At 41.0% G+C, this 57,671-nt stretch carries 53 protein-coding genes, 1 tRNA gene and 5 pseudogenes; 28 read left to right on the top strand and 31 right to left on the bottom strand.

Annotated features, from left to right (window positions below; translation table 11 throughout):
- Positions 1-401: 401 nt before the first annotated feature.
- The 3 genes from clpP (at position 402) to BV372_RS00685 (ending at position 3,441) form a co-directional block, all read left to right on the top strand.
- A complete protein-coding gene (clpP, locus tag BV372_RS00695; RefSeq protein ID WP_086681707.1) occupies positions 402-1,100 on the top strand; it encodes an ATP-dependent Clp endopeptidase proteolytic subunit ClpP in 699 nt (232 codons plus the stop codon).
- Between the two features lie 9 nt (positions 1,101-1,109).
- Positions 1,110-2,453 carry an ATP-dependent protease ATP-binding subunit ClpX gene (gene clpX, locus BV372_RS00690; protein ID WP_086681702.1) on the top strand — a complete coding sequence of 448 codons (1,344 nt, stop codon included), beginning with the start codon at positions 1,110-1,112 and terminating at the stop codon, positions 2,451-2,453.
- A 70-nt stretch (positions 2,454-2,523) separates the two neighbouring features.
- Positions 2,524-3,441, top strand: coding sequence for an alpha/beta fold hydrolase (locus BV372_RS00685; protein ID WP_086681699.1), 918 nt, complete (start codon positions 2,524-2,526; stop codon positions 3,439-3,441).
- 53 nt (positions 3,442-3,494) lie between these two features.
- Here BV372_RS00685 and BV372_RS37320 read toward each other — a convergent pair whose 3' ends face one another.
- Positions 3,495-3,605, bottom strand: a complete 111-nt coding sequence (locus BV372_RS37320; protein ID WP_256973058.1) for a nitroreductase family protein — start codon at positions 3,603-3,605, stop codon at positions 3,495-3,497.
- Here BV372_RS37320 and BV372_RS37315 point away from each other — a divergent pair.
- The gene (locus BV372_RS37315; protein WP_256973046.1) at positions 3,587-3,715 is read left to right on the top strand and encodes a hypothetical protein; all 129 of its coding nucleotides are present in this window, start codon (positions 3,587-3,589) and stop codon (positions 3,713-3,715) included. The two genes, BV372_RS37320 and BV372_RS37315, sit on opposite strands and share 19 nt — an antisense overlap.
- 106 nt (positions 3,716-3,821) lie before the next feature.
- Here the strand turns inward: BV372_RS37315 and BV372_RS00675 are convergent, their stop codons facing one another.
- Positions 3,822-4,805: a GntR family transcriptional regulator gene (locus tag BV372_RS00675; protein ID WP_086681696.1), complete on the bottom strand. Its 984-nt coding sequence runs from the start codon at positions 4,803-4,805 to the stop codon at positions 3,822-3,824.
- Positions 4,806-5,004: 199 nt separating this feature from the next.
- Between BV372_RS00675 and BV372_RS00670 the strand changes: the two genes are divergently transcribed.
- Both BV372_RS00670 and BV372_RS00665 read left to right on the top strand, forming a co-directional pair.
- Positions 5,005-5,745, top strand: a complete 741-nt coding sequence (locus tag BV372_RS00670; RefSeq protein ID WP_086681693.1) for a dienelactone hydrolase family protein — start codon at positions 5,005-5,007, stop codon at positions 5,743-5,745.
- A gap of 327 nt (positions 5,746-6,072) precedes the next feature.
- Positions 6,073-6,975 (top strand): S1 RNA-binding domain-containing protein, encoded by a 903-nt coding sequence (locus tag BV372_RS00665; protein WP_086681690.1) that lies wholly within the window; start codon positions 6,073-6,075, stop codon positions 6,973-6,975.
- 138 nt (positions 6,976-7,113) lie between these two features.
- Here BV372_RS00665 and BV372_RS00660 read toward each other — a convergent pair whose 3' ends face one another.
- A complete protein-coding gene (locus tag BV372_RS00660; protein ID WP_086681687.1) occupies positions 7,114-7,800 on the bottom strand; it encodes a class I SAM-dependent methyltransferase in 687 nt (228 codons plus the stop codon).
- Positions 7,801-7,967: 167 nt separating this feature from the next.
- Positions 7,968-8,435: a hypothetical protein gene (locus tag BV372_RS00655; protein ID WP_086681684.1), complete on the bottom strand. Its 468-nt coding sequence runs from the start codon at positions 8,433-8,435 to the stop codon at positions 7,968-7,970.
- Between the two features lie 200 nt (positions 8,436-8,635).
- Between BV372_RS00655 and BV372_RS00650 the strand changes: the two genes are divergently transcribed.
- Positions 8,636-8,848 carry a helix-turn-helix transcriptional regulator gene (locus BV372_RS00650; protein ID WP_045872408.1) on the top strand — a complete coding sequence of 71 codons (213 nt, stop codon included), beginning with the start codon at positions 8,636-8,638 and terminating at the stop codon, positions 8,846-8,848.
- Between the two features lie 59 nt (positions 8,849-8,907).
- On the opposite strand, the gene BV372_RS00645 is transcribed toward BV372_RS00650, so the two are convergent.
- From BV372_RS00645 to BV372_RS00635, 3 genes are all read right to left on the bottom strand, one after another.
- On the bottom strand, positions 8,908-9,363 hold the full coding sequence (locus BV372_RS00645; protein WP_086681681.1) for a type II toxin-antitoxin system VapC family toxin: 456 nt from the start codon (positions 9,361-9,363) through the stop codon (positions 8,908-8,910).
- Entirely contained in the window at positions 9,360-9,626 is a 267-nt protein-coding gene (locus tag BV372_RS00640; protein WP_086681678.1) for a hypothetical protein, read from the bottom strand. Before BV372_RS00640 ends, BV372_RS00645 begins: the two co-directional genes overlap by 4 nt.
- A 114-nt stretch (positions 9,627-9,740) precedes the next feature.
- Entirely contained in the window at positions 9,741-10,775 is a 1,035-nt protein-coding gene (locus BV372_RS00635) for a serine/threonine-protein kinase (RefSeq protein ID WP_086681675.1), read from the bottom strand.
- Between the two features lie 220 nt (positions 10,776-10,995).
- On the opposite strand from BV372_RS00635, the gene BV372_RS00630 reads away from it, so the two are divergent.
- From BV372_RS00630 to BV372_RS00620, 3 genes are all read left to right on the top strand, one after another.
- Positions 10,996-12,408, top strand: coding sequence for a hypothetical protein (locus BV372_RS00630; protein ID WP_086681672.1), 1,413 nt, complete (start codon positions 10,996-10,998; stop codon positions 12,406-12,408).
- A gap of 21 nt (positions 12,409-12,429) precedes the next feature.
- Positions 12,430-13,155 (top strand): hypothetical protein, encoded by a 726-nt coding sequence (locus tag BV372_RS00625; protein WP_086681669.1) that lies wholly within the window; start codon positions 12,430-12,432, stop codon positions 13,153-13,155.
- A 253-nt stretch (positions 13,156-13,408) separates the two neighbouring features.
- Positions 13,409-16,006: a DUF262 domain-containing protein gene (locus BV372_RS00620; RefSeq protein ID WP_086681666.1), complete on the top strand. Its 2,598-nt coding sequence runs from the start codon at positions 13,409-13,411 to the stop codon at positions 16,004-16,006.
- A 267-nt stretch (positions 16,007-16,273) separates the two neighbouring features.
- On the opposite strand, the gene BV372_RS00615 is transcribed toward BV372_RS00620, so the two are convergent.
- Positions 16,274-16,358: transfer RNA gene (locus tag BV372_RS00615), tRNA-Ser, on the bottom strand.
- An 89-nt stretch (positions 16,359-16,447) separates the two neighbouring features.
- Positions 16,448-17,377, bottom strand: coding sequence for a TIGR04168 family protein (locus BV372_RS00610; protein WP_086681663.1), 930 nt, complete (start codon positions 17,375-17,377; stop codon positions 16,448-16,450).
- A 170-nt stretch (positions 17,378-17,547) separates the two neighbouring features.
- Here BV372_RS00610 and nadA point away from each other — a divergent pair, with 170 nt between their 5' ends.
- Together nadA and BV372_RS00600 are read left to right on the top strand one after the other, a co-directional pair.
- Entirely contained in the window at positions 17,548-18,522 is a 975-nt protein-coding gene (gene nadA, locus BV372_RS00605) for a quinolinate synthase NadA (protein ID WP_086681659.1), read from the top strand.
- A gap of 214 nt (positions 18,523-18,736) precedes the next feature.
- Positions 18,737-19,729: a GUN4 domain-containing protein gene (locus BV372_RS00600; protein WP_086681656.1), complete on the top strand. Its 993-nt coding sequence runs from the start codon at positions 18,737-18,739 to the stop codon at positions 19,727-19,729.
- A 165-nt stretch (positions 19,730-19,894) separates the two neighbouring features.
- On the opposite strand, the gene BV372_RS00595 is transcribed toward BV372_RS00600, so the two are convergent.
- The 7 genes and pseudogenes from BV372_RS00595 to BV372_RS00565 form a co-directional block, all read right to left on the bottom strand.
- On the bottom strand, positions 19,895-20,155 hold the full coding sequence (locus BV372_RS00595) for a type II toxin-antitoxin system RelE/ParE family toxin (protein WP_086681653.1): 261 nt from the start codon (positions 20,153-20,155) through the stop codon (positions 19,895-19,897).
- Positions 20,148-20,513, bottom strand: a complete 366-nt coding sequence (locus BV372_RS35815) for a hypothetical protein (protein WP_179197929.1) — start codon at positions 20,511-20,513, stop codon at positions 20,148-20,150. The genes BV372_RS00595 and BV372_RS35815 overlap by 8 nt, the downstream gene beginning before the upstream one ends.
- A 224-nt stretch (positions 20,514-20,737) precedes the next feature.
- Positions 20,738-21,946: a hypothetical protein gene (locus BV372_RS00585; protein ID WP_306298932.1), complete on the bottom strand. Its 1,209-nt coding sequence runs from the start codon at positions 21,944-21,946 to the stop codon at positions 20,738-20,740.
- Positions 21,947-22,270: 324 nt separating this feature from the next.
- Positions 22,271-22,945: a Uma2 family endonuclease gene (locus tag BV372_RS00580; protein ID WP_086681651.1), complete on the bottom strand. Its 675-nt coding sequence runs from the start codon at positions 22,943-22,945 to the stop codon at positions 22,271-22,273.
- 326 nt (positions 22,946-23,271) lie between these two features.
- Positions 23,272-24,342 (bottom strand): LOG family protein, encoded by a 1,071-nt coding sequence (locus BV372_RS00575; RefSeq protein ID WP_086681648.1) that lies wholly within the window; start codon positions 24,340-24,342, stop codon positions 23,272-23,274.
- A gap of 587 nt (positions 24,343-24,929) precedes the next feature.
- Positions 24,930-25,268, bottom strand: a pseudogene (trxA, locus tag BV372_RS00570) (thioredoxin); the annotation flags it as partial.
- A gap of 340 nt (positions 25,269-25,608) precedes the next feature.
- Positions 25,609-26,772: a GuaB3 family IMP dehydrogenase-related protein gene (locus BV372_RS00565; protein ID WP_086681642.1), complete on the bottom strand. Its 1,164-nt coding sequence runs from the start codon at positions 26,770-26,772 to the stop codon at positions 25,609-25,611.
- 1,087 nt (positions 26,773-27,859) lie between these two features.
- Here BV372_RS00565 and BV372_RS00560 point away from each other — a divergent pair.
- From BV372_RS00560 to BV372_RS00530, 6 genes and pseudogenes are all read left to right on the top strand, one after another.
- On the top strand, positions 27,860-28,036 hold the full coding sequence (locus BV372_RS00560) for a hypothetical protein (RefSeq protein ID WP_218776660.1): 177 nt from the start codon (positions 27,860-27,862) through the stop codon (positions 28,034-28,036).
- Positions 28,036-28,278: a hypothetical protein gene (locus tag BV372_RS00555; protein ID WP_086681636.1), complete on the top strand. Its 243-nt coding sequence runs from the start codon at positions 28,036-28,038 to the stop codon at positions 28,276-28,278. The genes BV372_RS00560 and BV372_RS00555 overlap by 1 nt, the downstream gene beginning before the upstream one ends.
- A gap of 98 nt (positions 28,279-28,376) precedes the next feature.
- Positions 28,377-30,800, top strand: coding sequence for an endonuclease MutS2 (locus BV372_RS00550; RefSeq protein WP_086681633.1), 2,424 nt, complete (start codon positions 28,377-28,379; stop codon positions 30,798-30,800).
- A gap of 444 nt (positions 30,801-31,244) precedes the next feature.
- Positions 31,245-31,850, top strand: coding sequence for a DUF3038 domain-containing protein (locus BV372_RS00540; RefSeq protein WP_086681627.1), 606 nt, complete (start codon positions 31,245-31,247; stop codon positions 31,848-31,850).
- Positions 31,851-31,924: 74 nt separating this feature from the next.
- Positions 31,925-33,577 carry a DUF4335 domain-containing protein gene (locus BV372_RS00535; protein ID WP_086681624.1) on the top strand — a complete coding sequence of 551 codons (1,653 nt, stop codon included), beginning with the start codon at positions 31,925-31,927 and terminating at the stop codon, positions 33,575-33,577.
- 231 nt (positions 33,578-33,808) lie between these two features.
- Positions 33,809-34,086, top strand: a pseudogene (locus BV372_RS00530) (YiaA/YiaB family inner membrane protein).
- Positions 34,087-34,383: 297 nt separating this feature from the next.
- Here BV372_RS00530 and BV372_RS00525 read toward each other — a convergent pair.
- From BV372_RS00525 to BV372_RS00490, 8 genes are all read right to left on the bottom strand, one after another.
- Entirely contained in the window at positions 34,384-34,845 is a 462-nt protein-coding gene (locus BV372_RS00525; protein ID WP_086681618.1) for a ferredoxin, read from the bottom strand.
- The gene (locus tag BV372_RS00520) at positions 34,845-35,231 is read right to left on the bottom strand and encodes a DUF1257 domain-containing protein (protein WP_086681615.1); all 387 of its coding nucleotides are present in this window, start codon (positions 35,229-35,231) and stop codon (positions 34,845-34,847) included. Before BV372_RS00520 ends, BV372_RS00525 begins: the two co-directional genes overlap by 1 nt.
- A 39-nt stretch (positions 35,232-35,270) precedes the next feature.
- Positions 35,271-35,480 carry a DUF2997 domain-containing protein gene (locus BV372_RS00515; RefSeq protein WP_086681611.1) on the bottom strand — a complete coding sequence of 70 codons (210 nt, stop codon included), beginning with the start codon at positions 35,478-35,480 and terminating at the stop codon, positions 35,271-35,273.
- Between the two features lie 382 nt (positions 35,481-35,862).
- Positions 35,863-36,171: a hypothetical protein gene (locus tag BV372_RS00510; protein WP_086681608.1), complete on the bottom strand. Its 309-nt coding sequence runs from the start codon at positions 36,169-36,171 to the stop codon at positions 35,863-35,865.
- A gap of 205 nt (positions 36,172-36,376) precedes the next feature.
- Entirely contained in the window at positions 36,377-36,844 is a 468-nt protein-coding gene (locus BV372_RS00505) for a GNAT family N-acetyltransferase (RefSeq protein WP_086681605.1), read from the bottom strand.
- A 70-nt stretch (positions 36,845-36,914) separates the two neighbouring features.
- Entirely contained in the window at positions 36,915-37,193 is a 279-nt protein-coding gene (locus tag BV372_RS00500; RefSeq protein WP_086681601.1) for a GIY-YIG nuclease family protein, read from the bottom strand.
- Positions 37,194-37,662: 469 nt separating this feature from the next.
- The gene (locus BV372_RS00495; protein ID WP_086682438.1) at positions 37,663-38,136 is read right to left on the bottom strand and encodes a TspO/MBR family protein; all 474 of its coding nucleotides are present in this window, start codon (positions 38,134-38,136) and stop codon (positions 37,663-37,665) included.
- 203 nt (positions 38,137-38,339) lie between these two features.
- Positions 38,340-39,623 (bottom strand): ankyrin repeat domain-containing protein, encoded by a 1,284-nt coding sequence (locus BV372_RS00490; RefSeq protein WP_086681599.1) that lies wholly within the window; start codon positions 39,621-39,623, stop codon positions 38,340-38,342.
- 345 nt (positions 39,624-39,968) lie between these two features.
- Between BV372_RS00490 and BV372_RS00485 the strand changes: the two genes are divergently transcribed.
- A complete protein-coding gene (locus BV372_RS00485; RefSeq protein WP_086681596.1) occupies positions 39,969-40,439 on the top strand; it encodes a DUF4079 domain-containing protein in 471 nt (156 codons plus the stop codon).
- A gap of 57 nt (positions 40,440-40,496) precedes the next feature.
- Here the strand turns inward: BV372_RS00485 and BV372_RS00480 are convergent, their stop codons facing one another.
- Positions 40,497-41,177, bottom strand: a complete 681-nt coding sequence (locus BV372_RS00480) for a DUF1997 domain-containing protein (protein WP_086681593.1) — start codon at positions 41,175-41,177, stop codon at positions 40,497-40,499.
- A 178-nt stretch (positions 41,178-41,355) separates the two neighbouring features.
- Here BV372_RS00480 and BV372_RS00475 point away from each other — a divergent pair, with 178 nt between their 5' ends.
- Complete coding sequence (locus BV372_RS00475; RefSeq protein WP_086681590.1) at positions 41,356-42,015, top strand: SDR family oxidoreductase; 660 nt, start codon at positions 41,356-41,358, stop codon at positions 42,013-42,015.
- Positions 42,016-42,239: 224 nt separating this feature from the next.
- Positions 42,240-42,860, top strand: a pseudogene (locus BV372_RS00470) (glycoside hydrolase); the annotation flags it as partial.
- A gap of 288 nt (positions 42,861-43,148) precedes the next feature.
- Here the strand turns inward: BV372_RS00470 and BV372_RS00465 are convergent.
- A pseudogene (locus BV372_RS00465) lies at positions 43,149-43,967 on the bottom strand (SDR family NAD(P)-dependent oxidoreductase).
- 365 nt (positions 43,968-44,332) lie between these two features.
- Between BV372_RS00465 and BV372_RS37310 the strand changes: the two are divergent.
- A pseudogene (locus tag BV372_RS37310) lies at positions 44,333-44,533 on the top strand (high light inducible protein).
- 291 nt (positions 44,534-44,824) lie between these two features.
- Positions 44,825-45,595 (top strand): beta-carotene ketolase CrtW, encoded by a 771-nt coding sequence (gene crtW, locus BV372_RS00455; RefSeq protein ID WP_086681584.1) that lies wholly within the window; start codon positions 44,825-44,827, stop codon positions 45,593-45,595.
- Between the two features lie 22 nt (positions 45,596-45,617).
- On the opposite strand, the gene BV372_RS00450 is transcribed toward crtW, so the two are convergent.
- The 4 genes from BV372_RS00450 to BV372_RS00435 form a co-directional block, all read right to left on the bottom strand.
- On the bottom strand, positions 45,618-46,298 hold the full coding sequence (locus BV372_RS00450) for a DUF2834 domain-containing protein (protein ID WP_086681581.1): 681 nt from the start codon (positions 46,296-46,298) through the stop codon (positions 45,618-45,620).
- Between the two features lie 23 nt (positions 46,299-46,321).
- Entirely contained in the window at positions 46,322-47,056 is a 735-nt protein-coding gene (locus tag BV372_RS00445) for a tetratricopeptide repeat protein (RefSeq protein ID WP_086681578.1), read from the bottom strand.
- A 233-nt stretch (positions 47,057-47,289) separates the two neighbouring features.
- Positions 47,290-48,366, bottom strand: a complete 1,077-nt coding sequence (gene hrcA / locus BV372_RS00440) for a heat-inducible transcriptional repressor HrcA (protein ID WP_086681575.1) — start codon at positions 48,364-48,366, stop codon at positions 47,290-47,292.
- Positions 48,367-48,822: 456 nt separating this feature from the next.
- A complete protein-coding gene (locus BV372_RS00435) occupies positions 48,823-49,170 on the bottom strand; it encodes a rhodanese-like domain-containing protein (protein ID WP_086681572.1) in 348 nt (115 codons plus the stop codon).
- Between the two features lie 186 nt (positions 49,171-49,356).
- Here BV372_RS00435 and BV372_RS00430 point away from each other — a divergent pair, with 186 nt between their 5' ends.
- The 3 genes from BV372_RS00430 to cysE all read left to right on the top strand — a co-directional run bounded on the left by BV372_RS00430 (position 49,357) and on the right by cysE (position 52,722).
- Positions 49,357-51,045 carry a DUF3352 domain-containing protein gene (locus tag BV372_RS00430; RefSeq protein WP_086681569.1) on the top strand — a complete coding sequence of 563 codons (1,689 nt, stop codon included), beginning with the start codon at positions 49,357-49,359 and terminating at the stop codon, positions 51,043-51,045.
- 262 nt (positions 51,046-51,307) lie between these two features.
- Positions 51,308-51,799: a hypothetical protein gene (locus tag BV372_RS00425; protein ID WP_086681566.1), complete on the top strand. Its 492-nt coding sequence runs from the start codon at positions 51,308-51,310 to the stop codon at positions 51,797-51,799.
- Positions 51,800-51,957: 158 nt separating this feature from the next.
- Positions 51,958-52,722: a serine O-acetyltransferase gene (cysE, locus tag BV372_RS00420; RefSeq protein WP_086681563.1), complete on the top strand. Its 765-nt coding sequence runs from the start codon at positions 51,958-51,960 to the stop codon at positions 52,720-52,722.
- Between the two features lie 85 nt (positions 52,723-52,807).
- Here cysE and BV372_RS00415 read toward each other — a convergent pair whose 3' ends face one another.
- Positions 52,808-53,392 carry an Npun_F5749 family FMN-dependent PPOX-type flavoprotein gene (locus BV372_RS00415; protein ID WP_086681560.1) on the bottom strand — a complete coding sequence of 195 codons (585 nt, stop codon included), beginning with the start codon at positions 53,390-53,392 and terminating at the stop codon, positions 52,808-52,810.
- 159 nt (positions 53,393-53,551) lie between these two features.
- On the opposite strand from BV372_RS00415, the gene nrdJ reads away from it, so the two are divergent.
- On the top strand, positions 53,552-57,073 hold the full coding sequence (gene nrdJ, locus BV372_RS00410) for a ribonucleoside-triphosphate reductase, adenosylcobalamin-dependent (protein WP_086681557.1): 3,522 nt from the start codon (positions 53,552-53,554) through the stop codon (positions 57,071-57,073).
- Between the two features lie 120 nt (positions 57,074-57,193).
- Positions 57,194-57,643: a glutathione S-transferase C-terminal domain-containing protein gene (locus BV372_RS00405; protein WP_143844923.1), complete on the top strand. Its 450-nt coding sequence runs from the start codon at positions 57,194-57,196 to the stop codon at positions 57,641-57,643.
- Positions 57,644-57,671 lie beyond the last annotated feature (28 nt).

Here is a 57,671-nt window from a genome sequence, read left to right as displayed (position 1 = left end):
ACTTTCAAACGCCAATCTTCTCTGGTTAAGGCCTTGTTCAGCGTTTATCTTGGGGAGGAGCTACTGCTTTCTAAGGCTGCTTTCTGTAGAGTAGCAAGTAGTCATTATGGAATGCGTATACTAAGACGTATGAAAAATTTTCTTCCCCACCACCCCTGCCATCCCTGCTTTTTCAAGTAAACTACCCGACTAGCTCCTCAGCAGCTAAACTTAATACAATGGTTAAGATATCTTAAAGAAAATACTGCCTCCAGTGCAGCTGTGGCTAGATACTGTGTTATACGAGAGATTTAGATGAGGCATAATGGTTAACACATAACTCAAATAAACATCTAAATTAGTGAAAGAGGCAGCACTTGCTGCTTTAGTATTTGTCCCACTTAGTTGTCAAATGTTTTTTTATGCTTGTATCTCAGTCGGGAAATTACCCAATTAGCAGCTTAAGTCGAATAAATATTAATTCTCACTTGAGCAGCCCCAACAACATCGTACCGATGGTGGTAGAACAATCCGGTATGGGAGAAAGGGCATTCGACATTTACTCCCGCCTGCTGCGAGAGCGGATTATCTTTTTGGGAACGCCAATAGACGATGCCGTTGCCAATTCAATTGTTGCCCAATTGTTATTCTTGGATGCCGAAGACTCAGAAAAGGACATTCAACTATACATTAATTCTCCTGGTGGGTCAGTCTACGCAGGGATGGCAATCTATGATACAATACAGCAAATCCGTCCTGATGTTGTAACCATCTGTTTTGGTTTAGCCGCAAGCATGGGGGCATTTTTGTTAACAGCGGGGACTGCGGGTAAACGTATGTCTCTACCCGATTCACGGATTATGATTCACCAACCACTTGGTGGTGCTCAAGGGCAAGCTATTGACATTGAAATCCAAGCTAGAGAAATTCTTTACATTAAGGCTAAGTTGAATCAGTTACTGTCCCAGCATACTGGTCAACCCTTAGAAAGAATTGAAGCAGATACGGAACGCGACTTTTTCATGTCGGCGGACGAGGCGAAGAATTACGGTTTAATTGACCAAGTCATTTCCAGACAAAATATTCCCACACCAGGGGAAAACGTCACCATTCTGAAATAAGAGGCTGGTATGTCTAAATACGACTCCCATTTGAAATGTTCGTTTTGTGGCAAGTCTCAAGAGCAGGTGCGTAAATTGATCGCAGGGCCGGGAGTCTACATCTGCGATGAATGCGTTGACTTGTGTAATGAAATCCTAGATGAGGAATTACTCGACACAAATGGTGCCGCAGCGTCGCAACCTACACCAAAGTCGGAACCACCTCAGAAACGCCGTACCCGCTCTGCCAGTCTCTCTTTTAATCAAATACCCAAGCCTAGAGAGATTAAAAAGTATCTAGACGAGCACGTCATTGGTCAAGACGAAGCGAAGAAAGTGCTGTCAGTGGCGGTTTACAATCACTATAAGCGTCTGGCAATAGTTCAGTCTAAAGCCACTGGTAAAGCTGGGACGGAAGATGCTGTAGAACTGCAAAAGTCCAATATTTTGTTGATTGGTCCTACTGGCTGTGGCAAAACCCTCTTAGCACAAACGCTAGCCAAAATCCTCGATGTACCCTTTGCCGTTGCCGATGCCACAACTCTGACAGAAGCTGGGTATGTAGGCGAAGATGTGGAAAATATCTTACTGCGACTTTTGCAAGTGGCAGATTTAGATGTAGAAGAAGCGCAGCGAGGAATTATCTACATCGACGAAATTGACAAAATTGCTCGCAAGAGTGAGAACCCATCAATTACACGTGATGTTTCTGGCGAAGGTGTACAGCAAGCTTTGCTGAAAATGTTGGAGGGGACGATCGCTAACGTACCACCCCAAGGAGGGCGCAAGCACCCCTATCAAGACTGTATCCAAATTGATACCAGCAACATTCTGTTTATCTGTGGCGGTGCTTTCGTTGGCTTAGAGAAGGTTGTAGATCAGAGAGTGGGTAAAAAGTCAATAGGCTTTGTGCAACCTGGAGAAGGCCAAACAAAAGAAAAGCGGGCAGCAGATACACTTCGCTATCTAGAACCGGATGACTTGGTGAAATTTGGCATGATTCCCGAATTCATCGGACGGATACCGATGGTAGCCGTGGTAGAACCGCTGGATGAAGAAGCTTTGATGGCAATTCTCACCCAACCACGCAGTGCTTTAGTCAAGCAGTACCAAAAACTGCTGAAAATGGATAACGTCCAATTAGACTTTAAAACAGAAGCCTTGCGGGCGATCGCTCAAGAAGCTTACCGCCGCAAAACTGGAGCGAGAGCGTTACGGGGTATTGTCGAAGAACTAATGTTGGATGTAATGTACGAGTTGCCATCTCGCAAGGACGTAACTCGCTGTACAGTCACGCGGGAAATGGTAGAGAAACGTTCAACTGCTGAACTCTTGGTACATCCGTCTTCGCTACCTAAGCCAGAATCAGCCTAATAGTCATTAGTCATGAGTCATGAGTCATTAGTAAAAGATAATTAATCTAATAACAAGGGACAAGTGACAAATGCCTTACATTAATGTTCGTGGAGTTGAGCATTACTACGAGTGGGTGAAAAAACCATCTAATTCCTGGGTAAAGCCAGTGATGGTTTTCATCCACGGTTGGGCTGGCTCGGCTAGGTACTGGCAAAGTACTGCTAATGCTTTATTAGATCAATTTGATTGTTTGCTTTATGATTTACGGGGCTTTGGGCGTTCTGGTGGTAAACCAACTATCGTCCAAGCAAGCGAATCTGTGGCTGCATCTCAATCTCCCCAAGAAGAAGTAGCGGCAATTCAAGAATTAACTTATGAATTAGAAGAATACGCTGATGATTTGGCAGCGTTGCTAGATGAGTTGCAGCTTCAGCGTGTTTATATCAATGCTCATTCGATGGGAGCATCCATAGCAGCTTTGTTTTTTAACCGCTATCCCCAAAAAGTCGAACGGGGAATTTTGACTTGTAGCGGGATTTTTGAGTATGACGAAAAGGCCTTTGCCGCTTTTCATAAATTCGGTGGCTATGTAGTGAAATTCCGTCCTAAATGGTTAGGGAAAATACCATTTGTTGACCGGATGTTTATGGCGAGATTTCTGCATCGCTCCATACCAAAACCTGAACGCCAAGCTTTTTTGCAAGATTTTCTGGAAGCTGATTATGATGCTGCCCTCGGAACAATTTTTACTTCGGTAAGTAAAGCACAATCTGAATTAATGCCGCAGGAATTTGCCAAGCTAACAGTGCCAACACTACTGGTAGCAGGAGAGTATGACAAGATTATTCCTGCTGAAATGGGGCGTCAAGCCGCGGCAATGAATGACAAAGTTGAGTTTGCCATGCTTCCTAATACAGCGCATTTCCCAATGTTGGAAGATGCCCCAACTTACCTACAGCGGGTGCGAGAGTTTTTGCAAATTCCCCTACAGCCAGAAGTGAATTAATCAATTTGCAAAGGTTCGCCACAGCAAATTAATACTACTGGTGCTTCACTGACTTAGTGCTGATTAAAAGCACAAACTTGGAGTTTCTCTTTGTTTTGTTGCTCGCGGACGACAATAAAACGCCAAGGCTGGAGATTAAAGCCTGATGGTGCTTGTACTGCCAGTTTCAGTATTTCTTGTAAAATTCTTCCAGGATGCGATCGCCCTTGGCGTTGGCGAAGCCATCGCTCTCAAAAAATCAAGCAGTACGGCGTTGCTTGATAGCTTCCACTAAATTAACAGAGGGGTGCATTTGAACAATCATCCTGGCTCATTTGTTATGTATGTCCGCCTATGGCATTTTCCCTCTGTTTATCTCCTAATATCTTCTAAACTTGGGCTTAACCTAAACCCAGTTCTCGTTTCAATAAATTAATAGATTTAGTACCAATGTAATTATCAACCTTAATCAATTTGGGGGGACGAATAATATCTTCAGATGCAGCTTGTACCGCAGCTTGCACAGCTGCATAACTTGCTTGATCGCTGATAATTACCTCAGCTCGCTTGACGATCGCCTGAAGTTTGTAAGCATCTTTTGGTTGCGTAGTCATCACCAATAGTTCATCTCCACGCAGTCCGTGGAGAATGACTTCGGCGGCGCGGGCTATTCCAGAACTCAGGCTAACTATGCCCACACAATTTTCTTTGGGCAAGGTTTTCAGCAGATTGAGTTCTTTGGAATAGTCGTAGATATCTAAAGGAATCACCCGTACAGCTTTCGGGGCGGCAATTTCTTCTACATCTCCAATAAAATACCGACTAGTAACGACTGTGGCAGAGGAAGTTTTATCTAGTACAGTCGTTAATTCTTCCATTGGTACTAACTGTATCGGTATATGCAGAGCTTTTTCTAATTCATAGACCATCAACTCGCCTGCACCAATATCATAAGAAGGCACTGCCACCAACACTTGAGCACTGCAACGCAAGCGCCAATCCATTTCCGCTAAAAATAATTCTCTCGCCTCCGAGAGCGAACATCCTTGAGAAAGTAGCTCATCAAGTGCTTGCTGCACAATTTTGTAGGCATCGGGATGTTGCTTAAGAGTTGGTGATTGTAGCTTACTACCGCCCTCATGACCTTGGGCACGCACATAAATTCCTGAACCAGCTAAGCTTTCTACAAAACCGTCTTCTTCTAGCTGACGGTAAACCTTGCTGATCGTATTGCGGTGTAAACCTGTTTGCATTGCCAGCGCCCGTGTACTCGGCAATTTGTACGCAGGTGGATATTGCCGGGAAGCGATCGCAAACCGGATTTGATTAAACAGCTGGGTGGATGCGGGAATTTCACTGTCTGGCTGAATGCGGAATTGAATCATTACCAAACCTCCTAGGTGCTAATAGCGGCATGGGACCAGCTGCATCTGCTACTTGTTAAATATTTTATTTATACATTGAATTTCTCTGGGGGAAATTTCTAGTGTACTGACTTTCGTTAATTGATAATCTGATGGCAGAAAGCTTTGAGATACTGGCATAGTTATATCAAATAATCACGCAACCCTGGTAAAAACTATTATGACAGAGCGAGCAATCGACACCAAAACGGTTCAAATTTCGCAAGATAATTTTTCAATATTAGCTTACTTAGCACAGCCACAAGAATCAGGCTCTTACCCAGCAATTGTGGTATTGCAGGAGATTTTTGGTGTTAACGATCATATTCGGGATGTCACAGAACGGATCGCTCGGTTAGGGTATGTAGCGATCGCACCAGCACTTTTCCAACGCCAAGCTCCTGGCTTTGAAACTGGCTACACTCCAGAAGATATCGAAATTGGCAGAGGCTATGCGATGCAAACCAAAGCCTCAGAATTATTGAGCGATATTCAAGCCGCGATCAATTATCTTAAAACCCTCCCCAATGTCAAAAAAGATAGCTTCGGCTGTATCGGCTTCTGCTTTGGTGGCCATGTAGCATATCTTGCTGCTACACTACCAGATATTAAAGCTACTGCTTCCTTCTATGGTGCTGGAATTACAACCCGTACACCAGGGGGCGGTGACCCCACTGTTACTCGTACCAGCGAAATTAAAGGTACGCTTTACGCCTTATTTGGGATGGAAGATGCAAGCATTCCTGTTGAACAGGTAGATGAAATTGAAGCAGCGTTAGAAAAATATAAAATTCCGTACCGTGTCTTTCGCTACGATGGAGCTGACCACGGATTTTTCTGCGACCGTCGCGCCAGCTATAATCCTAAAGTTGCCGCTGAGGCTTGGGAGCAGGTGAAACAACTCTTTGGTCAACTGGACTGAAAACCTACACCGTCAGTAGTCAGTGGTTAGTAGTCAGTAGCTAGTGAAAAACAACTCACCCTTCGGGTGACGCTCGTTTCGACGCTCCTTCTCCTAGCAAAGACGCTACGCGTAGCTTGATTCACCGTAGGAGTAAGTCGCTCTAAGCGAAGCTATGCCGTTGGCGCAGCCTCTCGTAGAGAAGGCTTTAGGCTGTGCTAACGTCAGTTGCTCATGGAGAGCCACTACGTTGCGAGGGTTCCCCCTTGTAGTAAGTGGCGTGGAAACCCCAAGACCGCACTGACTCACTACTAACAATTGACAATTAACAATATATATTCAAAAGTCATGAATTCCGAATCGAAACGTTCTCAAACAGCCAATTCGCCATTTACAATGGACGATTTTGCCAAAGCGCTGGAAAAACACGACTACCAGTTTCAAAAGGGACAGGTGGTACATGGCAAAGTGTTCCAACTTGACCATGATGGGGCCTATGTCGATATTGGTGGCAAGTCATCGGCTTTTATTCCCCGTGATGAGGCTGCTTTGAGAGCAGTTACCGATTTGTCTGAGGTGCTACCACTACAAGAGGAACTAGAGTTTTTAATTATCCGGGAACAGGATGCAGAAGGCCAAGTTACCCTTTCTCGAAAACAATTAGAAATTCAGCACATTTGGGAACGGCTGGCACAAATGCAAGAAAATTCCCAGACTGTACCAGTACGGGTGACGGGGGTAAATAAAGGTGGTATCACCGTTGAACTTCAATCTTTACGGGGATTTATTCCGCGATCACACTTGATTGAGCGTGATAACTTAGAAGCACTCAAAGGTCAAACTCTAACTGTCGGTTTTTTAGAAGTAGACCGCAATAACAAAAAGCTCATCCTTTCTCAGCGTTTGGCGACTCGTTCTAGTAACTTTAGCTTGTTAGAACTAGGTCAATTGGTGGAAGGTAAAATTACTGGCATTAAACCTTTCGGTGTATTTGTAGATTTAAATGGTGTCAGCGCCTTACTGCACATCAAGCAAGTCAGCCAAAAATTTATTGAGTCTCTGGATAAAGTATTTCAAATCGGTCAGCCGATTAAAGCTGTGATTATTGACTTAGATGAGGGTAAAGGCCGCGTTGCACTTTCAACAAGAGTTTTGGAAAATTTCCCTGGTGAAGTTTTAGAGAATATGGATGAAGTGATGGCTTCTGCGGAGGCTCGTGCGAATCGCGCTAGTCAAAAATCTGCGGAATAGCGGCTTTCATTAATCACACAATTGATTTTCACTCATAAGACGCTTTCCTTGCTAATCTCTTTTGCGGTAAGAAAGCGTCTTCGTATTACGATGGTTCGCTTTTAAGCCAACTGCCAAGTTTGAAGCGCATCGGGGTTTTTATCCGGCGAACTTACGCCCTCCGTATACAGCAAAATTGTAATATTTCCAAATAACATCAACTTCAGCAAAACCCATGTCTCGCAGCCAAGCGAGTTGACTCATTAGTTTAGCTGGATGATCTTCATCATAGTGCTGAGGCATCCACTTTTGTTCAATTTCTTCCACCGAAACTTCTAGGCGCATATACTTCCGCCATTTACTCACATAAACCTCTTGAAGATGTAAACTGGAACCCAAAATCACATCAGCATTATAAAAAACACCGCCTGGATTCAGGCAACCATAAATTTTTTTGTAAAACTTGATTTTGTCGTCATCACTCACTAAATGGTGTAGAGCAAGTGAGGAAACTGCTACATCATAGGTTGTATCAAACTCATAATCTTCAAAATTTGCAAGTTGGTAGCGCACGTCAGAATCACCAAGCTTGACATTTGCTATCTGCAACATTTTCTTCGCAATATCAACACAGGTGATTTGAGCTTGGGGATAAATATCTTTGATTCGTCGTGCAATTGTTCCTGTCCCACATCCAAGATCAACTACACTAATGGGTTGCATTTGACTGAACGGTAGTGCAGTAACAAGAGCATCAAGTATCTGATCGTAGTAAGGAATGAGACGGCGGATAATCGCATCAAACTCTTGAGCTTCCTCTTCAAAGTGCTGTTTAACTTTTTCCACTACTCCCTCTTCTGTTTTCGCTACCTAACCACGGAACTGCACCAATAACTTTGCGGGTAGCTCAATGATGGACTCTAACAGTCAGCTTTACAACTATGTCCCCACTGAGATTTCAACCCGGATGACTATCAAAAATATACCAAAACTTCTCCGTTCAAAAGTAATTTTTACTGCTGATAGCTAATTCGGAGTTCTTCTAACTTTTCTGGATTAAAAGCAAATTGAATTAACTCAACTAGTTCTTCCCAACTATGTAATATATCCTCGGAGTGAGCTTGCCAGAATTCATTAGTGAAAAATTCTGCCCACCATTGGGGTGCTTGCTTATTTTGATGAGGTTCATTTTGCTTGCGCCAGCGCTTGCGCCATTTCACAAAGTCTGATTTATTAGGCGGCTGTACACCCAGAATTGGCGGAAAATCAGCATAGCTGACAAACTTGCTCACACCTTTACCGTGGACATAAACTATGTAACGCCAGCATTCCACTGTATAGATATCTTCAAAACTGATTTGGAAGATTAAGCAGATTGCCTCTTCTGTGACAAATCGCGCCAGTGGGTTAACAATTGCTGATTTGTGAACTATTTTCGATTCACGGATGACAAGCGCTTTTAGCTTGAGTGATGATAACATAAAGTTAAATTTCTGTTTAAAAGGAATGCCTTCCGCTTAAATGGAATACCTTCCGTTGAAAGAGACAGCATCTCCTTTAACGGGATATGTGTAAAAAACCCAAATGCAATCGCCCTTTAGTTTTCCAGGACAGAGGGCGATTGTTATTATTTAGGATATAATTATTAAACGACTCATATAAGTCATTTGTCAAGCAAATTATGGGAATGGTTAGGCTAAAGATTCGAGAATTTGCTGCTGAGAAGGGCTGGACGCTGAAAGAGGTATCTGACCGTTCTGGTGTGGTTTATAGTACTCTCAGAACTTATGCGCGATCGCCTGGGCTAGCAACTGTAGATTTTACCGCAATTCAGAAGTTAGCACGGACTTTTGATGTGATGATTGAGGAATTGGTGGAAGTCGTCCAAGAATAATTTATGCTTGCATGAAGGTGATGTCTAACAACAAGCCGCAAAGCGTCTACGCTTTTAGATTAAGGCCATGATGGCACCGCGAAGTCATTAAAAGAGCAAACATCGTAAGACGAATTGGCTAATGCCCTTACCAGCTTACCGTCAAGAGTAAGCAAAGTAGCGTCAACCTGCTGTGAAAGGGCTACATAAGAAGCATCGTAGGCAGAAATCCCATGAGTTAAAGCAATAATAACTGCATCCACCATCAAGTCAGCTGTAGAGACGACACGTAAAGGGAAGCGTTTGAGAGTTGATAAATCTGCTGGGACATCAGAAACAGCATAAAGTCTGGCGCGGACATACTTCCAGATAATATTGCCACACTCAATATAAAACAGGTCTGGAACAAAAATTGCTGTTTGAGGATTGGTAAGGTGAGCAAACAGTTGATTAACTTTTGGTATTAGTGGATCACCAGGTATAAATTGCTTAATAGCAACACTAGCATCTACAACGCACCTAAGAGGGATAGTCATCTGTCGCGGTCTTCTCGAATTAACGCAGTACTATCAGGCCATTCCACATCAGTCCGACGACTCTCACGACGAATGCGGATTTCCTCTAGAAGTTTTGGGACATTCTTTGGTCTTTCGTCTTTCGTTTGCTCTGTCTTTGTTTCCAAGGCATTCTGCAATATTGTAATAACTTGAGCATCAACTGAGCTATTTTCAGCTTTGGCTAACTCTTGCAGTCGTTCGTATAAGTCATCAGGTATATTAAGCGGATGAAGGGTAGCCATATCTTGACCTCCCAAAAGAATTTATTGGTAATGGTAGCACGATACAAGTAAGGGAAAGAAAAGAGAATAAGATGCAATATTTAGCGATAAGACACGCCGCGTAGACGTTTGCTACTAAACATCCAAACTCAACGATTTTTCTATTAATAAAGATTGTTGTCTATTTGGCTTGGTATCTTTTTTCCCAGGTAGTAACCCAGCAGCATACAGGATTGCAATTATAGATAACACTACCATTAGCACATATAAAACTATATTACTTGTGGATTCACCAGTTATTTGAGAATACGGGTTTATAGGTGGTGTTATCACTTGAGTTATTGCAGAATTTGATGCAGTTGGAGCTGTATCTAAATCTCTTCGTACCTCTTCTACAGATTGATATCTTTCACGGCATTCATAGTGAACCATTTTAGTCAAAATATTTGCCAGCCAATCACTAACATCTGCCTTATCTCGCCAAATAACCTCTCCTAAACTATCTATTGGCAAGGATTGAGGTTCTAAACCTGTTAGTGCTTCAATTACTGTCATTCCTAATGCATAAATATCACTATTGGGTTGAGGAAAGCCACGCATTTGTTCTACTGGAGCATAACCCTGCGTATAAATTTGAGTTCCTGGTTTTTGTAGCCTAGTATTATTAACAATAAATTCTTTGACGGCACCGAAGTCAATTAGAAATAAATTATCGTGCTTATCTAGAATTATATTATCGGGTTTAATATCACGATGAATGACATTATTGCTATGTACAAACACAAGAATATTTATTAATTTATCTAATATTTTTATAACTTCAGGCTCTTTTAACTTGTGCCGAGAATTTATTTCTTGACTTAAAGTATTTCCCTGAATATATTGTTGGATTAAGTAAAACTCTTGATTTTCTTCCAAGTATTCAAAAAATTTAGGAATCTGCGGATGCCCATTTAACTTGCGCAGAATTGTTACTTCGCGTTGAAACAGTTCCTTAGCTATAGCAACTTCACTTTGCTTCGTGCTAGAGAAAGTAAAATGCTTAACAGCATACTGGACTCCAGACTGAAACAAGTCATCCGCTAGATAAGTTTTGCTAAAACCACCCTCCCCAAGCAATGCAACAATCTCGTAACGTCGATTGATAATTTTTGAAATCCCTGTATTCATGTGACACCACCGTGGCAGAGATTGTCCCAAGCAATCCTTGTCAATTTGAATTCAATGCTCTAAGTCAAAACTGGGAACCTAGGCTGAACTTAGAAGATGATTGACTAATTGTATTTAAGGTATTTTATACTACAACCAACATGATATGATAAATTTTACGTACTGAGAATTTTTATTACATATTTTTTGTCTATTAATAAGTTTTTGAAGTTGCTAAATTATGAATCAACTTTCAATTCGCTATGGTGCATTTATAATTTGTTTTGTATTGTTTCTGCTTTATTTAATTACGCCATCATTTATACCTTGGTTTCCTTTTTTAATAGTGCTAGCCTTTCTGGGATTAACTGTAAAATCTACTATCGAAGGTATTCGCCTGAAGAATGCTTTACTTAAACAAGTAGATATCATTGAACAACAAATTCAGACTGAACTTGTTCAGAAAGTTAAAAGTATTAGTAAAAATCAATATGAGAAAATTAATAAAATAGCTTTAATAGAAAAAAGATGTAGTGAAAATCAAGAATTAAAAATTTGGGAAAGACATAAACGCTCTTATCAATTACTTCCCAACTCCCTTTTAGCTCTTGGCTTATTAGGGACGTTCTTGGGTATTACAATGAATTTATTTTTAATAAGTAGAAATACTGGTGGTGAACTGGAATTACAAAAAGCCTTACCAGATATTATCGGCTCAATGGCGATCGCATTCGTGAGTAGCCTTGCAGCTTTAGCTGGAAGTGTTTTCCTGACTAAGTTTCATCCCACCTATGATTTAGATTTAGAGAAGGATAAACTGCTGATTTCTCTAGAAGATTACCTTGATAATGATTTTTTTCTATCGCAAAACCAGCCAACTGTGGCGGAAAAAATAGATGTTCTAATCAAGTCTATAGATAACTATTCCAAAAGCTTAAACAGTTTTGTTACAACTTTACCGAAAAATACTCAAGATTTTCAAAATGCTGTCATAGCAGCTTCTAATACTTTAAATACATCTGCTAATAATTTTCAGGCTGTCGCTAATCAGTCTTCACAGTCGATGCAAACAGGCGCAAATGTATTAAGCAACGCTACTAACAACTTGGCAAGATTAACAACAACTTTCTCAGATATCACATCTTCTCTTCGTGACTCGACAAAATCTTTCGACAAGGCGATAGATAAATTAGAAGACTATGCAGACAATCTGCAAGATATTGGTGATGCTTTGGTTAATAACTCTTCACAGATCCAGAGCTTAATTCAAAACAATCAACAAAACCTGACTCATGTGAGCGATCGCCTGGTACAAAATGCAAATACATTATCAACAACTAGTCAATCTTTCAATAATAATGTATCGCAGCTAACAACATCTTTAACTCAGCACACAGGACAAGTCGGCAACCATAATAATAGATTGCAGAGTTTAGCTGGAGTAATTGAAAATACTACGCAGTCTTCTAATACAAATATATCGCAAGTAGTATCTGTGTTAAATCAAAATGCATCGCTACTGAGCAACCAAATTAATCAATTACAGAATATAGCAGATAACATTGATCGGAATGCTCAAACAATGAAGCAAATACAGACTAATTTTTCTGATTTATTGAATGCATTAGTACAATTGCAAAAAACTGGAGGATAGTTGCAATGGAGAAATTGCAAGATGCGTAGAAGAACAAGAAGTTTACCGATGAACGACACTTTTAGCATCTGGACTTCTTTTACTGACTTAATGTCTAATGCTTTTATGATTATTACCTTGCTGTTACTATTGGTAATAGCTAGAAATTCAAAAAGTATTAATGATTCTCGTATATCAACTGGTGCGGATGATAAACCAACAATCATTGAACTACCAGCAGAAAAATATAATTTTGATTCAGGTAGTGCAGTTTTACCACCTAATTTAAAAACCGATATAAGTCAGAATGGTAAAAATGGCATAATTTTAAAAGAGATTGAAAATAATATAAATAAAATTGAGAATAGTAATAAAAAAGTTGATGTTATAGAAGTTATTGGTCATACCGATGGGGAAGAAGTTGGTTTTTTAAAATGTAGCGATCGCGTCGGTGGTAATTTGGATACGAAACTAGAAGAAGTCGCCACTCGCAATAAAGATGTTTCTATTCTTTGTCCAGGTTCTAATGCTGATTTAGGTTTAATGCGAGCCTTAGCAGTAGTCAAAGAACTGCAAAATGTGCAACGTCAAAAAAAATCAGGAATTTTCAAACGGCTAAAGTTTAGAGCCTATTCTGCGGCACAATTGCTGTTACCAGATGATCAGGGATTTGCACCACCAGACAGAAGCGATAATCCCAAGCGTCGGCGGATTGAAATTCGCTTCGCCCAACTAGGTCAGTATAAAACTCCTGGTAATAACCGCTAATTGTGTTTTACTTTCAGGTAAATAAGCATCCCAAAACTATTTATTGGTAATGCTAGCACAATACCAATCAGGAGGGGAGGCGATCTCTTATGAACTTAAGATCGGTAAACATCTGTCGCAAGTATCAATGGAATATTGATACATTAATTTACATTTAATAAAAATATTGGTATTACACTATACTAATAACGAGGAAAACAAGCTTTCCATATTGAAATAGAAAAGACGTTGACCAAGATATTCATTAAAATCTATGGATGACATATTTTTAAAACAAGAAGATTTTGAAAGAATTTTTTCATCTCACTTAAAAATTAGTACATACTCACAAAGCATAGAGAGTTTATTTAGAGATAGAAACTTAAATAAAATTAAATATGACCCTTACTACCAAAGAAACTATGTCTGGACTCCAGAAAAAGCAACATTTTTTATAGAGAGTATTTTACTAGGAACCGAAATACCGCCGATAATACTTTTTGATAGCGGAAACACAAAAGAAGTAATTGATGGAAGACAGAGATTTGAAACTATTTTGCGTCTTCTTAAGAAAGACCTAAAGCTGACTCAAAAAGGTTTATATGAGCTAAAAGAACTGAGGAAAAAATCTTTTCAAGATTTAAGTACTCAAATTCAAGACCTCTTTTTAGATTCCAAGCTTAGAGTATTTGAATTTGCAGTAGTGAATGAACCCAAACTGGATGGTGACTTGGAAGATAAGATTAAGAAAGAAATATTTTCAAGGTATAATTCTGGTATTACGCCCTTGAAAAAAGCAGAAATTGACAATGCCGCCTACTTAAATGATCCTATAACTAAGTGCTTCAAAGATTTGCTAACCAGTGATTTAGTCCTAGCTGAAAAAACGTATCAGCTTTTTTTAAAGCATACTAAGACAGAAGATAATATTAAATTTAAAATTCAAAAAATTCTCACTTTTGTGCGGAAACAACTAATTCTTAGTATGCTTCCAATTAGAAGTTATGCATCTAGTCAATCAAGAACTGAAACTATTGATAAACTTTATGAGTTAATAGCTCTAAGTTCTGATCCTAAAGATTTATGCAAGAAGCTTTTGAAGAGATTTGAGTTAGTTGAAAAAGTAAACTCAACTTTAGAATCAAGGGCAATAAGGTCTAACAGGTTAGTTTGTGAATGTCTTTTATGGGCGTTTTCTATTCTAGAAAAAGAAAATATTGCTAGAGCAGATTTTGAAAATGCTGCTTTATCTGTTGAATTTTCTCAATACATAGGGAAAAATATAATTATTTTTGCTCAAGAAGGTTCACACTTTTATTCTCCTACTCTTGAAAGATATCAAACTGTAGCTAATTTTTTTAGTGAGAAGCTAAATGTTAATTTTAATAACTATTTAGGTGGTGGCAAACCCAAAATTAATATTAATAATCAGGATGATACATTAGTTAAAGTAAGCCAACTGGAAACATTAAGAACAACGAAACCTGATCCTCAGCGAGTAACAATAGACGATTTCCTATCGAGAATAAGGAAAAAAAGACTACTTTTACGCCCACCTTATCAGCGTTCTGAAGTCATTAGTATTCCTAAAGCATCTGCTTTAATTGAAAGTATTTTACTTGGTATACAGCTACCACCGATATTTATTTTTAGTCGTAATGATGGAGTATGGGAAGTTATTGATGGGCAACAAAGGCTACTGTCAATACTTGCATTTACTGGTGGCTCATATATTGATGAAGAAGGTAACGAACAAAAATCTAAAAATGATAAATTTGCGTTGAGGCAGTTAAGAATACTTAAAGATTTAGAGAAAAATAAATTTGATGCTTTTGATGTAAATCTACAAGATAAAATTTATGACTTTCCACTTTTAGTAGTTGAAATCGAGGAAAGAATTAATCCTCAGTTTCAGCCTGTTGATTTATTTATTAGACTCAATAATAAGCCATTTCCTATTTTAGAAAACTCGTTTGAAATGTGGAATGCTTGGGTTAAAAAAGAATTAATTGATGATATTAAAAAGAATGCTAGTAAGCATAAAAGCTGGTTTTATATCACTATCTCCAGTAGTAAAAATGACTATGGCGATAGGATGCAGAATGAGGAACTATATACATTATTAGTTTACTTAGACTACCATAAAACAAGTGGTAAAGGAAAATCTACTGGTGTCCTTAATATACATATAAAAAATAATTCTGTAAATGCAAGAATTAAAGATAAGAGAGATGTAACTAAACTACTTCACAGTGCATCCACAAATGTAGAATCTTTGCGTTCATTCCGAGAAAGTATTAAACATGTAGAAAGCTTTATTAAGAATTTAAGATTAATTCTCCTTGACAGAGACATTGATGAGGGTGATGGTACAGATTTCTTAAGGGAAGAGTTAAACTCTATCTTTGATGCAGGTAGAAATTTACCTGTTCTTGTCAGAAGATTTCAAGACTTTTATATGCTTTGGTATATCTTATCTGACCTAAATTATCACATGGCTAAATATCATAGAGAAGAAATAAAGAAAAGGTTGAAAGAACTTTTTATTTACATGAAAAATCCTAGTAAATCTGATTTTGAAATAATAATGAAAGGTTTTAATGAAAGACTAGAAATTATCAAAAGCGATTTTAAAATAGAGGATAGAAGATTACGATTGACAGAAGAAGAAAAAAAACTATTGATTAAAACTCAGGGAAATAGGTGTGCTTTGACAGGTGCAGTAATATATTATGGTGATGATTTGCATTTTGATCACATCAAACCATTAGCAGTTGGTGGTTCTGATACGATTGATAATATTCAAGCAACTCATGCAGATGCAAATAGAAAAAAGGGCGCTAATGTTTCTCCCACTCCACATAATACATAACTAAAATATTGATTGATGTATTACAATAAATATTTCTGAGTCTTGACTGTAACCTGTGTAGGAAAAATCAAAGCCTACTGACCTTTTAAATGCTTTGCTCTGTGTGTTTTATTCTGCCATTTGATAACGAACTTTAATGTGATCAAATAATCATAGGCACTTCACAATCAAAAAATAACCAAAAATAGCTAATCAACAATCAGGTTTATTTATCTAAATAATAGCTGACGTATTCCAGAATGCTTTTAAAATCAAGGTTTAATTCAACGGAGAGGGGGAGATTCGAACTCCCGGAGGTTTTAGCCTCATCCGATTTCAAGTCGGACGCAATCGACCACTCTGCCACCTCTCCAGTAAACTGTCTAGCTTGTTGTTTACCTGATAGGCAAACGCTTTCCTAAGTTAGCACAAAAGCAGACAGATAATACTATATCTCATCATCTACGCAGATTGCACTACTGGACGCGATCGCTCGTAAAAAATTTCCTCTGATACTATCCGGTAATCATTGCCAACCCAAACTAGGGAGACTTGCGACACTACACCCGCCTCTAGGGAGACTAAAGAAAAATTACGCTGCTTGTGTCCGTGGGTTTCTACTATCCTGGGTACGCTAGCCGCATTCAAGTAAATTGTCCCTTCTGGGCTTCTCAGCACGGGCTTGCGTAGCTCTTTCTTAGTATGCCGTAGGCTATGGTGCATATGGCCAAATGTCACCAGAGGAATGATTTTACCAGCGTTAAGAGCCTGGGAAATCGCTTCGCCAAAGTCTGGATCGCCAAAATCGCCGCCAATGGGTAGCCAATCTTTACCGCAGGGGTCTTCTGGGCGATCGCCTAATCCACTAGGCCCATTGTGCCCGAGAAAAATAATCGTGTCGTAGGCAGCACTTTTGACCGCAGCCATAATTTTATCTGCTGATTCTTCCAGATCCGTTACACCGTAACGGTCTTTGCAGATGTCAGCAAATCTCCATTCTGACCCACCCCAACTAAAAGGACGACCTCCAACTACAGTTAGATTCCACTGGGGAAAATCTAGCTTGCTGTAACCGACATGGGCATCCCCCAATAAATCGAGCTGTTCCTGTACCCAGTCTTCCTTGGTGCGGTCGTAGGGACACTTTTTCCGCCCCCATTCTGTGGCAGTGTACCAGGCATCGTGGTTGCCCATTACGGCGGCTTTGGGAATATCGAGGGAGGCGATCGCTCTTACCACTTCCACCGATTCATTGCCAAAATCCCCCACAAACAGCACTAAGTCTACACCCAAACGCTTGAGTGCAATCCCATCTTCTACTTCCCATTGGTCGTGAATATCGCCAACTACAGCTATTTTCAGGTTTGTTGATTGTGTTATCTCACTGGTCATGCCACTGTCCTTGCCGTCTACTTTTAGGATAGGCAACTCAGCAGGTTTTGGACACAAAATCGCAACATCAAGCTTCTATGATTTTTGGTAAAAACCACTATATTTTTTGGTAAAAACTACTATAATTGAATCCACAGGACAAATACTTGCAACCTTAAGCAACCCCTACTGTGTTTAACACTGCACTTGCTCAACGAGAAACCACCCATCCGGGTGTGCTACCACTGGATTTATTTGCGGCGATTGAGAGTCTGAAGAAAGAACTCAACGCGGTGATTTTAGCGCATTACTATCAAGAGCCAGATATCCAGGATATTGCAGACTTTATTGGGGATTCATTACAACTAGCAAAAGCCGCAGCTAATACCAATGCAGATGCGATCGTCTTTGCTGGTGTTCACTTCATGGCAGAAACAGCAAAGATACTCAATCCTGACAAATTGGTACTGTTACCAGACTTGAATGCAGGCTGTTCCTTAGCAGACAGTTGTCCAGCAGAGGCGTTTGCAGCCTTTAAAGCCGCCCATCCCGATCATCTAGTAATTTCTTATATCAACTGCTCTGCTGATATTAAAGCCATGAGCGATATTATCTGCACCAGTTCCAATGCTGTGAAGATTGTGCAGCAAATACCGAAAGAGCAGCCAATTATTTTTGCCCCCGATCGCAATTTGGGGCGCTACGTCATGGAACAAACCGGACGAGATTTGGTGCTTTGGGACGGTAGCTGTATCGTCCATGAAACCTTCTCGGAAAAGAAAATTGTCCAGTTAAAAATTGCCCATCCCGAAGCAGAGGCGATCGCACACCCAGAATGCGAAACTAGCATCTTGCGCCACGCTAACTTTATTGGCTCTACAGCAGCATTACTTAAATATTGTCAAAACAGCCCTGCACAGGAATTCATTGTGGCTACAGAGCCAGGTATCATTCACCAAATGCAAAAACTAGCTCCCCAAAAGCGGTTTATTCCTGCGCCACCAATCAATAATTGTAATTGCAATGAATGTCCATTTATGCGGTTAAATACCTTAGAAAAAGTGTATTGGGCGATGAAAAATCGTACTCCCGAAATCACCATGTCTGAGAAGATACGGTTAGCAGCTTTGCGTCCAATGCAACGGATGTTAGAAATGAGTGTTTAGTTAAATTAATCGATTAGGTTTTTATATTATGTAGAGACATGATTCTATTGCGTCTCTACATATTTTTTTGCTTGCAAAAGTATTGTGTACAAGCAATAGCCTTGAGTCTAGAACACCGATTCAGCTACTCTATTTTCTGTAACTCATTGTTAAAACTGTGGTCAAGATGGGAATTATAGTAACAAAGATAATGTGGTAAATAACACACCCATCTATGACGATAGCAGACCATATTTACATTGAATGCCATTTCATCGGCGTTGTGCCATATACGCACCACGGGATTGATTGCGGTGATGGTACTGTGATTCATTACTCAGACGGTTGTATTAGAAGAGTTTCAATACATGAGTTTAGCCTAGGTAAAAAGATTTATAAAAAACACTACGATGATTGTGACTCTTCAGACATTGTAATACTACGTGCAGAAAGCAGATTAGGAGAAGGCGAATATAATCTATTTTCTAATAACTGCGAACACTTTGCAAGCTGGTGTAAAACCGGGTTTGAGGATCCTAAACAAGTGAAGCCCATACTTGGTTTGTTGGATTTTTTTAAATGGAGAATACAATATGCAGAACGTCAAAAATATCAAAAATTAATTAGCACACAAAACGATATTATTAAACAATTTAATTCTGATTTAAAACAACAAGACGGAGAAAGTCAACATTATCAAGATTTAATTAGCAAGCAGAACGACCTTCTTACGAAATTAAATTTTCAATTAAAACAACAAGACGAGGAGCAACGTAAAACCTCGCAAGAAAAATCACTGATTACGGATAAATTTGATTATCGAATACTGCAAAATTTGCTTCGAGAAGGCTATTGGCAAGAAGCTGATGAACTAACATTATATGCAATGCTCAAAATTTCTAGCAGAGATAATGATAGATATTTTCGACCAACTGACATTTCTAACTTCCCTCGGGAACATCTATTAATTATTGATAAATTGTGGCGGGAATATAGCGGTAATTTATTCGGATTTACTGTACAGAAAGAAATATATCAAACTTTAGGAGGAAACCAAAATTACCAACATGAAATTTGGGAAAAGTTTAGTGAAAATGTCGGTTGGCGCATGAATGATGTTCCGCTATCATACGAGCAACTTAACTTTAGTAGAAACGCGGTTAAAGGACATCTGCCTCATGGGAAAAGAATTGGCTCTGAAGTAATAGGATTTCTAACAATTATTTAGTTTAATGTAGGAGAGCCAGTGCGTTGCGGAGGTTCCCTCCGTTGTAGCAACTGGCGTTGTATTGTTGCGCAGCGCAACGCACCGTCAAGAATTCAAGGTGCTTTAATCCGTATGCTTGGTATTTATGCAAAGTGCGATCGCATCTTTTAAAATATCACTATTCTTTTACCGATACGCCTGACTGCGATGCCTGATATTGATGATTTCAACATTACGACTATCATCATCTACACTATAAATTACCCGATAATCACCAACGCGAACCCGCCAGGATTTTTCCTGTCCCTTCAATTTTTTGCACCCATCTGGACGAGGTTCAACAGCTAACTCCTCAATTTTGGGTAAAACTCTACTGATTACTTCTTGAGGTAAAGCTTCTAATTCTTTTTGCGCTGAACGATGAAATGAAACTATATACTCATTCACTTAACTTGCCATGCTCAATTAATAACTGCTTAACTTCTGCAAGTGATACAGTCGGCTCAAAGACTCGCTCTTTGGCAATTAAACTATCATAAATATCTTCCCAAATCTCACCGTGTTCTGCCAAATCGAGTAAAACGGCGGTTTTTTTACCCTGTGCATCGATTAAAAATTGAACTGTCAACGGCATTTCTATCTCTTCTTCCACCGCTGTCCACAGTTCGCCATGTTCTTTTAAGTCAATTAGTACCGCAGTATTGTTACCCAGAAAATTCTTTAGAAATTGGACACCTAAAATTTGTGTCTCTAAGCCGGAAACTGCTTGATTGTGATTCTCGGTCAAATCCTGAGTAGGCTGCATACTATCCTAAAAGTCAAAGATATTCCTCAAAGCTATCGTACATCTGAAATTTGTTGCTTGATTCAGAACAAAGCGATCGCCATTTTTTTCTAGTACTTTGTCCAGCTACAGCCATCTCAAATTGTTCGTGAACTCTATCGTCGCTTCTATCTCTGTGCCCTCTGCGTTCTCTGCGGTTCGATTGTGACAGATGGGGAGATAAATTTCCCCATCTTTGGATAATTTCATTGCTGACCCTTCTGAGCTTTTAATTGAGCCGCCTCACTAAACTTTTTATATAGTTGAACACGGCTTTGAGCTTCTTGATAGCGATTGTGGTTTGGTGAGACCTTACTCATTAAATTTGAAGCTTCTTGCCACTTAGCAGCTAAAGCTGACCATTGGTCTGAATTTGTGGCTGTTTTACCAGATGCAGAAGTTTGATTAGCAATCCGCACTGCGGCTGCAAATGGGTCATCCGCTGGAGTAGAAGCAGCTTTGGTTACAGGTGGTAGAGGAGATGCTTCTGGCTTGTTTGCTAACGATTTAGAAGCTTCTGCATATTGCCTATATAGTTGAATGCGGCTTTGAGCTTCTTGATAGCGACTGTGGTTTGGTGAAACCTTACTCATTAAATCTGAAGCTTCCTGCCACTTAGCAGCTAAAGCTGACCGCTGCTGTGAAGTTGTGGCTGTTTTACCCAATGCAGAAGCTTGATTAGCAATCCGCACTGCGGCTGCGAATGGGTCGTTAGATACCGGAGAAATATTTTTATTAGCAGGAATTGACGCTTGCAGATTCACAGATGAAGCTTTGGAACCTTCTGCGAAAATCGAAATTTCCTGTTTACCTTCTAACCATGTATAAGCGCACCAAACCAACAAAAGGAAAGGTAGGCATAAACCAGATATTTTGAGTAACCCGATGAGAAGAGAACGATTCGGTATAATTTTACTCTGGAGTTTATTTTGGAACCTGTGCCGGTTTCTTCTTTTGAAAACTACAGCTCGCAAAGAATTAGGCTTAGGCAAGCTTACCTGAGCTATTTCTGATTTAGACTCTTTGAGGTCTTGAAAATCATTAATTAGTTGCTTAATAATATTCGGTTGAGGTAAGGTAATTTCCTCTGACCAAAGCAATTGATTATCGCGATCGCGATAAATTTCCGTCAACCAAAGTAATTGTTCTTCCCGAACAATTCGACTGTTGATATTGACTCGCCGAATATTGCGAGGTGCAATAGACTCTAGGATTTGCTTGATTTTTTGGACTATGGTAGATTGCTCTAGTTGCTCTACTGTATGTGCCTCACAGAGAAGTTGTAAGACGCCATCAGAAAAGATGGCTCTGGTTCTAACACCAGATGCAACTAGCTTTTCGTTCAATATTTGAATGATCGCGGCAACGCTACCTTGGTGTGCTTGCCAAGCGATATCGTTTATTCGATCTGCCATTTGTAATTTAGTGATAAATTTGGCACCCTGATTTGTTAACGAACTCATTTAATTTATTTAGGCTAGTATGTTTATGCAAAACTTCGCCTTGTTTCTGATTTTATGAGTAAAGCTACAAGGTTGACACATAAAATCTTAAAAATAAGGACGAAATTCTATCTTTAGGCACAAGGCTTAATGTGCATCAGTTAGTTTAGTCTTGATTTTAGGTAATTGTCCACCTGTTTGATTACATGATATTTGCTGGTCATCATACAGCGAAAAATGATTATGTGGCGCGATCGCTGCTTTAAGTAAATATACTAAATTCTTATGTAAAAACAACTAAATATTCTCCGGATCAATACCGAGCGAGCGTAAATGTTCCTTCAGTCTCTCCACTTGCGATTCAGCTTGCTGTCTAGCCAATTTTTCCTTTTTTAGCGCCTCTGCTAACTCCTCGGGAATTAGCAATTTTTCCCCAGTGTCTTCTCGATAAAAGCCTATTAATTGCTCCTCTACTTGCAATCGCAGTTGCAAAGGTTCACAGAGACCATCTCTAATTGGCTCATAAACCTCACCTCGCAGTCGATATCCTTGCAATTGCTCCTGAATCCACTCACCTTTAGGATCAAATAACCAATACTCTAGTACCCCTAACTGCTCATACAGCGTCTTCTTAAAGCCTGTATCTTGATTTTTAGTCCCCTCAGAAGTCATCTCAAAGATGACCACAGGTATTTGTCCCTCTTCCCATATCTTGTAATTATCTCGACCTCCAGGTGCCACGTTGAATATTACCATCACATCTGGAGCTACCCGTAAACGCGGAAAACCCTGAGCATAGTACAGAAACTGGTCTACAAAAACTATTGCCGATTGTCCTTTTAGATGCTCTCGCAAAACAGTAACCGTATTAATTATTGCATCTGCGTGAACAGAAGTTTCTGCCAAGGGTTCACTATCCGAACTTGGGTAAAAAATTTCAGTTGATTGAGGTGTGGGTAAAAGGCCAGCCATAATTAGCCACCTCGTTTAGAGGATAGGTGCATAATTCTATTATTTTAGCGACCATGATTATAGTTTCTTGTTGTTAAGAAGCTTAAGCACAGCGATCGCACTTCTTTGCGAATGACTACCAACTCTCCAAAAACTCATTCACTGAAACATCTACTCGATTTAAACTATTTTTGATTATTTCATCTATTAAACTTTGCTGATTCAGGATTATTTTTAAAACTTTTCTATAATTTACTAATTAAACATCTGAAAACTATATATTTTGTAATCAAGCCAACCTTCCTAAACTAGCGAAAATCTAAGGGTGGCAAACCCACCCCTAATAACTACTTCCTCTCTGGATGCCCTGTCTCTTCTATTGTATGAATACCCATCTTGTTAATAGTAGCAATCATCTGATATAAGCGCCCCAAATCGCGTTGATTAAAGTAGAGAACAAGACGAGGTAATCCAACTGTTTCATCTTGCCCTTCTTGAGATAATGCCTGACTTTTTTCAATTTTTCCTTTAACAAGAATATCGCTAAAGTCAGCATTGAGTTTTTCTATCTCAGCGCTAGATAAATCTGTCGTTAGGCGAATGACTAACTGATCGCCTACGTAGCGGCTGGAGTGATAAACTTGGTAAAACCGGGTAATAGCATTGCAAGCTACATCCAGGTTGTCTGTAACTGTATAAAGGCTGGGGTCATCGGGACTGACAAGACCTTTGTCCACTAGTTGCTCATCAATATATGTGCTCCAAGATCGCCAGTAGTCGCCACCAGGACGATCGATTAAAACTAAAGGTACGGGACCAAATTTACCAGTCTGGCTTAATGTCATGCACTCAAAAGCTTCGTCTTGGGTGCCAAAACCACCAGGAAACAAGGCAACCGCATCACTTTCTTTTAAGAGAAATAGTTTGCGCGTGAAAAAATATTTGAAGTTAATCAGCTTAGAATCACCTTCAATAAAAGGGTTCGCCTGCTGTTCAAAGGGCAATTGGATGTTTAAGCCAAAAGAATTTTCTCGCCCCGCGCCTTCATGACCCGCTTGCATGATACCACCACCACCGCCAGTCATTACCATAAATCCCAACTGAGTAACAGCGCGAGCAAACTGTACTGCCATGTGATACTCTGGTGTTTCTGGTGCTAGGCGAGCAGAACCAAAAATAGTTACTTTACGGACATGTCGGTAGGCATAAAAGAGTTGAAAACCCCGCTCCATATCTGCTAGAGAAGCTGACAATATCTTCCAATCGAGACGCTCGATGTCACTATCAGCTAGACGCACTATGGTAGCAAGTGCCTGTTTGATGAGTTGCTGATTTTTTAACGTCGGTAACCGATCAATTAATTCAGCGATATCCGCCTGTAGAGACTCTAATGTATCAAACGACGCAGATGAAGTCATGATAACTGCTGCCACAATGGCATTATATTTTATCTAATTTTGGAGTGCGATGTATCAACTGTTGCACCATTAACTGATCGCCAACAGTTGTTGTATATTGACCGACTACGCGATCGCAATAAAAAGCACCTTTGGTTAATTATCAACCAAGGCGCTAGTACCGCTACTTGCTTTAAGTAAAGACCTTTGACATCTACACGGAATTCCAAAGCACTAAAGTTCCGATCAAAGGAAACCTCAGCTCAGATTGCTCTCAAAATTTAAAATTTAAAAAGCTCTTGTAGACCTGTAGCGGTGAAACAGCACTGTTTGTATAGGTTCTGTGCCCGAAGAACATGGGTTGTTTCGATTCGGTTGTTAGACTTCTACTCCTTTAGAGAAGCCTATTGATTGTTGCCACGCTATTTTGGAGGTGCGTCCAACAGAAATAACAAAATTACTTTAGCACCAGTAATCTAAAAAGATTTACCACTGTAAAAAGTTTTATTGAGACGCGAAATTTCGCGCCTCTCAAACTTGTTTACAAATATTGACCTAAAAACTAGAACAAATCGAAAAATCAGAAGGATCTGATTGCCGATTGTGATTCAAAGATACTTTTCCAATGTGTTAGCTAATGTAGTTTTAGGCACTGCACCGACGACCATATCAACCTTTTGCCCACCTTTAAAAATCATTAATGTGGGAATGCTGCGGATGCCGTACTGACTGGCAACATTAGGATTCTCATCAGTGTTGACTTTAACGACTTTTAGCTGACCTTCGTACTGCGAGGCAATTTCATCTACAACAGGAGCTACCATCCGGCAGGGACCACACCAAGGTGCCCAAAAGTCGACTAAAACTGGTACATCACTGTCGAGTACTTCTTGCTTAAACGTAGAGTCCGTAACTTGTGCGGCTGCTGACATGCCTAAAAACCTTTGCCAATTATATTTCGGAGTTTCGTGAAAATTCTACCATAGCAAAAACAGCTGCTTAGGAGTGAAGGATGTACATTTGCAAAGAAGCTCTAGAATTTATTTATAAAAACATAAGGAACCGCCCGAACATAGTCCGGGCGGAGTGTGGTGTGAGGAGTGAACGGAAACATGCGTCTCCGCTATCTCTATTGTAGGCGACATATGTAATTTTTCCAGTAATTGTTTCAGAGCCTGGAAAAATTTCCTGAAGGATTGAAGTTTATATCTACTAAGGATTAGTCAAGGGTCAAGAGTCAAGGGTCATTAGTTATTTCTTCCTTGTCCTCCTTGTCTCCCTAGCCCCTTATTTACCCATGCCTAATTGTTGAGCCTTTTGATAGACTTTGCCTTCAGTTAGTAGGGAAGGAGCAATTACAACTTCAACTTGCTGCATTTCTTTGATATTTTTGGCTCCTAAGGTGCCCATACTCGTCTTTAAGGCTCCTAAAAGATTATGGGTGCCATCATCCAGTCCAGCTGGCCCAATGAGTATTTGCTCTAGGCTCCCAGTGGTGGCAACACGAATGCGGGTGCCACGGGGTAATACAGGGCTAGGAGTTGCCATACCCCAATGGTAACCTCGTCCAGGTGCTTCGGCGGCTCTGGCAAAGGGAGAACCAATCATCACACCATCAGCACCGCAAGCAATGCATTTGCAAATGTCACCACCAGTGATTAAACCACCATCAGCAATCACAGGAATGTAGTTACCAGTTTCTTGATAGTAATCATCGCGTGCGGCGGCACAATCCGCGATCGCAGTTGCTTGGGGTATGCCTACACCCAACACACCACGGGAGGTACAAGCTGCACCAGGACCAATCCCTACTAGTACTCCAGCAGCCCCAGCTTTCAAAAGATTCAAAGTAACTTCGTAAGTTACGCAATTCCCCAACACTACAGGGATGGGCATAGAACGACAAAATTCTGCCAAATCTAATGGCACGATAGACTCTGGTGAGAGGTGTGCAGTAGAAACTACCGTAGCTTGTACAAAAAATAAATCTGCCCCAGCCTTGGCTACCACTTCGCCATATTTACTTGCTCCGGCTGGCGTAGCACTCACTGCCGCAATGCCACCTTGTTGCTTAATTTCCTGAATACGCTTTTCAATTAATTCCGGCTTTATTGGTTCGGCATAGAGTTCTTGCATCAGGGATACGAATTCATCTTTCCCCACGGCAGCAATCTTATCTAAAATCGGTTCTGGGTCAGCATAGCGAGTTTGGATACCTTCTAAGTTGAGGACTCCTAATGCTCCTAACTGCGACAAACGTACAGCCATACGCACATCTACTACGCCATCCATAGCACTAGCAATTATTGGGATTTCTCGCTCAATATTGCCAATTCGCCACCTGGTATCTGCCAAACTCGGATCGAGTGTTCTGTTACCAGGTACTAAAGCAATCTCATCAATTCCGTAAGCTCTCCGAGCCGTTTTTCCCCGCCCAAGTTGAATGTCCACGCTTAAAATTTTCTCAAATCTGTTTAAGCTAGGGTATCAAATTGTGGGTGAAGTTGGTGCGATTTTTTTTCAAGTTACTGTCAGGAAGTAGTAGCTAAGAGAGCTAGAAAAATTCTGGCAAAGAAAGGCAGAAGGTGAAGCAGTGCGGTCTTGGGGGACTTCCCCATGAGCAAGTACACCAAGCCGAAAGGCAGAAAATAAGAGGTGTCAATTAAAACTTTAGTTCTAAGTCTAGAGGTGCTGTTTCAAATTATAGATAACTATACTGAGATTGCTTATAGCGAAGTATAAAACCTTTACAACCTAAGTTCCTTTCTTTTAAGTGGTTATACAAAATTATCTATGTAATTCCGAGCGAAATGAATGTAGCGTAGACACGAAGTCACTTCCCGCAAGGTATGAATCTTTAAACCCTTGCGATTGCTATCTTACGAAATTTATTCTTATGTTTTGGCATGATGGTGATCGCACTATAAAAAACCCCCAGCACGCGATCGCCTAAAAGATTGTATCAACACTCCAAAGGACTAAGAACAGCTTTACCACCAATGTTCTGAAGTCAAATAGCATCTTCTGTTTCATCAGATTTTTTGGACTTTGTTCCATGAAAACAATATCCAGAGAATTTATTGCTATTGTGCTTAAAATGCACCTTTCTCTACTTTCATAGCTTAATGAGATATACGGAAACATGATAAATAGTTAGGGTTGGAAAATCATCTGTGAGCCGTGATTAGCAAGTATAAAAACTGAATTAAATCATGACTATGCGAAATGTTAACTTTCTCGGTGGTGCTCTATTTGCTTTTGGACTTTTGAATTTTATGGAAAGCTCGTTCCAACAATCGGCAGAGTATACAGTCAGTCAGATTGGAGAGATTCAATGTGGATCTAATGATGCTATCTGACAGGTATATTTAGCTGTTGAGAAACGTGAAAATTTAAATAGAGCAATGTTTCTCGGGTGTGCTGTAGTCGGAGCAGGTCTTGCCTGTGTGCGTGAGACCAAAGAATAGTAGAGGGTTTAGCGGTTTCACAACCTCTCAAATTTGGAGTGTTAAAATGGACAGCAGGTGGAATGAACCAAATGCCTACTACTGCTCAATTAGAAAGTTTATATCGCCTCAGCTATCAATTGACCTTCATCATGTTTCAACCGATTCATTTGGTCTGTGTTGATCATCGGACTCGAAACCTATATGTCCTAGCTGGATACGCTGAAAACCTTGAGTTTGAAATTGTACCGAATGGAGAGGTATTCTGATGAGTGAAGTCAATTTTGATACCATGAATGATGCCGAATTGAGACGGTACTTTCTGGCAAACCGCCAAGATCAGGCTGCTTTTCAGGCATATTTGGATAGGTTCAATCAGCGTCCAAAATCAGTGATCGCCAGCCCAGGCGACCCCGATTTTGACGAAAAGATTCAAGCAGCAATTCGACAAAAACTGGAAGCATTGAGTAGTACTCAGCCAGCTAACAACGTAGTGGAGCGGACGGAATAGAGTCTTTTCGCTTCTGTTCGATCGCAATTAACTGCTACAAGGTTCAGCTTTAAAGCAGCCAGAATTGTTACCATAGGTTCAGATTAGATATTGAAGCCTTGATCCAATCTGAAACCTTAGAACTACTAGAATGGAATCGCCTCTGCCAGCATCTTTCGACTTTTGCGGCAACTAAGTTAGGGGCGATCGCAGTGCGTCATCTGAAAATTCCGGACTCTCAAGCGGAAAGTACGCAGTTGTTAGAGCAAACAAAAGAAGTCTACCAACTAGAGAGTCGTCTATCCCCAAGTTTATCCTTCGAGGGGATTCAAGATATTGGTGATTCCCTGGAACGGGCAGAACTCCAAGGAATTTTGACAGGGGATGAATTATTAGCGATCGCTACCACCCTGGCTGGCAGTAGGAATTTACGTCGTATAATTGATAACCAGGAAAATATACCAATCCTGACAGAGTTAGTAGCTGAGTTACGAACTTATCCCGAACTTGAGCAAGAAATCCACCGCTGTATTGATGAACGGGGGCAGGTAACCGATCGCGCCAGCCAAAAGCTGGGTGAAATTCGCACAGATCTGCGGAGATTGCGTAGTCAAATTACGCAAAAGCTGCAAAATATTTTACAAGCAAAATCTGGGGCAGTCCAAGAACAACTGATTACCCAAAGAGGCGATCGCTTTGTTATTCCTGTGAAAGCGCCACAAAAAGACGCTATCCCCGGTATTGTCCACGATACCTCTACCAGCGGTGCCACTCTCTATGTGGAACCCCATAGCATCGTGCCCTTTGGGAACCAATTACGCCAAGCAATCAGACGAGAGCAGACAGAAGAAGAAATAATTCGCCGCGCTTTGACGGAGCAAGTAGCAGCAGTTAAACCTGATTTGGAAAGGCTATTAGCAATTGTTACTACTTTAGACCTGGCAACGGCAAGAGCACGTTACAGTTTTTGGCTAGGAGCCAATCCGCCCAGATTTATCAACTGGGAGGAGCAAGAGACTATTACCCTGCGCCAACTGCGTCATCCGCTGTTGGTATGGCAGCATCAACACGAACAAAGCCAACCAGTTGTTCCTGTAGATTTGCTGATTATTCCGACGATTCGAGTAGTAACGATTACTGGACCAAATACTGGAGGAAAAACTGTCACCTTAAAAACCCTAGGCTTGGCAGCATTGATGGCCAAAGTGGGTTTATTTATACCTGCTCGAGAACCAGTAGAAATACCTTGGTTTAGCCAGGTATTAGCAGATATTGGTGATGAACAATCTCTACAGCAAAGTCTATCGACATTCTCTGGACACATCCGCCGGATTAGTCGGATTTTGGATGCGCTAGGAACTGGAGAAGATGGAGAAGCAGAGGAGCAAAATATAGCACTTAGCACTCCTAACTCAGCGCTCGTCTTACTTGATGAAGTGGGCGCGGGAACCGATCCAGCCGAGGGTAGTGCTTTAGCGATCGCCCTGTTGCAGTATCTTGCCAGCCACGCTCGACTGACAGTGGCGACAACTCACTTTGGTGAACTGAAAGCGCTGAAATACGAAGATGAGCGATTTGAAAACGCTTCTGTAGAATTTGATGAAACTACACTATCACCGACTTATCGGTTGTTATGGGGAATTCCTGGACGTTCCAACGCCTTAACAATCGCTCTGCGCTTAGGGCTAAAACCAGAAGTGGTAGAACAAGCAAAAACGCAAGTGGGTGAGGCGACAGACGAAGTTAACCTGGTGATTGCTGGCTTAGAAGCGCAACGGCGTCGCCAAGAAACCAAAGCAGCAGAAGCGCAAAACTTGTTGCAGCAAGCAGAACGTTTATATAAAGAAGTTTCAGCCAAAGCCACAAATTTGGAAGAGAGAGAACGTACTTTAAAGGCTTCGCAGGAAGCAGCAGTGCAACAAGCGATCGCTCAAGCCAAAGGTGAAATCGCCCAAGTGATTCGTCGCTTGCAGCAAGGTAAGCCAACCGCCCAAGATGCCCAGCAAGCAACTAACGCCCTCAATCAAATTGCTCAGAAATTTCAGCCAGCCACACCAGCAAAACCGAAAGCTGGATTTATGCCCAAAGTAGGCGATCGCGTCCGACTTTCTCAATTCGGGCAAACAGCGGAAGTTTTAGTCGCCCCCGATGATGATGGTGAATTGACTGTTCGCTTTGGCATTATGAAGATGACAGTCAAGCTCAAAGACGTGGAATCTTTAGATGGTCAAAAAGCTGAACCTGTAGTCAAATCAAAACCAGCACCAGCACCAGTTACCCCAGCAGCACCACCAGCCTTGACAATTCGGACTTCCAAAAACACAGTCGATTTGCGCGGGAAACGTGTGCCTGATGCTGAATTGCTTTTAGATAAAGCAATTTCTGAGGCTTCAGGTCCGATATGGATTATCCACGGACATGGTACTGGCAAACTGCGGCAAGGTGTCCACACCTATTTGCAGCAGCACCCTAGAGTTAGCAACTACGAAGCCGCAGAACAAGTAGATGGCGGTAGTGGTGTCACCGTTGCTTATGTTGAGTGAAGAAAGCTAAGAGGCAGGCTTAATGAAAAGGCAGGTGAGCAGGGAGCAAGGGGAAAATTACTAACTTTTGACTCTTGACTCTTGCTGTCTGCCCTCTACCTTGACTAAAAATGTTGATAAAGTAGCAAATAATCATGAATTGCTAATTATTAATTGCCCAGCTATGATTAGCAGTTGCTGATTGGAGCCTTTAATTAGGTTGATTTATAGCTTTGTACTAACTAGGCATTTAGGGCTAGATAGGTTTGATGTTGAAGTAATTATTTTTCTGCTTTGTAGAAAATAAATTTTCATTTAGAGTAAGACAGAGATACATGCTGATTACCACAGTGATAAAAGCTAGCTGAAGCTTCTGACTAATATAGCTGTAGGAAACTAACCCGAATGCTTGAGAGTCTGTTTCAAAATGGGTAACAGCAACAGTCCCTATTAGCCCGATCACCTATGCTAAAAGTTATGCACTCGGCCGCCAATTCAGCCACTCCAAATTCCCAGTGGGAGGATTTAATCAAGCTCCCAGCGCCAAACTCGGTTCAGTGGGACAATATCAAAACCCAGTTGGACTTAGTGCTGTTGGCGCTTGAAACTTTAACTGGCATTGGTTCCGAGGCTATGCTCTCGGCAGCAATCGATCTGGATTTGGAGTCAAGAGTGCCAGACCGCGTAGCTTTATGGCGATTGCGCCAGTCGAATCCCCTACGCAAAGGTCAAGGAGGGCGAAAAAAACTTGATGTAGAAGAAGCGCGATCGCTTGTTCTTATCACCTGCTACCTTGCCAAACAGCACCAAGAATTAACTCGCCGTGCTGTCGGTCTATTAGAACAAATGGCGGAAAATAACCAGGAACCTCATCAGACCGCTTTACTTGGAGATTATATTGATGCTTTCTGCAACACCTACCAAGAGCGAATGGAAGAGGACGAGGAAATCTCAACAGATTTACTCACCCAACTGGCACTCAAACTGCTTGTAGATTTACTATTTTACAGCGCTCCTGGTGGACACCGCCGTCTGTGGTTAGCACTTATAGACCGTTCCACAAAATTTTAGATTTTAGATTTTAGATTGCTCCTCCAAAAATCCCAAATCCAAAATCACCAATCATCTCCTTCGCAGTTTGTGCCATGCCTCTATCAAATTCTGTCATTCGTCGCTACACACCCCCCACTTGCACACTAGAAGTCTTCGCACAAGACTCACCTTTGTCTCGGTGGATGGGAAAAACTGTTCTCAAGCAGCTAAGCTTTGAGCTACGTTTTGACGATCCGCGACTGCCAGAAGAAAGCAGACTCCCAATTCGGGGCGATCGCGACCAACTCGAAGCTTTGTGTGATGCAGTCACAAGTTATGTTCAGGAATTTCTTCACCAATCTCCAGAAAGCTTTTGGTTTAGTTTCGCCGGGCCAAGGGACTCCAGCAAAGTCGCTGATGACTCACAATTAACAGATTTTCAACCCTCTTCTCTACCAGCTACTACTAAGACATTACAATCTTTTCCCTATCAGATACCACAGACAAAAATATATTTAGAACCAAGCAGCTATTTGGCTCACAAGCTGTTCCTCGGTTCCCTTGCTAACCAGGCATCTGGACCTGTAATACAACTCAGTCTGCTGCAACTTTTCGATTTAGCGACTGCCTTAGATGAATACTCAACTGATATCATGGCGTTACCTAATCTCGAAAACCATAGCCGTTCAACTGTCAACTTCCCTGTTTGGGCACCTGTCGCAGCCGTATTGGTATTAGGTGTAGGTTTATTGCCAATTACCTGGCAATATGTGAATAACACCAAGCCAAAGCAGCAGATTGCCAAAAAATCCCCTACCGAATCGGCACAAATTGCTCTTCAACCCTCACCCTCGCTCAACCCGCAAGCTGAACTTGCACCTCCAGACAGTTTACCCCCACTGCCACCTTTAGGCTCAACCCAGCCAATTCCTACTTCTAGCTTGCCCGGAGCACCTCTAACAGCACCTAATTCTACCCTTAGCAAGTCACCAACATTACCGAATTCTAGCTTCTCTACATCTCAAACAAGTGTCGGTTCTAATTTACCTAAGGGTATGCCATCTTCTGGAAGTGTATTCAATGTACCTCAGAAGGCAAACTCAACTCTTCCTACTAATTCCCAGTTTGGAGTACCCAGCAGCATTGGTGGTCAGCAAATTGCCATTCAACCAAATCCTACACTGAACCGCCCAGGGTCAATTAGCCCCGCGGATCTTGCTCTTCCTAAAAAGCGAGAGCTACCACCAAGCCTATCTCCTAACAGAGGTAGTGTCAGCCCAAATATCTCAACAGCTGCTCCAAATCTTCCTACCATACCTAATCGAACAGCAAGTTTACCGAAGCTTGAGGGAGAATACAATCCTGCATCTACTACGTCTACTGCCTCTTCAACCAGAAGTAATGATAATCTTCTAGTCGAAAGATTAAGGAATGGACGCAAACCTTCTACTTCTACCCAGGTAGCTAGTGACAATACCTTGTTTGATACACCTCAGGTGGCAGAAGCTAGACAATATATCCAAAAACGCTGGCAACCACCTAGTGGATTGCGACAAACACTGGAGTACAGTTTGATGGTAGGTGTTGACGGGACTATTGAACGCATTTTTCCTCTAAATAAAGCAGCCAGAGAATTTGTGGATAGTGCTGGAATGCCTAATCTAGGATCGCCCTTTGTTTCGCCCAATAAATACGGTCAAAATGTCAGAATGCGAGCTGTACTCAGTCCAGATGGCAAAGTGCAAATCTTCCCAGAGAATGAATAATTTAGATAATTTGCTTATGTCATTTACAAAACTGGTATAGATGTTTGTACTTAGGAAAGTTTGAATAATGTAAGCAAATTGCTTTTTGATTTGACATTTAAGATCAGAGATTGTGCACTTTTAAGCCTACCTTGGAGAATCCAGTTGTAAAACTGGTAATATCACTATTGCTGCTGATTGTAATCATAAATACAATCACAGTTAAATATATTTCTATCTAAGGTAGGAAATATGCAAACACTTGGTCTCAAAAAGATAGTTCAGCTTGAGTTATCCAAACATGGGCTGCTTTTGTCATGTCTATTTCCATAACTACCTTTGGCATTGTTAATTTGACAGTAGATAATTGGGTAAAAGGCTTTATGGGTATGGGTTTAGCTTTCTCAATTGGCTCAACCTTTATTTTGGCGAAAACTACTAGAGACTTGCACGAAACTAAAAGATTAGCAGCTATGGTAGACGAGGCTAAAGTAGAAAAATTGCTTTCACAGCACGATCCTCTCAAATAAATGCTTATGCATTACCCAAGATAGTTACTAGACTACAATTAATTTCTCAAACAGTTTTTACGCAAGGATTGCATTATCAAAAATCTTCAATATCTCAATATAAATCACACAAAACAAAAGAGGCTGGTTTTACCAGCCCTTAATTTTTTGATTGCATTTGGTATTTTAAAAAGAAAGAATTCATTAGTCAGAAACCAGAATTCAATTATGAATTCTATGTGATTTGCGGATGAATAAACGGGTTTAAGTTCCCATTAATCGATACTGAATACCGAATTCTGCATTCTGAATTCTTATTTAATAACGGGATTTTTTGCTTTTTAACTTTTGCTTTTTACGTCGCCGTTCTGTAGAAGCAACAGCATGATCCACTGGATAACCCACAACAGGAATTACCTGATATTTACGTTCATCTTCTAACTTTTTCAGTTCAGTGTAATCAACCCAGTGAATGCAATCAACTGGACAAGTGTCTATTGCTTCTTGAATGACTTCTTCTGCGTCTCCATCCTGACGAACTACACGCGAGCGCCCATAATCAGGTTCAATGTAAAATGTATTACGGGCAACATGAGCACAGTGCTTACAACCAATACAGATGATTTCGTCAACATATACACCTTTTTGACGCAGCACTCCACCTAATTCCGGTTCTAAACCAGAGCGTTCTGGGGCATCCCGTAAAAAACTGCCTAATTCTGGTTCTAAACCGGAACGATTGTCTTCTTGTTCTTCCGGTGACGGCAGAAAATCAGCCATTACGCACTCCAGCGTTGTACTACCAGACGAATTGATCCATCTTCTTGTTGTTTTTGTTCAGCAACTTGAAAGCCAACACGAGTAGTTTCTTTCACAACTGTTTGATAAGCATAGCGCTGAGTTACTTGACGCAAAAATCCATCTACAGAAAGATTTTGCTGCCAATATTGCAAGTCAGCCACCAATTCATATTCTTGGCCATTCCATCTAAAGCCGATATCATAGCCATTTTCTTGCTCAATTGAAATTTCGGCGGGATGGGTTTGACCACGATAGCCACGTACCTCACGTGGACCAGGTTTCCAGTCGATACCCAATTCAGTTAAAGCATCTTTTAAAGAGTCGAGGTTACGGATTTGAGTTTTAATTTGGCTAAAATGTGACATGGTGGTTGTGAATTAACGACACTAAACTATTTTGAACAATTACCAATCACTCAAAGAGGTTTGCGTAATCGCCAAACCGGATTGCTGCACCATAGTGGCAAAGAATTCAGAGGTTGGCTCATGAGTAAGTACTAGTCCCAGCTGCGCTTCTATTGCTGCTGTGACCTCAGCACAAGAAGCACCCACAATACCAGTGACTTTCTCTTGTACCCGACCATCTGGATAAATTATGAACTCTAATGTCTCCATGCTCTTGGCCAACCACGATAGTACGCTTGAATTTTATTGCCTCAACAGATGGCTAAAAATATAGCCGTCGGAACATGCACTTAGATACAAACTTGCCATTTGTTAACTAATGTTCCATCTCTCAAAATATATATCTCAGAATGTTTACAAAAATTATTAATCTTACAAGTCTACACATCGGTCATTAGTTAGTCTCTCTTAACCTAATAGATTAGTCAAGGTCAGAATTGCGCTGGTAAGGGAAGTGAGAAAAGTCCTAAATACAGGCATTAGCGGTAGTATAGCCAGCTAGATTAGTCATAAAACTATAAAATTTATTGATAATATTTATCATTATTCTTGCGTTTGTGCTGATTCTTTCTGGGGTGATTCAGCCATGCAACTACTGGCTTATACCACCAGATTCAAATAAAACTCTAATAAAGCTGACAATAGCTTGATGAATTGGAAAGCCAGCCATAAGTGCCACAATTAAGCTGACTAAGCCTACAACACCAATATCAATAACTGTGCTTCGTATTGAGAAGATAACTTTGTAACCAATCATCAAAGCAAAACCGATAAGCACGGAGAGCCAAAATCTTAATTCCTCAAACCAAGCAAATCGATGTGTATAAGTTGATTCTTGCTTAAGTTTTGATTTGGCTTGTGACTCAAAAGCAGAGGAGTCAGAGGAATCAGGAACAGGCATATATACTGTTGCGTTAACTCTAATTGCTAATAATTTAACTAGACTTTGGACGAGAGCGATCGCGCATTACCGAGTAAAGGCAGAGGGTAGGAGGTAGGCAAGCAAGGGAAGAAAATAGACAAGCTTCAAGAATTGCTCGAACTAGTCACCTGAGCAGCATAAATTGGCGATCGCAGTTTGAAATTTTTTATCCCTTTACCGCCACCTACGGAGTCCATCTCAAAAAACATCGATTACCTTTGTGCTCTGTGATTTCTGCACCCAAGCGATGATAAAAACTTAACCCGCGAGTGTTGCGAGCATCTGCATTCCACGCAATATAAGTACAGTCATTTTGCTTGGCAATTTCTGCAAGATAACTCATCAAAGCGGTTCCGGCTCCTTGGCTTCTTCTCTCTTCATTTACGTATAAATCATCGAGCCAAATACTCGGTTGTCCTGTAAATGACGAGTATCTAAATCCATACAAAGCAAATCCAATTTCACGTTCTGCAATCTCTGCAAACAAAACGTAAGAAAAAGGAATTGTGCCAAAAAGTGTTTTGCGTATTTTTTCTTCAGATGCTTGCAAAACACCAGAAAAAGCGCCAATATTGCGATCAAATTCTGCCTTCTTCTTGATGAAAGAGAAAATCAGCGATACATCATCAGAGGTAGCAGTTCTGACTCTCATTAATTAACTTTCAGGCTTCTTCAGGATTATTCCTTTCACAGTTTAACTCGATAGCGATCGCGCTACGGATTTATTGATTGTACTCAGGTTTAATGATATTTTTCCAGTTTTCGGCTCGCTGCTTCATCAGTGATGACTCATTAGGAGTTACTTCCAGGATTCCAGAAATGAAAGCTTCTTCTCCACACTGCTGATAATCATCAATGAACTGTTGGTGTCTGCTGCGGCCAAATGAACCTTTTTGAAGTTCTCGCTTGTTTGCTTCAAAACGGTACTCAATATCTTCACTATAGCCTATATACTTACGCCCATTGGTTTTATTCGTTATTATATATACACCACTTGTCATGGCTCAATCTTATATTCCTTTAAAATACTAAATATCGCCATTATAAGCGATGTAAAATATTTATCTCAACCGTAATTGTTAGGATGTGCCTAGTCCTGTGGGTTTGTGATGCGATTCTTGCGGCAAGCCACTCCGTGTCTACGCGCAATTAATTACCCTCACTAGTAGTTTCAGCGTACCTATATACCAATACGGTTCAGTTAAGGATAATTGTAGGTTGGGTTGAACAAAGTGAAACCCAACAAACCGACGGAAATGTTGGGTTACCCTGCGGGAAGCCGCTTTGCGTCTACGTTCCTCAACCCAACCTACGCATTTTAAGGTTTCTGGTGCTAACTGAACCGTATTGACCTATATACTTAAAGACCACAGATATTTATTAATGAATATCTGTGGTTTCAGTTTCTAAAAATCAACTTTTTCCAGAAGTTTAGTTTAATACACCATTTTCAAGGTAGTAGCTACACTACTATGCATCTTCAGGATTTAGGTGTCTTAACTCGTCAGTAGTGTATGTCCCGATAGGACTCCAAACTAGATAGGGAACAAGTAATAGCGCCGCCATCCAAGAAATTGGTAAAACGCAAATTGCCAAAACCACACTTAAAATTAGACCGGCTAGCCCAAGCCTTTCCCCTACTTCCAGACTACGTAACCTCAACATTAAAGGAATGTACGCTACGGTAATAATTTCTAATAACAGGTACAAACCCATTAGCAGCCAAGTAATTGTACCTCCTGGATTTTTTTGCCAGACGATATTAGCTGAAGCTGCACCGCAAACAAAAATCACAGTCCAAATTAGGGGTATTAGTGGCTCAAAAATTAGCCATTGGGGACGACTTAACAGTGCAAACCATTTGACATCACGGGGTGTGATGAAGAAACTACCAAGTGCGATAAAAAATGTGACAACCCCAATTACTATCCAAGATTCAACCATGCTGCTCACCTCTGCCTGTACATTTTGACAAGCCATACATACACTGCAAGTTTGGCAATTGCAGGCAGAGGTTAAATCAGCCGTGGGTGGGAATCTTTACATCTATATTTAGAGATGATTCATAACCTAATTCAAAAGCTACGTAGACGTGGAGCAGCTTGTCGTAAACATCGCTTATGATATTCCTGTTGAGAGAGTATTAATTACTCTTGTGCCCCAGCTTTTTGCAGACTCCGCACTATACTTCTATATCCATTAAATTCTGCAATCATCAAAGCAGTATAACCGCCACGATTTTTTAAATTTATATCTGCCCCAACTTCAAGTAATGCTTGTACTGACTCATGGAAACCTCCTGAGACAGCCCACATCAAAGCGGTTGCTCCTGCGGAGTCTTGAAAATTCACATCTGCTCCCTTAGCTATTAATAGCCGCAAAACGGCTGGGTGATTACGTTGTGCTGCTTTTAGCAAAGCCGTTTTTCCATCTTCTGCTGGGATATTGGGATGGGCACCGTGATCTAGCAATACCTTCACCGTCTGACTATGACCTTGGAATGCTGCTAAGGTTAAAGGTATCTCTCCCAGATTTTTGTCATGAATATCACCTCCGCAACGCAGCAGTGCTTCAACAATTTGGCTGTGTCCTTGCAAGGCTGCTACAAGTATTGGTGTATCACCCAGGCGATTTTTAATTTGCACATTTGCGCCTCGCTTCAGTAAGGCTTGCACTATATCTAAGTAGCCTTCTACAGTAGCAAGGTGTAGGGCAGTTTCACCATCACTATCTTGGTGATTAATTTGGATGTCTCGATCCAGTAAAGCCGCTACAATTTCACTGTTTCCTGCGGCGGCGGCGGCTGATAGTGCAGTGCCACCATCCCGATTTTCTACATTTACATCAACCCCAGCGGCTAGTAGAGTTTTCACAACCGCCAAATGTCCCAAGTCTACCGCTATCATTAACAGCGTCTCACCCTCTTCATCTTGGGTATTGACATCTGCACCACTTTGGATAAATGCTTGTACAACTGCCGCGTGTCCGTGCTTAACTGCCAGCTTTAAAGCTGTGTCATCATCTTTATCTGTGACGTTCACCTTGGCACCAGCAGCCAATAAGACTTTGACAACATCCACATATCCTTTGAGTGCGGCTGCCATTAAAGCTGTGCTGCCATCTTCATTAGTGGCATTGACATCTGCGCCTCTAGATATTAAAAGCTTGACGATATCTAGCTGATTGGCACTAGCTGCCAGCATCAAAGCCGTCAAACGGTAACGTTTTCTGGCTAAGTTAATATTTGCCCCAGCATCTAGGAGCGATCGCACAATTTCGGTATAGCCTAAATTAGCTGCAAACATTAACGGTGTAGTACCATCGCGATCGCATACGTCCACCTTAGCACCAGCAACCAGTAGTGCTCCCAGCCGCTTGATATCGCCGCTTTTAGCCGCTGCAAGCAGCAACATATCTTTGTTTTCAGTCATGGAGAGATTCCGCACAGGCGGTTTTTGTTGATCTAGCCTCAGAATTTAGTCTGAAATTGTTTATCCACTTTTGCAAGAGGTTTGAGTAAACAAATAGCAGAGTAGGGCAAGTTATTGAAGTAAGGACGCCTTGTGTGTCGTGCACTTTCCACGGACACAAATCTTTTTATACTAGTGCGGCTCGAAAACCACAACTAAACTTTTTATTGATATATATTACCTTCTGCCATCTGCCTTCTGTCCTCTGCCTTTTTTGTCACATTCTCTTTCCATCCTTTGCCACGAAGACAGAGAAATAGAGTTATGCTAATTTTCATGAAGATTTAATAATCGGGCAACTAGACTATGAATTTAGAACTTTCTCCATCACTGAAGTATTGGCTGAACTTCTTTCACCCGCTAATGATGTGGCTATTATTTGTAGTCTCGATTTATGCTGCCTATTTAGGGCTACAAGTACAGCGTACTAGAAATGCTCAAGGTGAAGAGAAAAAAGAATTGGTTAAAGGTAGATACAACATTAGACATTACCAAATTGGATCTATACTCTTAGGTCTTATGGTAGCAGGTGCGATCGGCGGGATGGCTGTCACCTACATCAATAATGGAAAATTGTTTGTTGGTCCTCACCTACTAGCCGGTCTTGGCATGACTAGCCTGATTGCCTTTTCTGCTGCCTTGTCTCCCTATATGCAAAAAGGAGCAAATTGGGCACGTATGACTCATATTTTACTAAATTTCACCCTTTTAGGGCTTTTTGCTTGGCAAGCGGTCACTGGGGTACAAATTGTCCAAAGAATTCTCACGAATGCATAGTAAAGAGTCAAGAGTCAAGAGTCAAATATGGCTTTTGACTTTTGACTTTTGACTGTGTTACCGCTTTTTCTTAGAAACGTTAGAAAACGGTATTCCTAAAGATTTATGAAAATCTTCTTGCACTTTGCGAGTTAAGCGGCGAGAGACTTGACGGACGATTTGGTTAAGTAAGCGATCGCCTGTAGATTGAATTAAAGACTTGGGCAATCGCTGAATAAACCTTGGGAAGTGAAGTTCAACCATTAAATCCAATTCCCATTCTACTCGTGTCACTTCCGCAACATTACCAGGTACATCGGCTACATTTTCTACTAATTGTAGCGATGCCCGATAATCAACATCATAACCAGGTGAACGGTAATCAGGGATTGGGATAGTACGAATACGGTAGATTCCTTCCTGTGCTGGTAACAATTCCAAACCAATTTTCGGCTCAACTTCATAACCAAAAGAGCCAAAACGACCGATTATTAAAGCGTAGCCATTTTCTCCAAGTGGTTGCACTTTCATTGGTTCAGCGCAGCGCGAAAACCATGAACTGTGACGATTAAGATACTCAGCAACCGTTGCCGCTGGCGCATACATTTCCATATAATCACTGTAGCGACCATAAAATTTGGTAGGCGTTGCTACAGCTACTCCTGCAAGTGCGTCCTCAGCTTCTGTGAGGCTGGACGACACAGGTAAAACTGTTTCTGTTATTTCTAAAGATTGATATTCGCCTTTTCTTGAAAGCATAAATGCGTTCCTGCATCCTTTGGCGTTGGTCTATATTAATCGTTCCCAGCTTACGTGGGCCATTTCGCACTCAGATTCCATTTTGACGGAATCCTCATGAATCTGTCATGCACTTCGTAGAATTACTACAATAAAGAACTGAACAATCACATATTAGTTTCCCAGGATAGCGTTTCTCATGAAAGCATTTGTAGCAGGGGCAACAGGTGAAACAGGTCGCCGGATTGTGCAAGAACTAATAGCGCGCAACATTCCCGTCCGTGCTTTAGTCAGGGATACCGACAAAGCTAGGGGGATTTTGCCTCCTGAGGCTGAGTTGGTAGTGGGCGATGTGTTAAATCCCCAAACCCTGACTGCTGCTTTAGGAGATAGTACAGTCATACTGTGTGCCACTGGGGCAAAGCCAAGCTTTGACCCTACTGGACCCTATAAAGTAGATTTTGAAGGTACTAAAAATTTAGTAGATGCTGCTAAAGCAAAGGGAATTGAGCATTTTGTCTTTGTTTCTTCTTTGTGTACTTCCCAGCTGTTCCATCCACTAAACTTGTTCTGGCTAATTCTAGTTTGGAAAAAACAAGCTGAGGAGTATCTCCAAAAAAGCGGTCTGACCTATACGATTGTGCGACCAGGTGGGTTGAAGAATGAAGATAACCCCAACTCGATAGTGATGCAGGGTGCTGATACGTTGTTTGATGGTAGCATTCCTCGGCAAAAAGTAGCCCAGGTTTGTGTGGAAGCTCTATTTGAACCAGCAGCACGGAATAAAGTTACCGAGATTGTATCTAAACCAGAGGCTATCTCTAAAAGCTTTGGCGAGTTATTTGCTAACGTTGCCTGATTAATATGGTGCTGAGTCTTGAGTTAGCATAAATGGGTTTAACCTGTCTCGACAAAATTCGAGCATTTGGAGAAAGTTGTGAGTTGTGAAGTTAACACAAGACTCAGCACTACTGCGGTGAATATTACCGAAATGATTGCATCGACTATTGTTGTTAGCTAAAAGAGCGAATATTAAGGAGTCAAACTCTGAAAGGCTTTAAATTTAAAGGCGTAGAAAAACTGATTGGACCGATAGCTGCGCTTCTCGGCTTCGTATGCTTATTGCAATGGTATATAAATGGAGATTTGCGATCGCCTGGCGATCCTGTCTTTGAAGCTAAACAGCCACCTTTGGTGATGAAAGGCGGCGATCCTTACGTCCGGGCTTTGATGCGTACTATCTCAGCCAGCGAAGCCAACAGCAAACGTCCCTATTCTCTGCTTTATGGTGGTCAGCAGGTCCGTGACCTCAGCCGTCATCCTGAGATATGTGTCACCATTGTTACTGGTCCTAACACTGGCAATTGCTCCACCGCTGCTGGTAGATATCAAATCATCAATACTACTTGGTATCAAATTGCGCCACGCTATCATCCAAAACCTATGCAAATCATGTTTTGGGCTGTTTATAGTTTTGAAGCAGAGTATCAGGATGTGGTAGTTTACCGTTGGTTGAGTGACTCGCAATTTTGGGGAATTGATATTTCTCAACTCCTGCATCAAGGCCAGTTGAATGATGTTTTGCGGCGTCTTTCTCCTACATGGACAAGCTTAGGTTATGGCATCGAAACTAATTCTGTTAGTCGGTCTTTGCCTAAAATTTATCAGAAAATGTTGCAAGAAGAATTAAAAACAGCTAATCAATCACCTTCAGCAAATTTTCTGCCAACTCCAACCCCAACCTTAACCCCCAGACCTCTGCAAATCTCTCCTGATCAGAAAAATACAAATATTCCTCCTCATAGAGGCAGTAGTGGAGCATTAGAACTCAGATTGAATACCCTGTAGTGTCAAATAATTTTAGATTAAAAAGGCCATTATCTTTGGCTCATACTATTATTCTAAAAACTTGCGACACATTAATCTCCGCGTGATAGCCTTAGGTTACTGCCTTCTGGAGAATCAGTATTATTTAGCACGCTACACTTATCACTAAAAATCTTGATTCTTCAATGCTTGGCGAGAAACCCACTTGATCAAACCAGGAAACAATCGGTAAAAAGCCTGCGACAAATTTGCAGAACCGACCATTACTTCTGTCTTTTGATTATGAACTGCATCCCATATAGCATTTGCTACATCCTCAGGTTTTTCTACTACAGGATTTTTTACAACGCTTTGGAGCTGTTCGCGACGCTTGTTTAAGTCTTGCTCATCTTTACCCCGAAAAATTGCTTTTTCTAAAAAACTACTCTGAATCAAATTTGGATAAATTCCACAAACATGAATATTTTTTGGCTTTAATTCTGCTTGTAGTGCTTCCGTTAATCCAGTAACACCAAATTTACTAGTACAGTAGGGAACTAAATAGGCAGTAGTTACTTTGCCACCAATGGAACTGACATTAATTATGGTTCCACTTCCACGTTGCAGTAAATGAGGCAAAAGAGCATCAATTGTATGAATATATCCCCATAAATTAGTATCTATTACCTGATGCCAATCGCTAAGAGAAAACTGTTCGACTGGCCCAGATGCAAAGATACCTGCATTATTCACCAAGACATCGATATAGCCATAACAATTCAATGCCTTTTCTACCAGCGTGCCTACCTGAGATGGATTTGTGACATCGCAAGCCACAGTCAATGGTGCTGAATAACCGAGGCTTTGTACCTCTTATGCAGTAGCTTCTAAATTGGCAGCTTGACGAGCGCTTAGTACGAGTTCGTATCCTTTGCGAGCAAATAAAATAGCTGTTGCTTTACCAATGCCTTGAGAAGCACCTGTAATCAAAACAGTAGGAGCCATAATTTAAATAAAAGAGTTTTTCAGTTTTGATTTAGTCTTTACAACTTAGTTTGTAGAAAAATATTCAAAAAACCTTCTGACTAGCGCTAGATTTTTAATTTCAACTTGTCAAATGTATTGCTATTTTTATTCAACTTTGAACTGCGAGCAACACTCTATTTTTGCAGTAGCTAGCATTTATAACTTTAAAAGACTCTACTTATAATAGAGTCTTTAATTAAGGTTTCGTTGTAATAGTGTTTCCTGCATTCATGTAAAACTTCACCCTTGAGACTTGTTTCCAAGTTGACACTATAGACAGATAGCACTCAATGGCTAGGTGAATACTATAAAAAATGTAATTTAATTCTTTAGGAAAATTAACAATGGGATTTTATCCTAGCGATGCTACTTAAACCACATACAATGGCAAAGATCGTAATGCCTTTGAATTTTGACTTACTCCTCAGCCAGAACTGTGGAAAGATCGCTTGGCTATGATTGGTTTTCTGGCTGATCTACTTTGGGATCTCAACGGTTACTGCGTACTGCGAGACGTTCTCAACTTCATTTCTTCCACCCTTTGATAATTGACAGTATATAGGTTCTCTATGCTATGTACTGACTGATGTAGATACCAGACTCAGGAGTGCGATCGCTTAATAGTAGGCGATCGCCATACTGAAAACAACTTTCGGTATGGCAATTGTATGTGTAATACTATTTAGATTAGTCTTAACATTTCTAAATATATTGACTTTTTTCTGGTTTTCAGCACAAAGCACCGAGCGCTAATAGAGTTTCTCTAGTAGTGATTGGTGATTTTTACCATGACTATATTTTGCTAATTTCACCTGAATACTATGTGGAGTACAAGTATGCTCGAATTAGAACAACCACTTAATCAAACCAAACTTACCCTATTTTTAAACAGTAAATTTTTGTCTAAGGGTCTTTTTATCGCGCTTTTTATTGTTAGCGTCTGGTCTGTTAGCTTAGTTTGCTTACTTTCTCATGACATTGCAGATCTCAATTTTTTTATATTATTGTTCCTCGTACTTTGGCAGACATTTTTATACACGGGATTATTTATTACATCTCATGATGCAATGCATGGGGTCGTAGTTCCTCAGAACCTCAAAATTAACCATTTTATTGGAAAATTGTGTATATCTCTTTATGGACTTCTGCCATATCAAACATTATTAAAAAAGCATTGGTTACACCACCACAATCCAGCTAGTGAGCTAGACCCAGATTTTCATAATGGCAAACATAAAAATTTCTTTTCTTGGTATTTTAATTTTATGAAAAATTACTGGAGTTGGGGACAAATTATAGCTGTAACAATTGTCTATCAAATTTTGAATTTGCAGTTTCATATACCAAAAGCCAATCTAAACTACTTTTGGGTAATTCCATCACTTTTAAGTTCATTACAATTGTTTTATTTTGGTACTTTCCTACCACATAGCCAACCAATAGGTGGTTATATTCAGCCTCATAATGCCCAAACGATTAAGCGTCCAATTTGGTGGTCATTCCTCACGTGCTATCATTTTGGCTACCATGAAGAACATCACGAATATCCCCATATCCCTTGGTGGCGGCTCCCAGAAGTTTATCAAATGGGTAAGAAGTTTTCTTAATTTAATTCCTCAAGAAATAGTATTAGTTCGCTACTGGTTTTTGCTGACTTGGTATTTTCTCCACCCCTGCTTCTGGTAGAGGCGGGCGCACACATAAATAAATTAGCGGACCGAACAAGGGAATTAAAGCTATTACCCAGAATAACTGAGGATTTATCCAACTACGACGTGCCATATCATCTCCTAATAATGATGGAAATAATAGGCTCAGGAAACAGAAATCTAGGCTCATCACATGGATGAAACGACTGGTATGCCACTGTTGCACAAAATTTTCCCAATCTCCACCTAGTAAACCATAGGCAACTAAAATAACTGTGGCAACAGTCAATAAAACACCTGTTACACGAGAATCAAGTAGCTTGAGAAAGGCATTCTTTTGCCCTACAAATTGTTTATTTGGTTCCCGTAGCGCTAAGTAGGGTAAAAGGGCAAAAGCCCCGACTGCAAAAGAGACGCTAGCAAATGGCCAAGCAGATATTTTTTGTACTCTGCCATCAATAAATACTACTGCACTATAAATTAATGGCCAGATGCCCATAATGTTGAATAGTGCAATTACTAACGGATTAATTCCTTGCCATTGACCAGTGGACAAGTTTTTAATTAACTCAAATGTATCGGGTTGATTAGGAGGAGCTAGAAAAAAAGCATAAGCAATAAATCCAATCCAGAGTGAAAAATATATAATTTTTTGCGACATAATAATTTGGAAATGTATTTATTTTAACGTCCTAAAGTTTTTAATAACTTTTCTGCTTTACCGATAAAATGGCGATTACGTTTGAAGTGGTAGTAGGATGAGCCGCGAATTTTCGCAATCATAGTTTCTAGATAACTACGTGCTGCTTGAGTATCACTTTGTTGAGAGAGAATTTGAGCCAAAGTAATATATGCTTCTGGATGACTCCAATTTTTGATATGTTGTTCTAAGTGTATTTTAGCTGTATCAAGTTCTTTTAAAGCAAAAAGTGTTTCGCCATAAATTAAAGAAGCATCTCCATACTTATAATCTGGGGCTATTTTTAATATGATTTGTAAATGCTCTTTAGCAGACGCAAATTTATGATTTTTGACTGCAATCAATGCTGCACCCCAAAGCGCTTGCAGATTATCTGCTTCTTTTTCTAGAGCTTGCTTATAGGCTACTTCTGCTTTATCGAAACTTCCTATATCGCAAAGCAGATTTCCTAAAGTAACGTATTGATGAGCTTTCCCAATGTTTTTTGCTTGTGCTTCCGCTATCCAAAGTTCGCGCTTACGTGTCCAACGAGTGAAATAATTGGGCAGAGGGATATTACCTCGCGGTATCCAGCGCGTTAAAAAGTAGATGATGGCACCAGGAACATTAACAAGAAGTAAAATCCAAAGCCATATTTGTCTCTCTGGCTCATTCCGAATACAGTCATAGATCATGAATAACCAGAATCCGGTCGTCACCAACCCTATAGCTTCTATCATTGACTGAATCCTTTAACCAGAGATGAAGAGTGTATTCACTACCCCAGAGAAATATGGAGAATTCTTTGTCTGGAAACTTTGCTACAAAAACAAGTCATAGCGTTCCGTATGAGACCCAGATATTCTTGTATAATTAGATTCCCTTGGGGAAGAAACTCTATTAAAACTCAGCTGGGGCTGGTTCATCAAGGGGTGTGAACACTCTGATTCAAGCTATGGATTGAGTACAACTATTAACTAAAAGCTTCGGAAAGGTAATCAGCCGCCGCAGTTACAACTGCGATCGCACTTTCATAATCTAAGCGTGTTGGACCTAAAACTCCCACACTCCCTACTGGGACTGAACCTCGACGGTATGTTGAAGTAATCAAGGTGCAGGTGCGTATTGGTTCTAGTGGGTTTTCCGCTCCTATGCGAACAGTTACCCGTGATTTACTCCGATCTTCACCCTCTGGCTCTTCAAAGATTAATCGTGATAGTTGGTCTTGTTCTTCTTCCAACAGATGGATAATCGTCTGTACTTGCTGTAGTTGGGAAAATTCTGGCTGACGCAAAACTTCTGCCACTCCCCGAACCATAATCTGCGTTGCTGTTGGTGTAACACTCCGGCGAGTCAATTCTGCAACTGAGTTTTTCAAGAATTCGCCATAGCGTTGGAATTCCCGATCTAATTGGCTCCAGTCAAGGTTGGCTAATTCCAGCAAACTGCGTCCCCGCAAGTGGCTATTCAAAAAGTTAGAAACAATTTGCAATTCGCGATCAATCACCTCTGGATCGAGTTGTGTCTCTTCTCGCATCGGTGACAAATCCATCAATCTAGAATGGGTTTCGTAACCATCTGTTACTACAATCAGCATGATTCGCCCCGTTTCAATTTGCACCAATTGCAAATGTCGTAACAATGCTGTATTGTGTTGCGGCATCGTAATCAAACTGATGCACCCACTCAAGGTTGCTAAAATTTGTGCTGCTCCTTGTAATAGAGCTTCTAGACTCCAATCCTCCCAGTGGAGGCGCTTTTGCAGTGCTAACTCTACCTCTTTGGCTAAACTTTCTGAAGGCGTAATTAGCTGATCGACATAAATGCGATAACCAGAATCAGAAGGTACTCGTCCAGCAGATGTGTGTGGTTGGTACAGCAAACCAGATTTTTCTAGGACACCCATCACATTGCGAATTGTGGCTGAGCTAACACCCAGGTCATACTCTTCAATTAAAGCTTTTGACCCAACAGGCTCTGCGGTAGCAATATAGTGACGTACTGTTGCCCAAAGAATATGCTGTTGTCGATTTGTCAACTGGACTTGCATAGGGTATTCTTTACTGAAAGCAAATTCTAATCAAAGTTTGCAAAAGTTTGTGGTTTTTACAGTAAATGAAAAAAATTATTAATAATTCACTAATATATCTAATTGTGGATTACGATAACTAACTATTTAATTATAAAACAGTTAATTAGTGTAAAGTTCTGTAATGGTACATTTCTGAGGTTGCTTTATCCTACATCTTGACTATCACCATCAAAGCTGATAATGTCAATTGGAATTTTTAGCTTATTAACCGTATTTTTCCATAAGCTTTTATTAAAAAATGTATTTCCTTGTACGGATTTTTTTACTCTTCAGATATATAAGCTAATGGAGTCCTCTATACATAACTCATCATTAGAAAATTCGCCAGTATTTCTACAAGGCGAGAAACTGATGTATTTGCTAAATGTTAGACTCAGTACTAAATCAGTAATATATAGTGCGAGTTTTTCATAACTAATACTGAGGAATTGAATTGTCAACTAAGTTGGAGTAAGCATCAATTCCACCCGATATGTTCTTAACATTTGTAAAACCTTGGGCAATTAACCACTGACACATCTGAGCAGAACGCATACCGTGGTGGCAGAGTACAAGGGTTTCAGCATGAGGATTTAAGATCGTGGGTATTTGATCGCCCCATTCAGCAAATTCACTCAGAGGGAAGTTGACAAAGCCCTCAATGCTGGCGATCGCTAATTCTTGGGGTTCGCGCACATCTACGAGCTGAATACTAGAATCCTGAGCAGATAGACGTTGTGCCAGTTCTTCAACACTAATTTGGCTAATTGAGGTTCCTGTCATGAGGTTTTTGTAAACAATCCTATATCATTTATGTTGACAGAATATCTTGAACCTAGCATGAGCATCCATTCCTAAATTAATTAGTACTTATTTATATGCATTATGAGATATTTGGAGGCAATTCAAATCACCTGCCCCTTCCTCTCTATGCTCAGAAATTAAAGGCTTTCGAGGCCAGGAGGTTTGGTGAATAGGCAAAGCTCATTTTTTGGTTTTCTAGTAGCTGGCGCGATCGCACTGCTGGTAATTGTGATTACTGGATTTTACTGGCTATTCGCCAAAAGTCCAGCTAATATCACTGCTTCTACTTCCCAGCCTAGTGCTACCATTTTTGTGTCGAAATTTGCCCCAGTTACAGTTTCTTTGCTAGTAAATCCAGACAGATTGCAGGCTTTAGAGCGTGAAGGGGAACTATCTAAGCTCAAAACCAGTTTATTGGCTAAGAGTAACATCAACTACCAAGAAGATATTCAACCTTGGTTAGGAAACGAAATTATATTAGCTGTAACTAGCTTAGACATCGATCGCGACCCAGAGAATGGACAGCAGCCTGGGTATTTGATGGCATTAACAACCACACAACCACAAAAAAGCCGCGAGTTTGTAGAACTTTTATTCTCCAAGCGGGTACTAGCTGGAGCAAACTTAGGCACAGAAGAGTATGAAGGGGTAAAGCTACTGTATGATAATCCGCCCCCAAAGGAAGACTTCCTAGCTGGTGCAGCTGTTGGCGTTAGCGAAGCTCCTCTGAAAGAGGCTCGCTATGTCTTGTTTGCTAACGATCTCAAAGTCCTAAAAGATGCCATTAATAACGTCCAGGCTCCCGATCTCAATTTAAACAGCTCTGTGCAATATCAGAAAGCTACCCAACAATTACCCAAAGGTGCGTTGGCTTTAGCCTTCTTAAATCTCCCCACTTTAGCAAAATGGCAAGGGTTAGAACTACGAGAATCAACCTATGACAGCCAAATTATCTCTCTGGTCTTAAACTCTAAAGGATTAGTGGCAGAAACTAGTTTTCTGAGTTCATCACAAACAGTATCTCCATCCCCAACTCCTTTGCTGTCGCAACCTGTAGGGGCATTGCAATATATCCCACAATCAGCAGGTTTGGCAATCTCTGGTGCTAACTTGAGCAATTTGGGTGACACCGATTTAGCTAAACTCTGGAAACAAGCAACAGCGACTATATCTGGTTCTGGCAAAGATGTAAATTCACAAATAGCGAAGCCCTTGAGCGAACTGCAAAATCGTTGGGGGATAAACTTGCCAGAAGACATCTTCAGTTGGGTAAAAGGAGAATACGCTGTAGCATTATTACCCGGAAACGAGCAAAAAACAGACAGTTGGGTTTTTGCCGTAGAAAAAACCCCAGAGGTAGCAGAAGGGATTTCGCGTTTGGATGCGATCGCTTCTAACAAAGGACTGAATATTAATTCCCTCAGTCTCAATAATCAAAAAATCTCTGCTTGGACAGATTTAATCGCTACGAGCAAAAAACTTGACGATAAAGACAGTCTCGCTTACAACGTTGAGACAAAAGTTCAGGGAGTGCATACAAATCTCGGAAATTACGAAATTTTCACTTCTGATTTGGAAACGATGGCTGAAATTATCTCAGCTAAAGAAAATTCCTTAACTAAAAACCGCAATTTCCAAGATAGTATCGCTGCTATTCCCCAACCTAACCAAGGTTACGTATATCTTGACTGGCGGAAAAGTCAAAATCTTGTAGAGCGACAGTTACCAATTCTCAAACTAGTAGAACTAGTAGGAAAGCCATTTTTTGAGAATTTGCGATCGCTTACAGTCAGTAGTTACGGTAGCGAGACAGGATTACTCAAAGGTAGGGTCTTCTTTAAACTTCAACCTTAGTATTCCTACCCTACAACCCAAGGTTGAACCTGTTTTCTATAAATATCAGGTTCAACCTTAGTAGTTTTGGATAGTTGATAATTTTTGCGCCGAAGACGGTGGCATTTTAAAAGTTTGACGGTTGAAGTCACTCCACATCCTCTACTTTTTTAGCCCTTGATTGTGGCACATTTCAATGTGGCACAAATTCTGAAATTTTACGGTTTTTTAATTACAATATGTATATATAGTTACTTATAAAATTAATTGTTGGAGGGCTACTATGACATATTGTCGCCTCCGGCTTAAGTCTCAATGGGGCTGGCTTTTAGCTACAGTTACCGCCGTTATGGCTCAACCTGTAATAGCAGAGACAGCAAACTTTGGCACACTCAAGCTGTCTGCGGGGTTCACTCCGCCACAAGGAGTAGTTGAAGGTTACACAGGCGGTTCCTACTCACTATCAGCTATTAGCAACCGCGATCGCGACAAAAAAGCCTGCATTGGCTTTGCCGATCCCAAACCAGATCACATACTGATTTTGGATAAAGACTTTGAACGCCTCAAAGTATTAGTCAACAGTGGCGGGTACGATACCACTTTGCTTATCCAAGGCCCAGACGATGGAACAATTCGCTGTGGCGATGATACTGGTAAGAGTAAAGACGCCAGCATTGATGATCGCAACTTCAAAAGTGGAACCTACAAGGTTTGGGTAGGTACATTTAATTCTGGAGTTAAGCAAAATTACACGTTGACAGTGCAGCAGCCGTAATGGAGACACGGGGACACGGAGATAAAGAAGATGAGGGAGCAGGGGAATAAATAACTAATGAGCTTTAACCCTTGACTCTTTCTCAACTTTGTTACGAGGAACACATGGAACGATAATATGGGAAAGTAGCTCGTTTTGCTTTCCGAGGGTACTATCTCGTGCTATCTACACTGCGTACCGACTTTCGTATCATCTTTGAACGTGACCCAGCTGCCCGCAACTGGTTGGAAGTGTTATTCTGCTACCCCGGTTTGCAAGCCTTGCTATTCCATCGGCTGGCTCACTGGTTGTATATTATTGGCATTCCTTTTATCCCCCGTCTGATATCTCATATTGCTCGGTTTTTGACGGGAATTGAAATTCACCCAGGCGCAGCAATTGGGCATGGCGTATTTATCGACCACGGTATGGGTGTAGTCATTGGTGAAACAGCGATCGTGGGAGACTATGCCCTAATTTATCAAGGTGTCACCCTTGGTGGTACTGGTAAAGAAAGTGGTAAACGCCATCCAACCTTAGGTGAAAATGTTGTAGTCGGTGCAGGCGCAAAAGTACTAGGCAATCTTCAAATCGGAAACAATGTCCGCATTGGTGCTGGATCAGTTGTCCTCAGGGATGTCCCATCTAATTGTACGGTTGTCGGTGTACCAGGCCGGATCATCTATCGCTCTGGAGTTAGGGTTGCTCCTCTAGAACACAACAACTTACCAGATTCAGAAGCCGAAGTAATTCGTGCCTTAGTAGACCGGATTGAAGCACTCGAAGAGCAAATACAACATCTTCAGCCCGCCCATTCATCTAATAAAACTCCTGTTTTGGTTGGTAATTTAGCCTCCAGCATGGATGAATTAACAACAGAAGTCCCCTTGTGTAACCTTAGAGATAAGGCGATCCAGCAGTTTCTTGATGGTGCTGGCATCTAACAAGAGTTAAGGGTTATTTGCCCTTTGCCATTCGTTATCGGTCAAGGCTCAATAGGCAATAGCCCTCCTTGTTCCCTATTCTCTATCAAGGATTAATTTCTTCAGTAGACCACTCGTGCTGGTCGTCGCGGTAGTATAACCAGCGATTTTGTGGTTCTCCACGTAACTCTAAATGATCTACCTGTAAAGGGTCGAGTAGCAGTAAGCAAAAATTTGGTAGTGGCTGGTTGGGATTTGGTAGGGGTGGCTTAAAAGCAGCTTGTTCATCCTTATTTCTTAGCTGACCAGGATGAGGCCAAGCAAATTGTAACCGTGCTGCATCACTCAACTCTTGCCAGGTAGTAGCGCGTGCTGGTGCTAGGTCGGGTTGCGAATCACTTCCTACCAAAGTTAAGCCGCCAGTAATGCGGAATTGCTCTCGTGTATTAGGGAAGTACCAGCATACTTCCGCCCAAGGTTGTTGCTGTATCTGTTCAGCTTTTTCACTACGGGAATCAGTAATAAATTTTAGCTGGTTGGTAGCTTCTAAAAAGCCACGAAAAACTACAGTCCGATTAGCAGGTAGACCATTTACTCGTACTGTTGCTAGTTGCAAGTAACGAGCATAAGCCAGACTGCGATTTTGATGGAGAGCGCGGGCGATCGCAGTTCGCCAAGGAGCAAGAGCCATTATACAGCAGCAAAAAAAGGACACTATTATACATTATGAGTTGATGTTGCACTTTGTACTCCTGTGAAGTAAGCGCAAGTTGTCATTTTTGACAATCTTTCATCCTAAATCTACTTGGTCTATAGTCTTAATCTGTCAGCACGCAACAAGACTGGATTTATGGTTCGAGAGCTTGAAAGAAAACGCCAGAGTGCAAAGTTTCCGGAAACTGCCCCCGCAGCTAATCCTGTATTTTTCAGAACCTATAGCCGCCGCAGTCCCGCAGGATTGAGGGAAACTTGGGATGAAGTATGCGATCGCACCCTAATGGGCTTAGTCGAACTGGGGAAACTCAGCCGTGAAGAAGCAGCCATTTTAGACAAAATGCAGCGCCAAATGAAAGCCTTGCCCAGTGGGCGATGGTTATGGGTTGGCGGCACAGATTGGATAGCCAAGCCCAAAAACTTTTCTGGGGCTTACAATTGCACTTCTACCAACCTACAAGACTGGAAAGCCTTTGGGTTAATGATGGATTTAGCGATGATGGGTTGTGGTACAGGAGCCATCATAGAACCTAGATATATTAATCAACTACCCCCAATCCGCAATCGCCTGAATATAACTGTGCAGGGTGAAATCGGTGCTACTCCCAAAGAACAGCGTCGGGAGTATACCGAAATCTCTATACAGGGTAATCAAGTCACTATCCACGTTGGTGATAGCCGTGAAGGTTGGGTGAAATCTTATCAAACCCTGTTGGAACTCTCCACAGATGAGAGATTTAGCGGGGAAGTTCAAGTATTCGTTGATATTAGTGATGTTCGTCAAGCGGGAGAAACTCTTAATGGCTTTGGAGGAGTTGCTAATCCAGTTAAATTGCCCATACTTTACCAAAATTGTGCATCTATCCTGAATAAAGCTTTAGGACGGCAATTAAATTCCGTTGAATGCTGTTTATTAATCGATCAAGCTGCTGTAACAATTGTTGCGGGAAATATTCGGCGCTGTCTACCTGAAGATGCCCTAGTTCATACTTCCAAAGGTCTTGTTCCCATTTGCGATGTCCAAGTGGGTGACTTAGTGCAGACTCCTCTGGGATTTCGGCGAGTTGTCGATAAATTCGACCAAGGATTTCAGGATGTCTACGAAATTGAAACTAATGCTACTTATCCCAGAGCAACTTTAAACCACAAACAAGCCGTTCTGGCAGATGCTCAAGGAGGAATTGCCTGGAAGTCTATTGTAAATTTAGTTGAAGGCGATCGCCTTCAACACAATACACAAGTGCTACCTGGTACAGTTACCCATCTCCCTGCTGATTTTACACAATCCAGACCTGACCAAAGTCGAACAGTTAAGTCTTTGATTATTCCTGATTTGACACCCGAAGTGGCTTGGTTGATTGGGTTGACCCACGGTGATGGCTATGTTGCCCTCGGTCGCAATAAGTATGATAAGCCCTATGGCCGCGTTGAATGGGCAATGAACAGCTTAGATACTGAACTAACGGCAAGAATTCAAGCCAAAATCAATGCTGCTTTAGCTTTATTTGGATTGACGGCTACTCATGGCGTTACCAAAGGTGAAAATACAGCTAAGTCCATCTGTTCATCCATGCGACTGGCTGAGTACTTCCATCGCTATATTAAACAGCCTAATGTTCCCCTAGTAGTTCCTAATTTTATTTTGCAGGGTTCAGTAGATATTAGGGCTGCTTATCTAGCTGGATTAATGGATAGTGACGGTGCAGTTAATAACCGACCCCCTCATTTAGTTACTTCAGTCTATAGATCATTTATTAGACAAGTAGGCTCAGTTTTATCTAGTTTAGGTATCGCTGGCAGAATTGCCATTACCCATCCGCAAGAGCAAGGATGGCAAGTTAAATACAGCCTGAAACTTCCAGCCCTCAAAGAGCGTTATAACGCCTTAATTGCCCCTCATTCCCTGAAGGGAGAACTACGCCAGGGGCTTAAGATGTACGGTTTTACCGTACCTGGTGCAATCATGCGGGAAGCTTACACCTATAGCGAAATGCGAGATATGGGATTTCAAGGATCTCGCACCGTTGATGCTAACTATGAGCGTTACATCGCTGAGGCTGATATCTCACTAGATATTCCCGTCACAGTCAAAGGTTTGGGTAGCTACGATTATGTCCACACTTATGACATTGAAGTTGAAGAAGCCCATTGTTTTTACTGCGATGGCTATCTGACACATAACAGTGCAGGAATGCGTCAGTTTAGGGCTGACGATCAACTAGGCGCTACTGCCAAAGATAATTTATGGCAGCAAGATGCAGAGGGTAACTGGCGAATTGATCCAGAGCGTGATGCTCTACGGATGGCAAACCATACAAGAGTTTTTCATCGCAAGCCGACATTAGAAGAATCTATTGAAGCTGTTCGCAAACAATATTACAGCGGTGAAGGAGCAATTCAATGGGCTGGAGAAGCAGTAGCTAGAGCTAATATTGATTTGCTACCAACATCGGCATTAAAAATTGATTTCTTGAAAGCTTACGAACAAGGAACAGCAAAAGATTGGTTGCAAGAACAGTATCCAAATCTTGATGCTGATGAGATAGAACATCGTTTAGCTAGGTTTGGTTTAAATCCTTGTGGTGAAATTATTGGCAGTAACTTCCACTGTAATTTGTCAGAAGTTCACCTTAATCAACTTGATCCCGATAACTATAAAGAACAAGAGGAAGCTTTTACTGCTGGGGCACTTTCTGTAGCGGCACTTTTAAATCACAAATTTTTAGAGCCTCGCTATCAAAAAAGCCGAGAATTAGACCCAATTGTGGGGGTTTCTTTTACTGGCTTATTTGATTTCTTTGTCCATGCTTTTGGTGTGGATTGGTTGCGTTGGTGGGAAGCAGGAAGACCCGCCACTCCACAAGGATTGGCATTTAAGCACCAAGAAGAGAAATATCTGAGTTTCTGGAAGGATATTGTACATCGGGTAGTTTGGGAATACTGCGATCGCCACAATCTCAAACGTCCAAATCGCTGTACAACCGTCCAACCCAGTGGCACTAAAGCACTATTAACAGGTGCTAGTTCTGGCTGGCATCCCCCCAAAGCCCAAAGATTTATTCGACGCATCACTTTCCGTAAAAATGACCCAGTAGCCTTAGCCTGTATTGACTATGGCTATAACGTTATTCCCTCTCAATCTGACAAAGATGAACAGGGTAATTTACTTAACGATCCTTTCGATCCTCGTGTTAGTGAATGGCTAGTAGAAATTCCTGTTGCTGTACCTTGGGCAGATTTATCAGGAGCCGATCAAATCGATGTTTCTAAGTTCTCTGCCTTAGCTCAATTGGATTTTGTTCTCCAAGTGCAGCGGCATTATGTCACTCATAATACCTCTGCAACTTTGGAGCTACGTTCTGATGAAGTTGAGCCTTTAGGTCAGCGCATTTACGAAGCCATCCACAATGATGAAGGGTATATTTCGGCAGCACTTTTAGCTCGTTTTGACGATTTGCAATCATTTCCACGTTTGCCATTTGAACCAATAGATAAACTCACTTACGAACGTTTAACTCAAGAGGTAAAAGCACGACGTAAAACAGATGATTTCTGTGCAGTACTAAGTCGCTATGATTTAGGTGAATTGGCTGAGGCTGGACCATCTGGCTGTGACTCTGATAAATGTATGTTTCCTGAGCAGCAACCAACCTCATAAAGCACAATAACAAGTCACTAAGGATGAAGTAAAAACTTAGATATCCGACTTTTTTAAGAAGTCGGATATCTGGGTCTCAGGAAATTTGAATGACATTAATACTAAGACCTTGATGAAGGCTTGAAATCTATTGAACGCGCCACATCTCTTGCTTTCCGTCGAATGAACAAAGAGAATACATATTGGGGTTTGGGTGATATTCGCTTTAATTGTGAAGAAAATTGGCAAATCTATCAAGAAATGTTAGCTAAATTCTTACCTGAAATGCCAACAGCCGAATTACAACCCATTTTAGAAAGTATACGTCAAAGTTTTTGCTCTCAGATGTATGGTCATGGTATAGGTCGTCATAGCAGTGAGGAAATATTTATTCTAATTAGTGCTGATTTCCAAGCAATCTCAAATTTCCTTGCTGATAAACCATTTTTTATGGGAGATAAACCCACAACTGTAGATGCAACTGTGTATGCCTATATCGCAAATACCATTAAGCCACCATTTAAAAGCCCCATTATTGACTATGTTCTTCAACTGTCTAAGAGGATGTTTGAAAAGTCCTGCTGTCGGTAGCAAAACGTTTGTAGATCCCCCTAAATCC

This window comes from Nostoc sp. T09 (genome assembly GCF_002154695.1).
GTDB lineage: Bacteria > Cyanobacteriota > Cyanobacteriia > Cyanobacteriales > Nostocaceae > Aulosira.
This window is presented reverse-complemented; position numbering and strand designations above follow the sequence as displayed.

Bases quoted from the DNA above. Each gene is read 5' to 3' on its own strand.
- clpP (WP_086681707.1), top strand. From the start codon at position 402: ATGCTTGTATCTCAGTCGGGAAATTACCCAATTAGCAGCTTAAGTCGA.
- clpX (WP_086681702.1), top strand. From the start codon at position 1,110: ATGTCTAAATACGACTCCCATTTGAAATGTTCGTTTTGTGGCAAGTCT.
- BV372_RS00685 (WP_086681699.1), top strand. From the start codon at position 2,524: ATGCCTTACATTAATGTTCGTGGAGTTGAGCATTACTACGAGTGGGTG.
- BV372_RS37315 (WP_256973046.1), top strand. From the start codon at position 3,587: ATGGTGCTTGTACTGCCAGTTTCAGTATTTCTTGTAAAATTCTTCCAG.
- BV372_RS00675 (WP_086681696.1), bottom strand. From the start codon at position 4,805: ATGATTCAATTCCGCATTCAGCCAGACAGTGAAATTCCCGCATCCACC.
- BV372_RS00670 (WP_086681693.1), top strand. From the start codon at position 5,005: ATGACAGAGCGAGCAATCGACACCAAAACGGTTCAAATTTCGCAAGAT.
- BV372_RS00665 (WP_086681690.1), top strand. From the start codon at position 6,073: ATGAATTCCGAATCGAAACGTTCTCAAACAGCCAATTCGCCATTTACA.
- BV372_RS00655 (WP_086681684.1), bottom strand. From the start codon at position 8,435: ATGTTATCATCACTCAAGCTAAAAGCGCTTGTCATCCGTGAATCGAAA.
- BV372_RS00650 (WP_045872408.1), top strand. From the start codon at position 8,636: ATGGGAATGGTTAGGCTAAAGATTCGAGAATTTGCTGCTGAGAAGGGC.
- BV372_RS00645 (WP_086681681.1), bottom strand. From the start codon at position 9,363: ATGACTATCCCTCTTAGGTGCGTTGTAGATGCTAGTGTTGCTATTAAG.
- BV372_RS00640 (WP_086681678.1), bottom strand. From the start codon at position 9,626: ATGGCTACCCTTCATCCGCTTAATATACCTGATGACTTATACGAACGA.
- BV372_RS00635 (WP_086681675.1), bottom strand. From the start codon at position 10,775: ATGAATACAGGGATTTCAAAAATTATCAATCGACGTTACGAGATTGTT.
- BV372_RS00630 (WP_086681672.1), top strand. From the start codon at position 10,996: ATGAATCAACTTTCAATTCGCTATGGTGCATTTATAATTTGTTTTGTA.
- BV372_RS00625 (WP_086681669.1), top strand. From the start codon at position 12,430: ATGCGTAGAAGAACAAGAAGTTTACCGATGAACGACACTTTTAGCATC.
- BV372_RS00620 (WP_086681666.1), top strand. From the start codon at position 13,409: ATGGATGACATATTTTTAAAACAAGAAGATTTTGAAAGAATTTTTTCA.
- BV372_RS00610 (WP_086681663.1), bottom strand. From the start codon at position 17,377: ATGACCAGTGAGATAACACAATCAACAAACCTGAAAATAGCTGTAGTT.
- BV372_RS00600 (WP_086681656.1), top strand. From the start codon at position 18,737: ATGACGATAGCAGACCATATTTACATTGAATGCCATTTCATCGGCGTT.
- BV372_RS35815 (WP_179197929.1), bottom strand. From the start codon at position 20,513: ATGCAGCCTACTCAGGATTTGACCGAGAATCACAATCAAGCAGTTTCC.
- BV372_RS00585 (WP_306298932.1), bottom strand. From the start codon at position 21,946: ATGGCAGATCGAATAAACGATATCGCTTGGCAAGCACACCAAGGTAGC.
- BV372_RS00580 (WP_086681651.1), bottom strand. From the start codon at position 22,945: ATGGCTGGCCTTTTACCCACACCTCAATCAACTGAAATTTTTTACCCA.
- BV372_RS00575 (WP_086681648.1), bottom strand. From the start codon at position 24,342: ATGACTTCATCTGCGTCGTTTGATACATTAGAGTCTCTACAGGCGGAT.
- BV372_RS00560 (WP_218776660.1), top strand. From the start codon at position 27,860: ATGCCTACTACTGCTCAATTAGAAAGTTTATATCGCCTCAGCTATCAA.
- BV372_RS00555 (WP_086681636.1), top strand. From the start codon at position 28,036: ATGAGTGAAGTCAATTTTGATACCATGAATGATGCCGAATTGAGACGG.
- BV372_RS00540 (WP_086681627.1), top strand. From the start codon at position 31,245: ATGCTAAAAGTTATGCACTCGGCCGCCAATTCAGCCACTCCAAATTCC.
- BV372_RS00535 (WP_086681624.1), top strand. From the start codon at position 31,925: ATGCCTCTATCAAATTCTGTCATTCGTCGCTACACACCCCCCACTTGC.
- BV372_RS00525 (WP_086681618.1), bottom strand. From the start codon at position 34,845: ATGGCTGATTTTCTGCCGTCACCGGAAGAACAAGAAGACAATCGTTCC.
- BV372_RS00520 (WP_086681615.1), bottom strand. From the start codon at position 35,231: ATGTCACATTTTAGCCAAATTAAAACTCAAATCCGTAACCTCGACTCT.
- BV372_RS00515 (WP_086681611.1), bottom strand. From the start codon at position 35,480: ATGGAGACATTAGAGTTCATAATTTATCCAGATGGTCGGGTACAAGAG.
- BV372_RS00510 (WP_086681608.1), bottom strand. From the start codon at position 36,171: ATGCCTGTTCCTGATTCCTCTGACTCCTCTGCTTTTGAGTCACAAGCC.
- BV372_RS00505 (WP_086681605.1), bottom strand. From the start codon at position 36,844: ATGAGAGTCAGAACTGCTACCTCTGATGATGTATCGCTGATTTTCTCT.
- BV372_RS00500 (WP_086681601.1), bottom strand. From the start codon at position 37,193: ATGACAAGTGGTGTATATATAATAACGAATAAAACCAATGGGCGTAAG.
- BV372_RS00495 (WP_086682438.1), bottom strand. From the start codon at position 38,136: ATGGTTGAATCTTGGATAGTAATTGGGGTTGTCACATTTTTTATCGCA.
- BV372_RS00490 (WP_086681599.1), bottom strand. From the start codon at position 39,623: ATGACTGAAAACAAAGATATGTTGCTGCTTGCAGCGGCTAAAAGCGGC.
- BV372_RS00485 (WP_086681596.1), top strand. From the start codon at position 39,969: ATGAATTTAGAACTTTCTCCATCACTGAAGTATTGGCTGAACTTCTTT.
- BV372_RS00480 (WP_086681593.1), bottom strand. From the start codon at position 41,177: ATGCTTTCAAGAAAAGGCGAATATCAATCTTTAGAAATAACAGAAACA.
- BV372_RS00475 (WP_086681590.1), top strand. From the start codon at position 41,356: ATGAAAGCATTTGTAGCAGGGGCAACAGGTGAAACAGGTCGCCGGATT.
- crtW (WP_086681584.1), top strand. From the start codon at position 44,825: ATGCTCGAATTAGAACAACCACTTAATCAAACCAAACTTACCCTATTT.
- BV372_RS00450 (WP_086681581.1), bottom strand. From the start codon at position 46,298: ATGTCGCAAAAAATTATATATTTTTCACTCTGGATTGGATTTATTGCT.
- BV372_RS00445 (WP_086681578.1), bottom strand. From the start codon at position 47,056: ATGATAGAAGCTATAGGGTTGGTGACGACCGGATTCTGGTTATTCATG.
- hrcA (WP_086681575.1), bottom strand. From the start codon at position 48,366: ATGCAAGTCCAGTTGACAAATCGACAACAGCATATTCTTTGGGCAACA.
- BV372_RS00435 (WP_086681572.1), bottom strand. From the start codon at position 49,170: ATGACAGGAACCTCAATTAGCCAAATTAGTGTTGAAGAACTGGCACAA.
- BV372_RS00425 (WP_086681566.1), top strand. From the start codon at position 51,308: ATGACATATTGTCGCCTCCGGCTTAAGTCTCAATGGGGCTGGCTTTTA.
- BV372_RS00415 (WP_086681560.1), bottom strand. From the start codon at position 53,392: ATGGCTCTTGCTCCTTGGCGAACTGCGATCGCCCGCGCTCTCCATCAA.
- nrdJ (WP_086681557.1), top strand. From the start codon at position 53,552: ATGGTTCGAGAGCTTGAAAGAAAACGCCAGAGTGCAAAGTTTCCGGAA.